Consider the following 55,571-nt stretch of genomic DNA (forward strand, 5'->3'; position numbering starts at 1 on the left):
GGCGGCGGCACCAGTTGCGCGCCGATCTGCACGGCTCGGTCCTGTTTCGGACAGAGGCGCTTGGGCGTGCCGCAGAGGTGGTTGTGGAAGATCACGCCGTCCACCGTCCTGTCGGCCGGGTCGAGGAAGCGACTGCGCATGCGCTGGATGCCCTTGGCGACGTGCTCGCCGGGCTCGGCCTTCATGCTGTCGCACAGCCACCAGAGGTACGTCTCCCGCGCCCAGTCTGGCACCGACCAGCGGATGCTGCTGTGCGTCCCGTCCGGGCAGCCCTTCTGGATGATCGCCACGTGGCCGAACCCGGGGACCGCGAGCCGGTACACGGTGTCGTCGCCGTACTGGGGCTTGGTGACGCTGTCCACCAGGCCTGCCTGCTGCAGCGCCTCTAGGATGTCGAGCAGGAACCGGCGGCGGCCGGCGTTGCTCGCGCTCATTCTGCCGCGTGCCGCTTCGATCGCCGCCGGCAGGGCATCGCGGTACTCCTCAGCGGTCAACCCGTACCGGGCCAGGACGTCGGTCTCCGTAACGAGCTTCTGGATGAGGTCGTCCACCTTGTGCACGACATCCGGCGGGGGTGCCCCCGCGTGGCGACATGGCGCAGCGTCGTCCGGCAACACTATCTCCAGCCCTCCCCTCGTGTGCGGTCCGGTCAGTCCATCAGCAGCCGCTGGGCGATCCGCATCGGATTGCGGTCCAGTTCGAATAGGTCGCCCTGCTCGATCCGGTAGCCGAGCTCATCGGTGACCCAGATTGCCACGCGCTCGTGACGCGGCGTGCGCAGCTCCGGCTCGGGACGCCACAGCGGGTGCCGCAGGATGACGGCCTTGCCGCTGCCCGAGTGGGCGAGCACCGCGATTCCTTCGACCTCGTGGTGCTTGATGCCCACGGGCGTGAAGGAGCTCATGAAGCCGGCGACCAGCGGCCCGGTGCGGCTCAGCCAGCGCTCCCAGTTGACCGGCCGACCCAGCCCCAGCTCGGCCATGTCCAGGGCCAGCCGCCAGTCGAGAGCGCCGTGGATTCGCTGGTTGTCGAAGGAGCGCAAGCAGTCCGGGCATGATGCGGTGCACTCCATAGCGTGGTGCCGGCCCTGCCACATCGCGCCCAGGTCGTCGAGGGCACCTTCCAGCACCTTGGCGAAGAATTGGGGGTCGCCGAGCAGGGTGGCGTACCCGGCACCGTTCTCGAGAGTGTCGGCCAGGAACACCCGGTGCACCTGGTCGTCGCCGATCCGGGCCGGGTGCAGGCCCGCCGACAGCTCGTTCGGGTCGATGTCCAGTTCGGCCTGCACGCCGCGGCGCAGCACCTCGGCGAACGACCACATCGCCGGCAGGCCGGCGGGCAGCACGGCAGGGTCCGTCGGTACGACGCCGCTGGGGATGTCCAGGTGGTCGGCGGTCACAACCAGCACGTCGGTCTTGCGGACCTCGCCGATCGCGGCGTCGATGCGGTGCCCCTGGCTGTTGGGCAATCTGACGTCGTTGCCGTACAGGGAGCTGTCATTGACGACGATTGACCGGCCGGCCGCCTCCTCCATCGCGAAGAGCCGGCCCAGGTTGTCGTTGACGCGCAGGATGTCGGCCAGCTCGTACACGTCGACGCGCAGACCCTCGACCGTCCCGGAACGGTGGGGGCTGGAGGCGACGCTCAGCTCCGGGAAGCCCATGACGGCCACAGTCTCGCCGTCGACGTCGTAGTCGCGGGCGTGGTAGTCGGTGCGGAATCCGAGCGGCTGGAACATTACAAACGTGTTGACGTCTCCCTGGCAGGCCGGGCACGGTCTGGTGTCCACCCCGACCGATGTACGGCCGCAGTTCTGGCACTTGGTGATGTCGATGGGCTTGCCAAGCGGGTCGATGGGCAGCACCCGCCGCCCCTTGACCTCGTACGCGGCGAAGCCCACGGCCGTGTGGATCTCGCCGTCGCGGACGACCTCCGCGCCGGGCACGAAGCTGGCCACCGCCATGTCCAGGGACCTGTCGGACACGACCAGGTCGGTGAGGTCGCGTTTGTCCTTCGGGTAGCCCTTGTAGAGGTTGCGGACGCGGGTGGGGAAGCCGAACATCGGCAGGACGCCGGCGTTAGCGAGCACCTCGCTCAGTTCGTTCTGCTGGTAGAACGGGTTTTCGAGGGCGGTGTCGATGTCGGTGACGAGGTCGTGGCGAGCCCAGCGTTCCAGCTCCGCGCGCTCCCCCACCGTCGCGCCGGTGCGCACGGTCAACGCGGCGATGACCTCCGGCACGTCGGGCGCTTGGTCGAGCCACAACTCGATCTGCGGCCGGTAGGGGTCGGCCCACTGGTCGCGGACGCCGAAGATGCCGTGGATGCTTTCGCGGGTGCGCACCGGCCTGGGCAGGCACAATGCAAAGGCCCGGCGCAGCAGCTCGGCCGCCACCACGCGGCGGGCGATGCGGGTCCGTTCCAGGTCGAGGAACGGCTGCGGCGGGATGTCGCCGGTCATCCGCTCGGTGGCGTTGAAGTAGTAGTCGTCGTGGGTGCGGGAACGGGCGACAGTGAGGGCGTACGAGTACGGCTGTCCCTGACGCCCGGCCCGGCCGACGCGCTGCTGGTAGTTGAACCGCTGCGGCGGCACGTTGGCCATGACCGTCGAGCGCAGCGAGCCAATGTCGACGCCGACCTCCATAGTGGTGGTAACGCTGAGCACGTCCAGCGGCGTCGTCAGCGGATTCTCCAGCGGCGGCTTGAGCAGCGCCTCCTTAAACCAGCGTTGGCGCTGCCGCTGTGCCGCAAGGGGCTTGGTCTGGCCGGTCAACTCGGCGACTGACATCCGGCGCGGCTCAAGCTCGGCGAGCCACGCGTAATAGTCCTCTTCCTGGTGGTCGGCTTCGCGCCGCTCAAGGTCGGGGTGGTGGCAGCCGCGGGCGGCGCATACCCCGGCCGAGGCGTGCAGGTGTCGGTAGCTGCACCGGCGACAGACCCAGACCTCCGCGCCGGCCTTGGTCAGCAGGAACGGCGCTTCCACGCTGTCGACGCGCAGTCCCCACTCCGGGGCAACCCGCCCGCCAATCTCGCGCGTCACCCAGGTCTCCAGGATGCCCGAGCCGGCTAGCCCGTGCCGTCCGGCGACCGCTTTTAGGTAGCCCTTAACCGAAGCCGGCATGTCGAACGCCGGCGAGAAATACCTGTTGCCGGCGTAGCGGCCCTGAATGCCGAGGATCCTGATCACCGACCGAAGGATCTGCAGCGCGAAGTCCTCGGCTACGCCGGCGTTGTCCAGCCGCGGGTTGCGCGGGTCGACCACCACTAGGCCGGTGGACTCCAGGTCGCGGGCGGCGCGGTCGAACACCGCCTCGGCCATCGTTGTGGCCAGCTCCCGCCGGTAGCGCTCGTACCCCTTCATCTGGATCTCGGGGTGTAGGGGCGTCCAAAGGCCCGGCTGCGGCGGGTCGTACACCCGGTACCAGGGCTCCCCCTGCCACTTTTGCATCGAAGTGCCGGGGCCGGCGGGGTGGATGCCGCGCTGCACCATGGCCTTCTCAAGCCGGGTGGCCGCGACCGACCATGGCAGCTGAGCCGTTGCCTTGCTCGCCCGGTACGCCCCAATCAGCGCCTCCGTCTCGGGCGGGGCGACGCCCAGCGCCGCCTTCTTCATCAGCGCCTGGAACAGCTCGGGATGTTCGCTCTGCATGGTGACGAACGCCGCCTGCCCCTCCGGCGTCGGCGCTCCGGTGAGCATCCCCAGCACGGCGTCGACCGTGTCGGCCTCGGGCTGTTCCAGCTCGTGCCGGATGAGCTGGCGCACGAGGTCGCGGTGGTGGTTCTTAGCGACGCCGGCCGCGGTGCGGGCGGCGTCGTCGCGGCTGTCGGTGAACAGGATGGTGCGCGACTCGGCGGCGGTCTTGCCCATGCTGCGGAACAGCTGAGCGAGGTAGAGCTGGATCGACTGCGACTGCCCGGAGCGGTGTCCCCGGATCGGCGACCGAACGATGCCGCGCCAGAACCTCTGCAAGTCGTTGTTGACGTTCTGGGCACCGCAGCGCGGACACTTCTCCGGCAGCGCGGGTGCCTTGGCCCTGGTCTCTCCCATCGGGCTGACACGCAGGACGTAACCGGTCGGTTCCTGGGCGTCCTCGACGATCAGCCCCGACGTCGGGTCCAGCCGCGCCTGGGCGAACGAAAAGCTGATCTGGCGTCCCATGGTGCCCGGACCCTCGAGCTTGTGGTTCCACGGCTTGCCCTCGGCTGGCCTCTCCGGCTCTGGCCAGTACCAGATGTACTCGCCGTGCGAGCGGCGGTTGACCGGGCGGGTCTGGTCCGAGGGGATTCTGTCGGCCAGCGAGCCGAGGGCGACCATCGGCGGGACGCTGTCGGCGACGCGGTCGATGACGTAGCCGCCGAGGCTGACCTCGCCGCAGTCAAAGCAGTAGAGCAGCTCGAGAACCCGCCCGCCGCAAGGGCATGTCGTGGCCGGCCGGCTAAACAACCGGCCAATCTTCCGATCCGCGTACGCGTACTCCGGCCGCACCTCAGTGCAGGCCCGGTTGGCGCAGGCCCACAGCCCGCTTGCCGTGCGGACAAACATGTGGGCGCGCAGCGGGATCGTGGCCGAGTCACTCCAAGCTTCCGCTCCGGCTTCCAGCACGAGGTCGAACGCCTCGCTTGTGACGCCATCGGTGGTGGCCGGCGGCTCGTCGAAGAGGCGCCGCTCAATGTCGGGCAGCCGGCTCGCGCGCATCGGCGCGCCGGCGTCGGCGCGGCACGCGGCGGCGACGGCTTCGGAGAGCCGGTGCTCGGCGGCCAGGGCGCTGAGCGCGGCCGCGCGGTGAGTCCCGTGGGCGGGCAGGGTCTTGGCGTGCGCCTCGAACGCGGCGCGTGACAGCGGCTTGCGGTCGGGGATGATACGGGGCGTGCCGGCGGTGACGAAGAAGCTGGACCGGTCGACGCCGAAAAACTCCTCCAGGTAACCGCGGCCGTTGTCGTCATCGGTGAGCGAGGCGCTGGTGGCCAGGCAGCGCAGCTGCGGGGAGTCCGCGTCCAGGCCCAGCCGCGACAGCAGGTTGCGGACCACCATCGCGACTTCGCTGCCCTGCGTGCCGCGGTACAAATGCATCTCGTCGATGACGATGGTGAATCTATTGTTCTCGTCGGCGGCGAGCCAGTCCGCGGTGGAACCGAACATCGGCTGTTCGATGTCGCGCATCAGCATCGCGTTCAGCATGGAGTAGTTGGTGACCATCAGGTCGGGCGGCGACTTAACCATGTCCCAGCGGGTCGTCATCTCCGCCTGCCGAGGATCGGCGAACTGGGCGAGCATCTGCTCCACGGCGCGGCGATCCGGGTCGTCCTCGGACGCCTTGACCAGCTGCAGGAAGTCCTCAGCGGCGCTGTTGATCTCGGCGGCGGCCTCGCGCACCTTGTCCTTGTCCTTAGGTCCGGGCAGCTCGCCGGATCCTGGGGTGGCACCGGTATAGCGGCCGAACCACAGCGGCGGCACCTCGCCGGTCTCCGCGATCCGGCGCAGCGCGCGGCGCAGCCGGGAGACCTGGTCCTCGACCAGCGCGTTGGTGGGGTAAAGCACGACGGTGCGCAGCGCCGCCGGCCGGGTCTCCGGGGCGCGCAGCGGTCGCCAGTTCAAGACGTTTCCTGCGGCTTCCCACCAGCGGTCCGGCTCCGGCTGCTTGGTCCAGGTGAGCGCCTCCTGCACCAGCCGGGCGAGCACGGGCAGCAGGAAGGACTCGGTCTTACCCGAGCCGGTGCCAGAGGTGACGACCACGTTGCGGGGCTCGCCATCAGCGGCGCTTAGCGACCGGATAAGCGCCTCGGCCTGGTGGCGGCGCAGCATCATCTGCCGTCCCGGTTCTACGAAATCGCCGAACAGCGCCTCGCCGACGATGCGAGCCACGGCCGGGTCCAGGCCGGCCTGCTGCGCCGCCTCTGCCAGCGGGTAATCGGCGTCGTAGGGGACCACCGGTTCGAGCAGCACGTCCGTGAACAGCAGCCCAGGTGCCTCCAGCAGCTGCCGACGCTCATCGCGCAGCGGCTTGTCGCGCAGCCAGTACGCTGTGTCGAAGTATCGCAGGTACGCGTCCTGCAGCTCCCGATAGACCTGCGTCGGCATCGGGAAACGCGGCCTCGGCGTGTCGGTGCCGTGTGGCGACATGACGGTCCTCATCTCGGTGCGGTTCCGTGGCTCAGCTGGTGAGGAGGGCGGTCAGCATCTCGGCGATCTCGGCGGGCACGCCGGAATAGCGCAGCACCCGCAGAGGGCCGAGTCCATAGGGCGGGCGGCCGCTACAAAGCACCGCGGCCCGGCCGTACAGCCCCGGCAGCTCGGCGCCTAGCGGCACGTCGAGGGCACGTTCCTCGGCACGGTAGGCCAACAGCGGGCGGCCGGCCTGCAGGGCGGCAAGGTGCTTGACCAGGTTCGCGGCACCGATGCGTGCGGTACCGGCGGCGACGTCCTCAGCGTCGCGGAACACGTACGTCTTGCCGAAGGACTCCAGCGCGTACGCGCCGGGCTCGTCCGGCCGGGGCTGCGTCACCCAGGCGGCTGAGCCGAGATGGAACTGCTGTAGGGTGCGTGCCCCCGGCATGTTCACCCGAGGAAGCGCGGCCAGCACCTCGCTGAGCCCGGGCGTCGCGCCGAGGATCGCCGTCGCCGGCCGGGCTGCGACCGTGACCCCGAGTTCGGCGGCCAGCTCGTGGACCCGTTCGGCGGTCAGCCCGCGCAGCACCCGCCGGCTCGGGCCCTCCGGGTCGGGTTGCACGTCGAGGCGGCCCGGCGTGCCGGCGATCGCGTCCTCGGCCTCGGCGACGTACCCGGCCGGCCAATAGCCGACCAGTAGGTACGTGCCATCGACGAGCTCGGCCAACGCGGACGGGGCGATCTCCCAGCCGTGCGGCTCAAGGGTCCTGGGGTCGCGGCGGATCTGCACGTGGCCGAGGGACTCCAGCGTACGGGCGAAGATGTGGGCGAACAGCAGCGAGCCCTCGATCTGCAGGGCGATTCGCTCGAAGGACGAGTATCCGCCGCCGCCGGCGTGCATCAGCGCATCCAAGCCGATGTCCCAGGTCAGCTTGCTCGGCTGCACGGGGGGGACCCGGTGGACATCTACGTGGTAGCAAGATTCGAGCTTGTCGCGCGCCTTCTTCTTGGCTTCGGCCGCCCACGGAGTGTTCAGGAAGCGCTTGACCAGGCCGCAGTGACGGCAAGTGCCCTCGACGGCCAGCACCTTGTCCCCGGCGTATGGCAGGTCCCAGTGGTGCGCGGGGGTGACCAGGCACGAGTTCGGGTCGGGCACGGTCAGCGTCGTCGCGGGCAGAGCCGCGCCGGCCTGCGGACGCGGCTCCGTCCACCAGACGACCTGCGGTGCCGGCCGGCGCGGAGCGGCCTCCTCGCCGAGGACGATGACGCCGTCGACCACCCCCGCCGACTCCTCGGTGTACGCGTCGGCGCTGAGCACGCCCCGCCCGTGCTGGGCCCCGGGCAGGTAGGCGAGCCGGGTCGCGCGCGCCCACAGCGCTAGGTCGACGTAGTCGCCGGAGCGCAGGAAAAAGGGCAGCCGCTGGGTGGCGTCCTTCGACCGGTTGACGAAGAGCAGGGCCTCGTAGTCGCCCTCGGGGAGGTCTGCGTCGGCGAGCGGGAACACGAGGGCAGCGTCGTCCGACTCGCGGGCGGCGACCATCTGGTCGAGCGCGATCGGCGTGGCCTCGTCGAGGGCGTCGAGCGCCCCGGTGTCCTTGCGGATGATCTCTAGCTTGATGTGCTCGGCGGCCATGGCCACGGCGCGCAGCTCCGGGGGCGCCTGGACGGCGTACTTGCGCATCCGTCCTGGCAGCTTCATCCCTTCGGCGAGGGTGAGTTGCGACGAGACCGAGGGCTGCAGCACGTTGAGGTCGTCACGCAGCTTGGCGCGGGCTTCCGGCGGAAGCAGCCCCAGCACCTGAACGTCGGCAAACAATGTCCAACTCGGAGGCACGCCTTCCTGGCCCCCCGGGACTCGTCGGTAACCGGGGCGGGCGACCTTAGCGAGCACGTCGTCAACCTCATCGGCTAGCCCGTCGAGGGCGAAGACGATGCCGTCGCCGGCGAGCTGCAGCCGTTCGGCTTCGAGAAATTGCCCGAGCGCCTCGTCCTTGCGCATCGGCAACACCTGGCGCGGACGGCGCACGACGGGCGCTCCGCCGTCGATGTCGGTCAGGCGCAGGACGCCGTCGAGGATGGAGGTCTGGGCCAGGTCCGCCGGGCGGTGCAGGCGGTGCCAGCCGTTTACGCCGGGCATGAAGTTTAGGACGGGTTGCTGGTCACCAACCGCGCTGGCGACCTGCAGGCGCCGCGGCTCGTCGTGACCGGGCAGCTTGACCACCAGGCTGAACTCGACATTGCGGCCGAGCAGGTTGGAGCGGATGAGGGCGACCAGCCGCGCTTCGCCGCCGCGTGCACCGGCGGCCTGCGATCGGGGCGCAGCGTCCCGGTCGTTGCCGTCCCAGGTCTGCAGCTCGAGCGCGACGACGCTGGCGATCCGCTCGCGGGCGGCGGGCTGCCGGGCCCAGAGGGTGGCCAGGTTCCGGCTGATCGGCGGCGGTGTGCGCTTCATCCAGTCGTCGAGGTACGGCTCGATCTCGCGCGGCGTCACCTCTCGGCCGGGGTCTAGGCCGTACGTGGCGAAGAACCGGGGCAGCTTGCTGCGGTCGTGCTCGCGGACCAGGGCCTGCGACATCGACAACCCGACGTAGCGGTGCGACAGGGCCACCGCGGAGGGCAGCCCGAGCATGCCGTCCAAGCCGGTCAGCCACAGCCCGAGCACGTTCCAGAACAGCTCGACGTGCTGCCGGTACTGGGTGGCCAGGCGCTCCTTCTGCTGGGGGTCTTCCAGCCGCAGCAGCTGAGACAGGGGGCCGAAGTAGTTGCTCGCCGCCATGGTGACGTCGCTGCCCATGCGCTCCGCGGCCATGCTGAAGACCGCCAGGAGGGTCAACACAGGCGGGGCCGGCAGGTCCATCCGCTCGCCGCGTGTGGTCTGCTGCCACTGGCGCAGCCATTCGCGGGTGCGCTGCAGGGGCAGGCCGAAGATGTCGCTGTAGCGCGTGCGCAGCGACAGCACACCGATGACCGAGCGCGCCAGGGAGTCCCACACCTTGTCAATGGGCAGTTTCAGCCGATGCCCGATGCGAGCGAGGGCGTCCTCGTCGAAATCCAGGTAGACCGGGAGTCCCGCCATGTCCTGGGTGAAGAACACGTCCGCAATGGCTTGGTTGAAGGCGCTGTAGATCTTCCATCGATCTACCGGCTGAGGTTGCATGTGCTGACCAGCTGCCGCTTCCGTGTCGGGCGAAATCAGGTCTCGAAGTGTAAGGGAAGGACCACGCTCCGAACAATGACGGTTCGCGAAGGCCCGTTTTTGTGGATGGTAGCGACATTCGGCAGGTCCCTCGTCAGGAGAATAGATCACGGGGTATTTCGCCGCGATTCGGACATCAGGGAATCGTCGGCGGCACCATGAGCTGATCATCAATACCCGATTCGAGTGGACACCTCCGCCGCCCAGACGTCTGGCTCGGTAGAACGGATGATCGAACCTCCCACCGGGGTGTCGCGCATCGTCAACCGCGCGCCCCTATAGGCTGCCCAGCGACGATCGACCGAGGAGGACGCGTGGAAGGTACCGCCATCCGGGCGGCGGAGTTCTTCGCCGGCATCGGGCTGGTGCGAACCGCCCTCGAGCCGCTGGGCGTCCAGGTCGTCTGGGCTAACGACATCAAGCAGGCCAAGTTCAACACCTACCGCGAGAACTACCCAGACGCTGACACGCACTTCAAGGTTGTTGACATCCGCAAGGTCGAAGCGACGGACCTGCCACCCGGAATAGATCTGGCAACAAGCAGCTTTCCTTGCATCGACCTGTCGCTGGCGGGCAATCGGCTTGGCCTGGCCGGTGCCCAGTCGGGGATGTTCTTCGAGTTCGCGCGGATCTTAGAAGGTATGTCACGGCGCCCGTCGGTCGTGCTTCTGGAGAACGTGCGCGGATTCGCCACCAGCCACGGTGGCAAAGATATCGAACGCGCCTTCGAGAAGCTTTCCCAGCTGGGCTATTCCCTCGACGTGCTCGCGATCGACGCCATGCATTTCGTCCCGCAGTCGCGGCCGCGCATGTTCATCGTCGGCATTTCCAAGGACAAGCTGCCGAAGAACTCCCACGTCGGCGTCCCGGCCCCTAGCGACGTGCGCCCGACCTGGGTGACCGCCCTGCACGAGCGGCATAGCAGCACCTACGACATGCACTACCTGGATCTGCCGCCGCTCCCAGAGGGCCCCAAGGACCTCAGCGGGGTGATAGACCATGACGTGCCGGCGAGCGCGTGGTGGGATGCTAAGCGGGTGGAGGCCTTTGTCGGCTCGCTCAGCCATGGACAACGCGTCCGATTCGAGGCGCTGCGCGACGGGAACACCATTTCCTACCGGTCCGCCTACCGCCGTACCCGGCAGGGCGTCTCCATGTGGGAGCTGCGTCGCGACGCCATCGCGGGATGCCTGCGTACGACCGGCGGAGGCTCCAGCAAGCAGGCGCTCGTCGAGGTCGGCATGCGTCGCGAGCCCCGGGTGCGCTGGATGACACCTAAGGAGTACGCGCGGCTCATGGGTGCCGGCAATTACAAATTGGTAGCGGGCACCCCTAATCAGCAGCTGTTCGGCTTCGGCGACGCGGTCGTGGTCGATGTTGTGCGGTGGATCGGACAGCACTACCTAATCCCCGTCCTCACCCCCGAGACGACCGACGAAGGCTAGCCTTCCGGTGCCGCTGCCGCCCACCCCACCGCCGTCGTCGGCCACCAAGACGATGAAGGCCAACCGCAGCAGCGGAACCAAGCCAGAGCTCGCGCTGCGGCGGGCGCTGTTCGCAGCCGGCCTGCGCTATCGCGTGAATCTGAAGGTGAGAGTCCCGGGCCGGACCGTCCGTCCGGACGTCGTCTTCACCCGGACACGCGTGGCCGTGTTCGTCGACGGTTGTTTCTGGCACGGATGCCCCGAGCATGGGCGCATGCCAAGCGATCCAAGCGGCTACTGGCATCAAAAAATTGCCCGGAATCAAGGGCGCGACAGCGCGGTTGACCAGGCGCTTCGCGAGTCCGGCTGGCAGGTGGTCCGGCTCTGGGAGCATACGGCCACCGAGGAGGCAGCGAAGCTGGTACGGGCCACTATCGCCGAGCGATCCGGCACGGAAGGGTGACGCAACCCGGCTGAGCGCAGGCGCAGTCGGTCTGTGAATGAGTCATTTATCGTGGGTATCGGGCGTATTCGGTGGATTGAAGGACGAGGATGGCCGGCACGATCGGGGTGGCGCGGCGGGGCAGCAGCGTAGCTTGGTCAGGATTTTCCATGACAGAGCATCGGGATCAACCCGTACCGCGCTCCGCTTGTCATGCAGGTTGCAGGCAAGCTTGCACATAAACAAACGAGCAACCGACGAGCACCCCGAGTCCACCATGGATTGCGGGTCGCGGCGTACCCGTAGCTCAAGTGTCTGGTCGTCTACCTGCGAAAGAGAAATTCTATGGATTAGAGTCCACGACTCAGGCTCTCGCCCTATGTAAGCGATCGTTGGAGTGCCGTGCCGAGAGGACTCGACCGAGTCAAAGTGTCGGATAGGCGGGATACGGCCGCCGGTTGTTGATCTCTAGTCGTCGAGCATAGCAGTTGCCTGTTGTGACCAGGATGGGAGGAGGTAGAAATAGAGAAGGTGAAGGTAGTTGGGCTGCAGATATCGACGGATCAGCGTGTTAGGAAGTTGTTTGGACGGCCGTCGCCCGGACGTCGTGTCGGTCGGCCTCCAGCGTTGCCATCATGGTTCGCGCGCTTGGGGATCATCGAGGACCGAGCGCTTCGTTGGTCCTGCTGATGACTAGGCACCAGTCCAAGTCGGGAGCCAAGTGAGTGATGGAGACGCCAGCGGCATCAAGCTGCCGCAGGCTTGCCTCATAGGCCGGATGCGCGGCGAGTTCTGCCTTGACGTTTGGAAAGGCGTAGACGGGCAAGCGGGCACCGAGTGCTTGGTTGAGAATGCCGAGAGCAAGAGTGTCGTTGATGCCGAGTGCCCATTTGTTTATGACGTTGAACGTGGCTGGCGCGACGACAGTCACGTCAGCCACGGGGTGAGGCTCGGGTTCGCCGGGTAGTCGCCACTCAACCCGAACCGGGTATCCAGTTTGTCGAACTATGGCGTCCCGATCGATCCAGGTTGCTGCGGTCGGCGTAGCGGTCACGCAGACAGTCCAGCCTTCATCCGTCAGCAGGTCGATGAGTTCACCGATCCGCAGCGCCGGCGGGGCGGCACAGACAACGAGGGCCAATACCGGATACGTGCTCATACCAGTAGCCCTGCCCGCGCAGCCAGCGGTCGGAGCCCTGGCGTAGCAGCCCGCCGCTCCTTGGACAGCAGGTCGAGCAGGAGCTCGCGGGCCTGGATGTTGGTGTGTACCACCTCTGCGGCTACCCGCTCGGCTTCGAGCAGGTGGAGCACAGCGGCGGATTTGTCCGGCGACCCCATCATCGCTGCTGCGGCCAGGTCGACATGCACCTGAGCCCGCCGGCCGACAAGCACCGTTGGTAGGTGTGAGGTGTCGAGCCGGACTCCGACTTCGACAGCATGGCCTACGTTGCCAGCACGAACCGCCGCCGAGACGGTGTGGATGGCGACGTTGGTGGGGCCGAAACCCGTCCACAAGCAGTTGCGGTCCGCCCCGAGCTTCTCGGCCAGCTCATCGGCTCCGGCGAGGTCTCGTGCCGCCTCCTTCGGCTTACCACGGCCGGCGGCAGTCAGGGCAGCCAGGAGCAGCAGTGCGCCGTGCGCGGAGAGAAGGTCAGGGGCGGCAGTCCGCGTGTCGGGAGCGAGTTGCGTGATGCTGGTCCGCACGACCTGCTCGGCTTCGTCTCTCCTCCCTGGCAGGCGCAGGAGCCCGCAAGCCGCCTGGTAAGCGGCGACTGCCGCCAAAGCGCGATCGCCAGCGAGTCCTGCGGACGTCGATGCCCGGTCGGCCGCCAACAATGCGGTGTCGCCGTCTCCCACCTTGACCGCGAGCTTCGAGGCCGCGATGTAGGCAGCAGCCAGCACCCGGAACGCGCTGGAGCGCTGGGCCCCGGACGCCTGCCCCGCCAGGTCGGTGGCCCGGCTGAGCACATCCGGCAGCAGTCGAGCCGTGGAGCTGTAGCTTGCACGCTGGTAGAGGCTGTGGACCCGACCCACGCTCCGACGCACCTCCACGGGGGACCGTAGCGGCTCAGCCGACCGGCCAGGTATGTAGCTGGCGAGGAACGCACGTAGGCCGGTGAGGAGCTCTGAACGGGCCGCTGCCGATGCGGGACTGCGGATATCCTCTCCCATCATCTTTCCTCGGCAGTTTGCCACTGACACGTCGACGAGCATCTCGTCGAGCTGTTCGAGGGTAATTCGCAGTGCCGAAGCAATCCGGCTCCGATGCCATGGCTGTGGGTCTGTCTCGGCGCTTTCCCAGCGGACGACGGTCGACCTCTCCACACCGAGCGTTTCGGCCAGTCGCTCCTGACTGAAACCGAGCGCCTTCCGTCGCTGGCACAGCCGGTGTCGCTTCAGGGCCACAACGGTTCTCCCTCCGTATGCCGCCACTGTAGTAACAGTCGGTCGATAGAGCGGGTACGCGCATGCCTCACTTATGCGTCACTTCGGCCCCCCGAACGCTGTAGTCCCTGATCAGCCGGGCAACAAAGCTGAAGCGCATGGCCCGGGGCGGGTGCTGGCTCCGGAACTGCGTCGACCCGAACGACGCAGCTCCGCTCCCGCCCGCCCCGGCGCCACTCCACCCGTTAACAGGGGGCCCTTCCTCTACCGGATCCGTTAACAAGGGCACCCTCCTTACACGTTCGGAGCCGGCATGCCCACCCTGCTCGACGACTTCCCGATCCTCACCCCCGTCACCGACGAGGACGTCGCCATCGCCGTACGGGCCGTGCGCACCCATGTGCCGGAGAGCTGGCCGGAGGGCGAGCTGTGCCGCAGCGAACGCGTCCCGTACCCCTGCCGCCTCGCCCGCTGGGGCCGGGCCACCCTGGAAGCCGCCGGCCTCACCGAAGCCCAGGCCGAGCAGGGTGGCTGGGCATGACCGTTCAGGAGGCGGTCGGCCAGTGGCTGCGGCTGGTGGTGGCGGACGCCGAGCTGTGGCCGTACCTCATCGGGGTCGACCTGGACCGGCTCGGCGCGCACCTGGCGGCGAGCCTCGCCGCAGCCCTCGAAGGCCAGCCGACCCTGGACCCGTGGCGCGGGCTCGGCCTGTCGGAGGCGCAGCACCGGCGGATCATGGACTACCTGGCCGGCGTCCTGTGGGCGCTGGACCTGCCGGACGACCAGGTCTCCCGTGCCCGGCGGGTCTTCGGTGGCGAGGTGGGCGCGTGAACCTCACCGCCGCGTGGGAGGCGGCCGTCGACAAGGGCGCCGACGACTTCTGGTGCACGCTGGAGGACGGCCGCCCCGGGCTGCTCCCCGAACGGGACGCGCCGCTGCTCTTCGCCGCGCTCGGCCGCCTGACCAGCGGCGGCGACGACCCCGCCGGACGGGCGGCGCTGCTGACGGTGCTCGGCCGCGCGTACCGCCGACACGACCTGCTGCCGCACGAGGCCGCCATCGGCGAGGCGCTGCTGGCCGCTGTCGCCCGGCAGGCTCGCCCACTGTGGACGCCGCCGCTCGCCGACGCCTGGGAGCGTGCCGGCCGCCGCGCCGCCGAGGCCGTGCGCGACGCCGCCGCCCGCGCCGGCGACGGCCCGGCGTGGTGGCCCGCCGAGGTGATCGACCACGACCGGCCGTGCGACACCGTCGCGATCCTGACCGTACGCCCCTGGCGTCGCCTGCCCCACCGGCCCGGCCAGGCGGTTCCGGTCTGCACGCCGCGCCGGCCCGGCTGCTGGCGATGGCTCTCCCCGGCCAACGCCCCGCGCCCCGACGGCACCGTCGAGCTGCACGTCCGCGCCCTCGCCGCCGGCACCGTCTCCCACAGCCTCGTCCACGACGTACGCCCCGGTGAGCCGCTCTGGCTCGGCCCACCGCGCGACGCCGGCCTGTCCCTGGACCTGCCCCTGCGGAGAGACCTGCTGCTCGTCGCCGGTGGCACCGGCCTGGCGCCGCTGCGCGCCCTGATCGAGCAGGTCGCCGCCGCGCCCGAGGGCCGGCGGGTGACCCTCGTCGTCGGCGTCCGCAGCTTCACCGACCTCTACGACGCGATCACCCTCGACCGGCTCCAGCGTGCCCACGACTGGCTGACCGTCGTGCCCGCCTTCAGCCACGACCTCTGCGCCGAGCCGGCCGAGCAGGGCGACGCCCTCACCATCGCCCTCGACCACCATCGTCCCGACCACGACGTGTACGTCTGCGGCCCGCCGCCGATGCTCGCCGGCGCACGGCTGCGGCTGCTCGCCGTCGGGGTGCCCGCCAACCGCATCCACCTGCCGTCGGAGATGGTGCCCTGATGGCCGTCTACCGCAGCCGGCATGCCCAGCCCGGCCCGCTGACGCCGGACCGGATCCTCGGCGTCGCGTTGCCGCGCACGTCGCTCTGCCGGCGCGGCTACCGGGTCGACGAGGTCGACGCCCTGCTGCACCGCCTCGCCCACGAGCTGCGCGACCGCACCCGCCAGCTAGACCTCACCCGCGCGGAGAACCACCGCATCAAGGAGGCGCTCCGCACCTGGCAGGGCCAGCACGCCGATGAGCGGTCGCGGGCCCGGCAAGCCGCTCGATGAGCGGCCGACGTTTCGGAGGACGGCGGGGCGGCACGGTGGCCGGTAGCGTCCGGGGATGGCCGACAGCCCTCCCGATGACCTGCTCGCCGGTTTCAGCCCTGCCCAGCCGTACACCAGGGAGGTGGCCGCCGAGGGACCCCGGACGCTCGGCGTGCACGTGGTCCTCGACGGCGACGAGATCGTGTATGTCGGCAACACCACGAAGCAGCCGCTGCGCGACCGGCTGCGCCAGCACCTGACCGGCAACCGGGGCTCGTCGGCGCTGCACAAGAACGTCGGCCGGTGGCTCGACGAGCAACTCGGTCGGGAGGCGGGAGTGGCAGCACGTCGAGGACCTGCCGCTGCCGGGTGACGTGTCCCAGGGCCGGCGCGGCTTCGCCGCCTGACCGCGACGCTGTCCCTGGGTCGCCTGACGGTGACACGGTGCCATGCTTGCCGCCCGGTTCGGCTCGATGAGCGCCGCGAGCAGCGCCACGCTCACCGAGCCCGAGATGGCCACGAGATGGACTGGCTCGTCCTCGCCCCGCACGCATCGAGGACCGACTCGACGGCCCGCTCCAGCGAGAACGGTCCCGCAGCGGCGCCGTGGCCCGGAAGATCGGGGCTCGGCACCCGGTGCCGCTCGCCGAGCGCACCGCGCTGCGGCTGCCAAACGCGCTGACTGGATTCGAACGCGTGGAGTAGAACTACGCCGGTCATCTCGTGGCTTTCTCAGTCTGTGCGTCCGGTCCGCACGGCTTCAGCGGCCGTAGGCGGCCGAAAGCTGTCCGACAAGCGTGGCGAAGGGCATGTCGAGGTCGCCGTAGACGTCGCCGGCCTTGGGATGCGCGTTGTCGGCCAGCACTTCCACCATGAGCGTGGCGTAGTCGCTCGGGATCACACCCGCTTGCTGCAGCCGCAGCAGGCCGGCCTCCCTCTTGGCCTGCGAGAACGTTCCGCAGGCGTCGACGGCGACATACGCGTCGTACCCTGCCGCCGTCGCGGAGATCGCGGCGAAGGCAGCGCACACCTCGAGCGAGATCCCCGCGACGATGACCTTGTTACGCCCGGTCGCCTCGACGGCCGCGCGGACACGCTCGTCCTCCCAGGCGTTCACCGAGCTGCGGTCGATCACGTCGAGCCCGGCGGGCAGCACGGCCCGCAGCTCCGGAATGAGCGGACCCCACATGCTGTCGGCCGCGGTGGTGGTGACGACGACCGGCAACTCCAGGCGCAGCGCGGCCTTGGCCAGACCGACGACGTTGTGCTTCAGCTCGTCAACGGTGATGTCGCGGACTCCGGTGAACAGCGCGATCTGGTGGTCCACCAGCAGAAGGGCGGCGTTGTCCGTGGTCAAGGGGGTGAGGAAGCGCTCCTGCATGTCCTTCTACCTCTCTGTCGAAATCGGATGAGGCGGTGCGGACAAAGAATGTCCGGCCGCAAGGACCGGACCAATGACGATCTGCGACACCGGCGGTGAGCCAGGCTCACCAATCCTGGCGGGCCGCTGGTCAGGCAGCATGTCTCTGCACCGACCACCCGACCGGCGGCCGGTGACATCGTTCGAGAATTCATACTTTTCACACACGGTGTGGCGGCGCCGCTGTTCCACCTCGGTGGAGTCTTCGCCCTGATCGCCGGCCTGACTCAGATCCTTCTCATGGGGATCACTCTGGCCTTCAGGGACCGCTGGGAGGCCCTGGGGGCGTTCACCGCGTTGTGGGCCGCCGGTGTGGCCGTGGTCAGTCTCGCCTTGTGGTGGTACTGCCGCCGCATGACGACGCGGTCCGTGCTGAGGTGACGCGAGTGCCGATCCCGGCGGCGACCTCGGCGAAGGCGCGGATCCGGGCGCTCTCCCGCGAGGACTTCCAGACCAGCGCGAACTCCGCGTCACGCGCGTCGGTGATCGGCACGTACGCGATGTCGGGCCGCGCGTAGAAGCGGGCGACCTGCGCCGTGACCGGGAGGATGCCCCGTCCGGCGGCGATGAGGGCGAGGGCCGCCTGAAACGTGGCCGCCGACGGGCCGCGGACCACCGGTTCTCCGGTGGCGGTCCGGGGCGGAAGGTGCTGGTCGATCCAGTAGTCCGGTGCGTTCTCGACCGTGAGCACCGTCTGACCGGCCAGCTCGTCGAGCGATGCCGAGGCACGTCGGGCCAGCGGATGCCGGGCGGACACCGTCAGCACCCACGGTTCACGCACGAGCACTGGGCCGACCGTGAGGTCCGGCTCGTTGACGGGCAACAGTGCGGCCAGGACGTCGACGGTGTCGTTCCGCAGGGGCGCGAGATGGTCGTCGATCTCGGTCTCGAGCAGGATCTGGGCCGCGCACTCGGGGTGGCGGACATGGAAGGCATCGATGACCCGGTTCAGCACCTCCGCGGTAGCCGGACCCATGAATCCCAGCCGCAGGGCCCCCGTCGTCCCGCGTCCCGCCGCCACGGCCTCCGCGATCTCCCGCTCGATCTGGCGCCATGCCGGCTCGATCCCGTCGCGCAACCGCCGCCCCACCGGGGTCAGGCTGACCCGTCGGCTGGTGCGCTCGAACAGCGGGGTGCCGAACCGGCGTTCGAGTTTCTTGACGATCTGGCTCGTGCGCCCTTGCGACAGGCCGAGACGCTCCGCCGCGCGGCGAAAGTGCAGCTCTTCGGCGAGGACGAGGAACGCCTCGATCTCGTGCCTCTCCATCGCGCTCCCCTTGCTTCCGGACGGATTGGTGAGCCGGGCTCACCAGTCTGCCAGGTCGTTCTCCACCGGATGCACCCGAGGGTCACCAGAAACCAGACAGTCCTGTGACGACATGTCCTTCCCCGCCCCTGACCAGGGCTATCGCGATGAAATGCTCCACTGTCAGTAGGCTGCGGTGCAGCATCGGCGACATGAACAGGAACGGTTGTGAAAGTCACCATCACCGTGTGTGACGTGTGTCAGGACAGGCAGCGTGAGGCCAAGACGTACGGGGTCGTGTCGGATGGCCGGACCGCCGAAACCGACCGCTGCGCGGAGCACGCGGCTCCGTTCGAGGCGCTGTTCGCAGTGCCCGAGGCGCGTCCGGGCCGACGCCGGTACCAGGCCACCACGATGGAAGAGATCGAGGCGCGTAAGGCGAGTCAGGCCAGCGCCCGTTCGCGCGTTTGACCGCAGCTCGGTACGCCACCCGGAGTTCATGGCCACCTGCGCCTGCCGCGCCTCTGCTCATTTTCGCCAGGCGGGGGCCATCCGTTCGGACATCTCGCGCCAGAAGCTCCGCAGGTCGTCCCGGTTGACCGCCTGCCAGTCCGCCCGCCCCGGCGAGCGGAACCAGCGCCCCACGAGGTCGATCTGGTGGGCGCAGAACGCCTCGTCCATCTGGTACGGCAGCTCGTCGCCCTTCGGCGGCAGCGGGCACAGCCGGAACGGGCAGTCGTCGATGCAGGTGGAGCCGGGTTGGACGTCGTGGGCCTGGCGGCGGCTGAGGGTGACCCGCATGGCGGTGCGGTCGATGGTGAGGCACGGGGGCAGGTCGGCGCGGCTGGCCCGGCTGAGCCGGCGCGCCCGCTCGTCGTTGTCCCGGCCCCGGTCGGCGAGGTTGAGCAGCAGCATCACGTCGGCCAGCAGCCGTTGGGCCCGCGGTTCCAGGACGGCCCAGCCGTGCGAGGGCGGCAGCCAGGAATCCTGGAGCCGGCGGATGCCCGGCTGTGGGCTGACCGCCCCCACCCGGCCGACGATCTCCCGCTCGTCCACCCAGCAGTGGCGCTCGGGGTGGCGGTCGATGAGCGCGTCGACGCACAGGTCCGCCACCTCGAGGACGAGCGGGTGGGCCGTACCGCTGCCGGGCTGCGGGGCGCGGTGCCCGCCGCCCGCGATCGAGGTCCAGAAGGCGACCAGCCCGCGCGGGTCCGAGCCGTGGCCCCGTTCGTGCAGTGTCTCGCCGGGGTCGCGGGGCAGGGCCAGCAGGGTGAGTGCCTGGATGAGCACCAGGTGGGAGTACCAGAACCGGGAGTGCCGCAGCGCCTTCTCGGCCTCCTCGACGAGCAGGCTGCGGTGCGCCGGGTACGTGCGGCAGTTGGCGGCGAGCCGGAACCCCTGGGCGAGGGTGAGCTCGTAGACGCGGGCCCCGTCGGAGGCGTCGGTGGCCAGGCGGTGCACCCAGCGGCGCAGGGTCTCCCGGGCGACGTGCTGCCAGTCTGGTTCGCCGGGGTCGTGCGCGCTGTCGGCGTAGAGGAACAGCGACGGCGCGATCCAGGTGCGCAGCTCCTCCAGGCGTTCCCGGCCTGTGGGGTCGGCCGTTTGCGGCGGCTCGTCGAGCAGGTCGCGTAGCGCGCGGACGGCCGTGTTGCCGCCGCTGGCGATCTCGCGGGCCGCGGCGAGCCGGGGGAGGTACGACGTCTCGTCGGCCATCATCTGGAACAACTGCCGGTACTGCGGCGTGGGCTGCCGCGACCGGAGGCCGGTGGGTTCGGGTGGCCGGTCCGCGAGTTGCCGGGCGGCGTCGCCGTACCGGTGCACGAGGGCGATCTTGGCGTCTTCGAGGGGGCGGTCGGTGACCGACCCGTCCCCCTGGTAGCGGGGCCAGGCGTGGCGGATGGCGTCGGCCAGTTGCCGGTGCGCGGTGTGCCCGGTGGCGGCGTCCATCTCCAGGGCGACCGCGAACATCTCCAGTGCCCGGGTGCGGTTGCGCGTCGCGGCGGCCTCGTCACTTAGCCGGTGTACGAGCGCGATCGACCGGTGCCGGGTGGCCTTTTCGTCCCGGCCGCTGGTGGGCAGGCCGACCGTCCGCCGGGCGGTGTCGGCGAGACGGGTCAGGTCGGCCCGCCGGAAGGGGTGGCTGCGCCGCCCGTCCAGTCGTTCGAACGCGCCCGCGCTGCGGGTGTGCAGGGTGAGGGCGGACAGCAGTTCCCGCCCGGGGCCGTGGTTGCGGGTGAAGGCGTGCGCGAGGAAGTCGTCGTCGCGCATGGCGGCGGTGAGAAAGCGCGAGCCGAGGTACGCCTGGATCACCCCGTGCTGGAAACGCACCCCGTCCTGCCGCTTCACCACGATGTTCAGCGCGTCCCCGGTGGTCTCGGCGAGCCCGATGTCCTGCGGGTTGTCGGCGCTGAGCTTGTGCAGCCGGGCGCGCAGCTCGGTCAGGATCCACGACTGGCCGGCGTCGGTCGCGGCGTCGCCGCCGGTGAGTTCCGTCGTACGCACCGACAGCCGGTTGTTGCGCAGCCCGATGCAGGCGAGGGCGGAGAGCACCTCGATCGCGTCGGACCGTTCGGTCTGCGGCATGCCGTAGTCCTCGTACAGGTCGCCGGCGACGGTGGCGTCACACCACTCCTCCAGCAGGCTCCAGCGCAGCGCCGACCTGCCGGGGCCTGCCGGCTCGACCCGGTCGAGGCGGTCGACCTCGTGCAGCTGGCCGATGACCCGCAGGTAGAACGGTGAGTCGGCGACGTCGGCGGCCTTGACCAGCCCGGTGATGCGGTCCCACCGGTGCCCGGTGTCCGAGCGGCGGCTGTGGGCCCGCACGTACTCGAGGGCGGCGCCCTGGGAGAGCGGTTCCAGTTGCAGCAGCAGCGCGTCCAGGCCGCGCAGCGGATCGTCGGGCCGCGACGCGACCACCAGGGGGAGGCGCTCGCGGACCGCGCCCCGGACGGCCTCCCGGAGCACGCTGTCCCGGTCGGCGGGCTGGGTGGCGTCGGCGAGGACCTCCTCCAGGCCGTCGGCGAGCACCACGATGCGGTTGTCCAGCCAGAGCCGCCGCCACATCCGGTCCGCCTCGCCGGCGGCGTGGAGCTGGGTGTCGATGGTGCGTTGGAACTGTTCGAGGGCGAGCTGGTGGAAGTTCAGCTTCTCCGGATCGGTGACCGTCCGCAGGTCGATCCCGATCGGCACGACGTCGGTGGCCATCAGCATCTCCGCGAGGCGTGCCAGGGTGGCCGTCTTTCCGGTGCCGATGCCGCCCACCAGCAGCAGTGGGCGCCGGGTCGTCTCGTCGCGGAGCCGCTGCATCATCAGTTCGCACAGCTCGTCGCGGCCGACGACGCTGCTCGGGTCGAGGTCCCGTTCGGCGGTGGGCAGCAGCATGCGGCTGTTGCGCAGGACGTTGCGCCGGTACCAGCGACGGACCGGCACGTACCGCCAGAAGAGGAAGAGCGCCAGGCCCAGCGCCGCGACCATGGGGGGCTTGACGAAGCCTTCCACCTGGCCGCAGTAGTACGACCTCGGCGGTTCGCCCGCGCACCACGCCGACACCCGGAGGAAGCCGGGCTCGGTGTCGAGGATCATCAGGACCAGGGAGAGGGCGGTCCACGCCAGGAACGCCCCGGCAATGGCGATGATCGCCCACCGCAGCCCGCGGTGATGCCGCCAGCTCATCCGGCGGTCGCCGCGCTCGTCCGTGCGCCGGCGGCGGTTCCGTTCCGCCTGGCGTTCCCGTCGGGTGCGCCACCGACGCCGCCGCTGGCGCAACCACAGCTGGGCCGCCCAGACCGGACCACGTTTCGGCCCGTGCATGGACACCCCCATGATCGACATGGTCGGCTACCGGACGGCGGTGCCTGCCCTCCACCCCACGCCAACGCTAGTGCCGTCGCCGCAGGCCAGTGCCCGGTTCCGGCATTCCCGCGCCGGCCCTTCGGCCCCGGTCCTCGCCCGCCGTCGGTCTTCTGGCGTAAGGTCCCGTAGACCTCATTGGGGGAGGTGCAGACGATGCGTGCCGGGTTGGAGATGCCGCCCGCGGTCGAGGCGGAGCGGGTCATCAGGGCCGTGCTGGCCGACCTGCGTTCGGGCGAGCACCGGGGCGTCGTGGTCGACTCCCCGCCCGGGGCCGGCAAGTCGACCCTCGTGGTGCGGGCCGCCGTCGAGCTGGCCGCCGCCGGCGAGCCGCTGATCATCGTCGCGCAGACCAACGAGCAGGTCGACGACCTCATCGACCGCCTCGCCCGCAAGGCACCCGAGCTGCGCATCGGCCGCCTCTCCGCCGCCGACTACAAACCGTCCGAGCGGGTCAGGGGCCACGAGACGGTCCGGGTCGCCGCGAAGGTCGCCGACCTCGGCGGCCCGGCCGTCATCATCGGTACGGCCGCCAAATGGGCCACGGTCGCGGAGGGCACCTGGCCGTGGGCGATCGTGGACGAGGCGTACCAGATGCGGTCGGACGCGCTGCTGCGCGTGGCCGGCAGGTTCGAGCGGGCGCTGTTCGTCGGCGACCCCGGTCAGCTCGACCCGTTCTCGACGGTGGAGACGTCGCGGTGGACGGGGCTGACCTGGGATCCGATGCAATCGGCGGTGGCGGTGCTGCTGCGGCACAACCCGGAGCTGCCGGTGCACCGGCTGCCGGTGTCGTGGCGGCTGCCCGCCTCGGCTGCCCCGGTGGTGGCGGCGGCGTTCTACCCGTTCACCGGGTTCCGCGCCGGCACGTCCGCGCCCGACCGGGCCCTGTCCTTCACAGAGTGCGGGCCGGGGGACGCGCTGGACCGGGTGGTGGACCTGGCGGCGTCGACCGGCTGGGCGCTGCACGAGCTGCCGGCCCGGCACACGCTGCGTACCGATGCGGAGGCCGCCTCGGCCTGTGCGGCGCTGGCGCTGCGCGTGTTGCGGCGGGGCGCGGTCGCCGTCTCCGAGCACGCGCCGGCGGGCGCGCCGGTCACCGCGGACCGGATCGCCGTCGGGGCCGCCCACCGCGACCAGGTCGCGGCCATCCGCGCGCACCTGGGCGAGGCGGGAGCCGGCATCACCGTCGACACCGCCAACCGCCTCCAGGGCCGGGAGTACGACGTGACGATCGTGCTGCACCCGCTGTCGGGGCGGCGGGACGCGACGGCGTTCCACCTGGAGTCGGGGCGGCTCTGCGTGCTGACGTCCCGGCACCGGCACGCGTGCATCGTGGTGGCGCGCGCCGGGATCGGCGAACTGCTGGACGCCCACCCGTCCACCGAGATCGTGCACCTCGACGTGCCGGTGAAGTTCCCGGACGGCTGGGAGGCGAACCAGACGATCCTGGCGCTCCTGGCCGGCCTCGGAAATCCGGCGGAGCTCCGTAACGGGTAACGGAGCCGCAGATCCCGCTAGGCCGTGGTGGGCAACTCGTACCGTACGCCGGTCAACTGTTCGGACAGGTGCCACAGGCGGCGAGCGGTCTCGGCGTCGGTCGCCGTGGGGGACAACCGCACCGGCGTCGGTCCGCCGCGCAGCTCGGCGAGGCCGTCCGGCCCGATGAACTGGCCGGCCCGCACGTCCGGGTCGGTAGCCGCATACAACTGCGGCAGCGCGCCGTCGGTCGGGGTCTGGGCAAGGATCGGGTTGCCGATGCGGCCGAGCACCACCCGCCACAGGCCGACCGGCGCGCTGGATTGCAGGTTGGTGGCGGTGTAGCCGGGGTGGGCGAGCACGCTGCGTACCGGGCTGGCCGCGGCGGTCAGCCTGCGGTGGAGTTCCCACCCGAAGATGGCGTTGGCCAGCTTGGACTGGTTGTAGAAGCCCATGGGGGAGTAGCGGCGTTCGCCGGTGAGGTCGTCGAACCGGAGCCGCCCCTGTCGGTGGTTGATCGAGCTAACCGTGACCACGCGGGGGTCGCGTCCGGCGGTCAGCAGGTCGAGCAGCAACCCGGTGAGTGCGAAGTGGCCGAGGTGGTTGCAGGCGAACTGCAGTTCGTGGCCCTGTGCGCTCAGCGACCGCGGCGGCGCCATCACGCCGGCGTTGTTGACGAGCACGTCCAGGCGCGGATGGTCGGCGCGCAGCCGGGCGGCGAAGGCGCGGACCGAGTCGAGGTCGGCCAGGTCGAGGCGGCGTACCTCGAGGCTCGCGTCGGGGTGCTCGGCGGTGATCTCCGCGACCGCTCGGCGGCCCTTCTTTTCGTCGCGTACCGCGAGGATCACGTGTCCGCCCCGGCGGGCTAGCGCCCGGGTGGTGGCCAGGCCAAGGCCGCTGTTGGCTCCGGTGACCACGAACACCCGGCCGGTCTGGTCCGAAATCCGTTCGGCGGTCCAGCGATTCCGCATCATGCGGCATAGCATGTCGTGTGTGGCACTTAGTGTCAATGAGGTGTCAGGGTGCCGTGCGTGGCATCGCCTAGCATGAAGCGGTGAGCATCCAGCCGGAAGTGACCATGGCGCAGCGCAAGCGCCAGCTCGTGTCGGACGAGCTGACCGAAGCGGCGCTGCAGCTGTTGGCGCTCAAGGGGTTCGACGCCGTCACCATCGACGAGATCGCGGCCACCGCCGGCGTGTCCCGGCGTACGTTCTTCCGCTACTTCGCATCCAAGGAAGACGTCGTCGTCCAGTTCCTCACCGGCATGGGCGCCGACATCCAAGCGGAACTGGCGGCACGACCTGCCCAGGAGTCGCCCTCCGGCGCGCTGCGGCACGCCGTCTGGGTGCCGATCGCCGCCTGCGCCGACCATCCGGACAGGGCGCTGCGCGTGGTCCAGTTGATCCTGCGTACCCCCGCCCTGCTCGCCCGCTTCCTGGAGCGTCAGGCGCAGTGGCGCGACAACCTGGCGGCGGTGCTGGGAAGCCGCCTGGGGCTCGACCCGGACACCGACCTGTACCCACAGTTGGCCGTCGGGATGGCGCTGAGCGCCTTCGACGCCGTGCTGCAACGCTGGAGCGACAGCGACGGCGCCGAAGACCCGGCCGACCTCACCGACCGGGCCTTCGCGGTCATCGCCCCGGCGCTGGACGCCGTCGAAGGTCGAGCCGCCGGCGCACCGCGGTAGACCGGCCGTCGAGGGGCCGGCGTCGTAGGCCCGGGTGGCAGGAGGCGGCGGCGACGCGAACGACCTCGTCAACCACCTGATCCGCTGACCGAACCAGCCGTCACCGGCCCGGGGGCTGGTATTCGACCCGCTCCCGGGCCGCCTCGTCGATCTCCTCCGGGGTCAGCACCGGGGTGACCCGGGTGTCCACCCCGCCCGCCGCCCGGATGTCGATGGCGACCGCGGCGGCGGTCTTGTGGTCGGGCAGATCGCACACCACGTAGGTGTCGTCCGCGCCGAACCCGAAGTGCATCGACTCCATCCGCCCGCCGGCGCCTTCGATCGTCTTCCGGACGACCTCGGCGCGTCTGGTGCCGCCGTCGGCGGTGAGCCCCTTGATTCCGTCGATCGTGTAGGTCGACTTCAACAGGAACTTGGCCACGCCGCCATCACCTCCCCGAAAATCGTCGCCCAGGGATCAGCTCGATCCCTGTCGTTGGACCCGCTGTGCGCCCTCGACCTTGGCCCGTCCCTGGTCGCGTTCGCTGCCGGACGATCCGCTGGCGGTGCGCAGGTGACGGGCCTTCGGCGAGTGCTCGGTGGAGGAGCCCTGGTGGCCGGGCGCGCCGCTGCCGGGATGTCGCCGGCCGCGCGCCGACTCGCCGCCGGGATCGTGCTTGTTCTCCTTGTGGCTACCCATGCGCCGCGCGTACCCGGTCCGCCGGTGGCTAGTCCTCGCCGCGCGGTCGGCCGACAGCGCGCGAGAAGCGGGCATCCGACCCCGTCCGGGCGGAAAGCCGACCGAGGGCACAAGACCCGGATCCGCGCCGCCGTCGATCACCGGAATTCATGTCGGCCTACCGATAGAACGACGATTCATCTGATCAATGCCGGTCGATAGCGTGACGGGAAAGGCCGTCCATGAAAGGCGGGCCATGACAAATCCCATCACCTCACCGTCCCGGCGGCGGATCCTGCTCGGCGCCGCCGTGGCCTCGGCGGTCACCGTCACCGGGGCGAGCGCCGCGCACGCCGCACCACCCACCGCACCACCCGCCGGGGCGGCGCCCCCGGCGCGGCCGGCCCAGCCCCTCGTGGCCCGGGACCGGATCGCCACCGCACGGCTGGCCGGCGGGCCGGCCCGCTTCCAGGCCGACTTCCACGAACGCCTCGACGCCTGGCTGGCCTTCTGGTCGGCCAACTCGCCCCGGAGCTGGAGCACGCCGGCGGAGGTCGAGGGCACGGTGAGCGCGGCCGGCGACGAGTTCACGCTGCACGCGATCCGGATCAGCCGCGACGACGAGACGCGGGACGCCTTCGCCGCCGGGCGGGTGGACGCGGCCCACCTGGCCACCCTCGCCAGCCTGCACCACCACTTCCCGTCGGTCCGCGTTCAGGCCGGCGGCGCGTTGCGGGTCACCGACGGCCCCGCCGGCTGGACCGGCTCGGCCGAGCAGGTCGCGTTCGCCGTCACCGCCTGCCGCGAGCTGTGGGGGCTGCGCGCCGCCGACGCGACCAACTGGCGGAAGCGCGTGAGTCAGGCCGGGCACGGGGCCGATCCCGCCTCCCGTTCCGGCTGGGCGGCATTCACCAGGGCGAGTCTGCGGCGCGGGCTGCGGACCGAATCGTACTGATCTGTGGAGGTAAGGACATGGCACGCAGCGAATTCCGGTTCGTCGTCGACGGCGTCGAGTTGACCACCGAACAGCAGAGCCTCATCGCCGGTGAGATCCAGAAGGCGGGCCTCAACGCGCTCTCCGTCGCCGGCAGCAAGCTGGCCAACCCGCTCGCCGTCGGGCACGCCAACATCAAGCTCCGTCCCGAGTGGTACGGGCTCTGGCTCATCGACGGCCCGTTCGCCGAGGAGCTCGGCCAGAAGATCAACGACCTCGGCTTCTGGATGCAGCGGTGACGGACCCCGTCCACCGGCCGGATCCGCCGGAGCGGATGTGCCCGAGCACCCCCGCGGCCAACGCCACGGTGTTCCTCGGCATGATCACTCCGGCGGGTCGGGTCGCATACGTCACGCCGCCGCTCCCGGCCGAGGTCGCCCTCGCCCAGGCCGGCACGGACGCGCCGGTCGAGTCCCGCTACCGGCTCGCCGGCCCGTGCGTCACCGCGAAGTGCGGCTTCTGGACCGGCGAGCACTGCGGCCTCGGCGAACGGGTCGCCGCCTCGTACCGCGACACCGCCGGCCCGGCCGAGGCCGACCTGCCGCGCTGCGCGATCCGACGGAGCTGCCGGTGGTACGCCGAGCAGGCCCGCGCGGCCTGCGCAGCCTGCTCCCATGTGGTCACCGACGCCCGCTGACCGCCGCCGTGGGCGACGTCCCCGGGGTCGTCGTCCGCCGCGTCGTGATGACGGTGTGGCCTCACATTGTGTTGACGATCAAGCCGATGTGGGTGAAGTAGTTCAACGCTCCGAAGAGAGTGAAGATGGCGCCGGCGATCGCCCACACCACGCCGATGATTCCCAGCAGCACGCGGTTCAGCTTGAGCAGGGCGAACGGGGCGAGAACGGAGCCGATCCCCACCAGGACGTACAGACCGGAGATGAAGGCCGCCTCGACCTCCGGGTACTCCGCGAACTCCCCCGAGATCGGCTCCTGCGGCGGCGCCGCGAAGAGCGTGTACGTCCAGCCGGCTGCCGCGATGCCGAAACAGGCCAGGCCGAGCGCGAACACGAAGATCGAGATCGGCCACAACAGTCGCCGCGCCTGCTCCGTCCGGAGGCCGCCGTTCTCCAGCGACGCCTCGGCGAAGATCTCACCCCGCCGCCACAGGATGATGGCCGCCCCGAGCATCAGCACCCCGAAGCCCAGGGACGGCTCGCCGAAGATGATGTTGTCGAAGGCGAAACCCCCGGGTGCCAGCGGCCAGGTCAGCGTCATGTGCAGGCCCGTGACGGTGAGGATCGTACCCAGGATCGCGAAGGCGATCGCCCACCCTTCGGTGGCGAGCGGCCTGTCCTTCATCATCTGCCAACCGAGGGCCACGACCAGCAGCAGGCCGACGCCCGCGGCGAGCGCCATGATCGTGTTGTAGGTGGGCATCTGCGCCCAGTCGATCTTCAAGTCATCCTGGGCGGATATCTCGAACATGGCGTCTCCCTCCGTTCGCCGCTCTCGGCGCAGGTCGGCACGACCGCACGACAAAGCGGGCGGCACGGCGAGTTCCCCCGATCACGCCGCAGAAACGCCACGCCAGACCAGCCGGAGCGCCTGCCGGTGGTACGCCGAGCTGCGCGCCGCCGCGGGCTGGCCGGCCGCAGCCGCCGCCTCGGCGACGAGGCCGAGCGCGTCGCAGGACGGTGACCGCCCGCATCCCGGGACGTGCTGCGCAGGCTGCAATCGGCAGGACCGGGGGAGTGGAGGGGGTCGTGCCCCGTGTCCACTCCGGACGGGGGGGGCCAACGGGATGCGCCGCGCTTTATTACTGTCGGTGCGGTGACGGGGATGATGCTGCGCCGCGCCGGTCGGCTGGGTTTCGTGCTGTTCGCCCTCGCGGCGTTCGGGCTTTTCATGCTGCCGTGGTTCAAAGGCGACAACGGGGACGTGATCATCGGCCTGGACGTGGGCTACGTCGAGTCCGAGCTGCCCGGCACCCCGAACCCGTTGACGCAGTACTTCCTGGAGATGACGCAGCTGCCGGCGTTCGTCACTCTGTTTCTCGCGTTCACCGTGGCGGTGCGGCGGAGGTGGGCGCGGATCGTCGCGGTGGTGGTCGTCGTGCTGGCCGCCGCGATGACCGTGGCGGCGGCGGCCGTGCCGCTCACCCGCGTCGAGGACTACTGGGAGCCGGCCGAGGTGCGTCGCTACCAGATGTTCGCGCTGGTGACCGTCGCGCTGGCGGTGCTGCTGCTGGCCGCCGCCGGCACCCTGGCGGCCGGGCTGCGCCAGGCGTACCACGGGTTCGTGGTGGCGCTGCTGCTCGCCTTCACCGCCTTCCACCTGGTCAACGTCGCGATTCTCGCCGGGCCGGGGGTGGGGGGGACGATGACCGCGGCGGCGTGGCTGCCGGCGCCGGCGTACCTGCTGGCGGCCGGCTGCGCGGTCCTCGCCGCGACCGGCGCCGCGGCTGCCGAGCGGTCGGAGCCGGCCGCCGCCCCCGCACCAGTCCCTCAGCCGGCGGGGCGCGCGTAACCGAGCAGCAGCCCGCCGGCGGCGGGTCGGAGGCGGCGGGATGTCCGACGGTTCCGCTACGGTCGGGGCGTCATGGAGCCGCGGTTCGGCGAGGTCGTCATCGGGCGGGAGCACCCCGCGGGCCTGCTGCGCGCCGAGGTCGACCGGGCGGCCGCCAGCCACGGCGGCCTCGTCCTGGTCGCCGGCGAGCCCGGAATCGGCAAGACCACCCTGGTCACCGCCGCCGCCAGGGAGGCCCGCCAGCACGGCGCCCTGGTGCTCGGCGCGGCCTGCTGGGATTCCGACAGCGCGCCCGGCTACTGGCCGTGGGTGCAGGTGCTGCGCGGGCTGCGCCGCTCACCCGACGACTGGTCGGTGGCGCGGGAGGCCGCCGAGCCGGGCCTGGCCGCCCTGCTCGGCGAGACGACCGGCACGGCGGCCGACCGGGCCATCCGCGAGACGATCCGCGAGGCGATCGGCGGCCCGGCCGGCGGCAGCGGGGACGACCAGGCCGACCGGGAGGAATTCGACCTCTACGACGCGGTGACCGGCGCGCTCGTCGCGGTCTCCCAGCGCCGGCCGGTCGTGGTCGTCCTCGACGACCTGCACTGGGCCGACCCGGCGTCGATGCGGCTGCTCCAGTTCGCCGCCCAGCACACCTGGTTCGAACGGCTGCTGCTGGTCGGCACCTACCGCGACGCCGAGGTGGAGGCCGCCGACCACCCGCTGCGCCCGCTGCTGATGCCGCTCGTGGCGAAGGCGACCAGCATCACCCTCACCGGCCTGTCCCGCGACGAGGTGGGCGCGCTGATGGCCCGCACCGCCGGCCGCGAGCCGGACGTCGACCTCGTCGACGAGGTGCACCGGCGCACCGGCGGCAACCCGTTCTTCGTGGAGCAGACCGCCCGGCTGTGGCGCGCCGACGGCCAGGTGAGCACGATCGCGCCCGGCGTACGGGAGGCGGTGCGGCGGCGGCTCGCCCAACTGCCCGTGCCGGTGGCCGACCTGCTCACCGTCGCCGCGGTGCTGGGCCGCGAGTTCCACCGACAGGTCCTCGCCGCCGTTGCGGGCGCCCCGGCGGCGCAGGTCGACCGGCTCCTCGACCGGGCGGTGACCGCCCGGCTCGTGCTGGCCCGCAACGGCGGTCGCTTCGCCTTCGCCCACGACCTGGTCCGGGAGACCCTCTACGACGGGCTCGCCGACGACGACCGGCGGGCCCGGCACGCCGCCGTGGTCCGGGCCGTCGACGGGGCGGCTGCGCTCGCCGAGCGGCTGATCCCGGCCGACCTGGCCCGCCACGCCCACCTGGCCGGCGACGCGCTCGACCCGTCCCGCGCGACCGACCTGCTGGTGGCCGCGGCCCGGGACGCGAGCGGCCGGCTGGCCGTGGACGAGTCGATCGTCCACTTCCGCCGGGCGCTGGAGGTCGCCGACGACCCGACCCGGCGAGTGAAGATCATGGTCGAGCTGGGCCAGTTGCTGCACCACTGCGGCGACAGCGCCGAGGCACGGCACCTCGTCGCCGAGGCCGCCACGCTGGCGCTGACGGTCGACGACCCGGTGGTGCTCGCCCGCGTCGCCCTCACCGTCCACCGTCACCGCCACCAGTCCGGCTCCGCGCGCACCACCGACGCGGACGGCCTGCTGCGGGAGGCGTACCGGCGGCTGATCGGCGAGCCGGCGGCCAACCTCGCGGCCGGCACGCTCGTCACCGACCTGATCACCGCCACCGAGTCGCTCGCCCGGCGCGGCCGGGACGACGAGGCGCTCACCTTCAGCCTGTGGGCCCGGCACGACACCACCTGGGGGCTCGGCACGGCCACCGACCGGGCCGCGATCACCGCCGAGATCCGCGAGGTGGCGCGCCGGACCGGCGACCGCGAGACCCAGCTCTGGGCGACCTCGCTGCGCTGGGTGGCACTGCTGGAACTCGGCGACCCGCGATACCACGACGAACTCACCACGTTCGTCACCGGAGCCCGCGAGGGCGACGCCCGGCACCGGATCGGCGCGACCATCGACGACGGCATCATCGCCGGGTTCCGGGGCGACTTCACCCGCGCCGGCGAGCTGCTCACCGAGCTGGACGAGCTGTCCGAGTGGGGCCACTCCGAGACCGCCTTCATGGGCCACCACCTGCGCTGGTCGTGGCTGCTGCTCCAGGGCCGGCACGACGAGGCCGACGCCCTGCTCGACGGGCTGGACCCCGGCGACCACCCCTACCTACAGGTCGTCCGGGCCATCACCGCGGCCGAGCGCGGCGACGGCGCGACAGCGCTGCGGCTGACCGCCGGAATCGAGGCCGACGGCACCACGTACAGCCGGATGGTGGCGCCGCTGTGGCTGCGGCTGCGCGCCCAGGTCGCCGCCGCCACCCGCGACCCCGGGCGCTGCGCCGAGGCCCGGGACGCGCTGCGGCCGCACCGTGGGCAGTGGATGACGGCGTTGTTCGGCTGCGACGTCAGCGGCCCGGTCGACCACTGGCTCGCCGCCGTCGACGCGGCGGAGCAGCGCTGGGACGACGCGGTGGCCGGGTTCGCCGTGGCCCGCGACACCGCCGACCGGATGGGTGCCCGCCCCTGGTCGGTGCTGGCCCGCGCCGCCCTGGCGGACGCGCTGACCGGGCGAGACCGCCCCGGCGACGCGACCGCCGCCACCGCGCTGCGCGCCGCCGCCGCCCGGGACGCCGCCGCGCTCGGCATGCGCCAGGTGGCCGGCCAGCCGACCGGGGCGCCCACGCCGCTCCCGGCGGCGCGGCAGCCCCCGACCATCGCGGATGGGCGGCAGCACGGGGTCGCCGCGCCCGTGCCGGCTGTCGCGCCCGTGCCGGCGGTCCCGGGGCCGCAGGGGCGGGCTCCGTCCGCCGGGCCCGTCGTCGGGCAGCCGTCGGTCGAGGCGTACGAGTTCCGCCGAGACGGCCCGGTCTGGCAGCTCGGCTACGCCAACATGGTCGTGCACCTGCCCGACGCGAAGGGCCTGCACGACCTGCACCTGCTGCTGGCCCGACCCGGCGTCGACGTCCCAGCGGTCGAGCTGCTCGACCCGGCGGCCGGGCCGGAACTCGTCGCCGCCCGCCGGATGGGCGGCGACCCGGTCCTCGACGACGAGGCGAAGGCCCGCTACCGCCGGCACCTGGAGCGGCTGGACGCCGAGATCGACCGGGCCGCCGGGCGCGGCGACGAGGCGAAGGTGGCCGCCCTCGACGCCGAGCGGGCGGCCCTGCTCGCCGAGCTGCGGGCCGCCGCCGGGCTGGCCGGCCGCAGCCGCCGCCTCGGCGACGAGGCCGAGCGCGCCCGCAAGACGGTGACCGCCCGCATCCGGGACGTGCTGCGCAAGCTCGACGACCGGCACCCGGCGCTCGCCGCCCACCTGCGCGACACCGTCTCCACCGGCGGCACCTGCCGCTACCTCCCGCCCGAGCCGCTGCCCTGGCGCCTCTAGATCCGGCGTCAACTGTCGACTTGGAGGGCAGGTAAACCTCGCGGCCCGCTGCGGTGTCTTGCTGACTGACGAGACCAGGAGGCCAGATGCGAGACGCGCGTGGCGCGGAGTTCGACGACTTCGTCCGTACCCGGTCGGTGGCGCTGCTGCGGGTCGCCTACCTGCTGACCGGTGACCGGCACGCGGCCGAGGACCTGCTTCAGGAGGTGCTGGAGCAGGTGTACGTGCGCTGGCGTCGGGTGCAGGCGTCGCCGGAGGCGTACGCCCGGCGGGCGTTGGTGAACCGGTCGATCAACCGGTGGCGGTGGCGCGCCCGGCGGCCGGAGCAGGCGTTGGGTGACAACGACGGGGTCGCCCGGGATCACGCCGACGACATCGCGCTCCGCCAGGCGGTCGTCGCGGCGCTGCGTACCCTGCCGCCCCGGCAGCGCGCCGCCGTCGTGCTCCGCTACCTGGAGGACCTGTCGGTCGCCGACGTCGCCGCGACGCTGCGCTGCTCGGAGGGGGCGGTGAAGAGCCACGCCTCCCGCGGGCTGGCCCGCCTCCGGGAGGCGCTGGCCGGATCGAGTCTCGTCCTGCCCCTTCCGACCGGCACCAGGAGTTCGCGATGACCATCAACGAGAGTGACGTCCGGGCCGTCCTGCACCGGGTGACCGATGACCTCACCGGCCCGCCGACGCTGCTGGACGACGTACGGCGGGGTGGGCGTCGCCGGCTGCTGCGACGTCGGGTGGTGCTGGCCGCGGCGTGCGCGGCCGTGTTGGCCGTACCCGTGGGAGGTGCGCTGCACCTCACGGACCGCGGGGCCACGGTCGAGGTCGCCTCGCCGCTGTTCGACGAGCCCACCCGCGGCGACCTGGCCGGCGACGAAAGGTACCTGCGGCAGGCGCGGGAGGCGTGGCGGCAGCGGGCGCGGGCGACCGGCACCTACCTCCGGGGCGATCCGCACGTGATCTGGGCGGGCAACACCCCGGCCGGCCCCGCGGCCTACGTCGCCCAGCGGACCCTCAGGAACCCGGTGGTGTCCGAGCCGTCCGGCGACCGCATGATCGGTCTGGGCGGGTTCGTCGAGCCCACCGTCGACGGGCCGCGGGTCATGACGGTCGAGACCCTCACCGACGCCGGAACGGAGGGCAACTCCCAGGCCGCGCTGGTCGGGCCACAGCGGGACGTGCTGGTCGTGCTCGACGCCGGAGCACAGGTGGAGTTCTCACCGACGTTCCGGTACGCCGCCGACGGCCGGATCGAGCGCACCTTCCAGCGGGTGACGTTCCGGGACGGGGCCGCTGTCCTGCCGGTGCCGTCGCAGCGCCACAAGGTGACCGTCGCCCTGTCGCGGCCGCCGGTCAGCGTGGAGAACACCGTGCACATCAGCAACGCGAGCCAGATCCTCTTCCCCGACGGGCAGGAAAGCCCTCAACCGCGCCAGCTCATCCACACGTTGCCCGGCGCGGAACGGGCCTGGGGCCCCAACCCCGCCGGGCAGGCTGACCCGGCGGCTCACTACGCGGACCCGCTCGCCGCCTACATCGACGCCGGCGGCAACCACCGAGGGGGGGATTCGCCCCTGTTCACCCTCTACGGGGCCACGCCCGACGGTCGGCGGCTGCTGCTCCAGACCATCCAGTACGACGACGACCCGGCCCGCGTGATCGCCCTGCTCGCCCGCGACGGCGCCCCCTTCCAGGCGGCGGCCAGCGGGTTCGTCGACTGGCAGGCCCCGCTGCCGGTGCGGCTGCGGCTGCCGGACGGGCAGGGTGTTCTCGTCGCCGCCGAGGGTGCGGGTTTGAGCTACCGGATCGGCTCCGGACGGTGGCAGGACGCCGGGCGGGACGCGGCGCTGCTACCCGCCGACGCCACCGAAGTGCGCGTCACCGCCGCCGGCGGCGAGGTCCTCACCGTTCCCGTCGGCCGCTAGCCGGCCATCGAATCGGCGACGGGCACCACCACACGTCCGTGCTGGTGCCCGTCGCCGGCGAGGATCAGCGGCGGTTGTAGCGGTACATCGTCAGGACGCCGAAGACCACCAGGAAGCCGGCGCTCCACACCAGCGTCCACATCGTGCTCGACGCGTCGGGCGTACCCGACATCACGCCCCGCACGGACGCCACCAGTTGGGTGATCGGGTTGACCTTCACGAACGCCTGCAACCAGCCCGGCATGGTGGCCGGCTCGACGAAGACGTTGCTCAGGAAGGTCAGCGGGAACAGCACCATCATGCTGACCCCCATCACCGACTTCTCGCTGCGCAGCACGAGGCCGAAGAACGTCCAGACCCAGGAGAACGCGAACGAGAAGACCACCAGCAGGCCGATGCCGCCCAGCACGCCGAGCAGCCCGCCGTCGGGGCGGAAGCCCAGCACCAGCCCGACGCCGAGGATGACCACGGCGGCCAGCACGTACCGCAGCACGTCGCCGAAGATCATGCCGACCAGCGCGGCGGGCCGCCAGACCGGCAGCGTCCGGAACCGGTCGAAGACGCCCTTCTCGATGTCGGTGTTGAGGCCGACGCCGGTGTACATGGTGATCATCACGACGCTGGTGACCATGATGCCGGGCAGGAAGAACTGCAGGTAGTCCCGTGGGCTGTCGGCGAGGGCACCGCCGAACAGGTACGTGAACATCAGCACCATGATGATCGGGAACGCCGTCACGTCGAACAGCTGCTCCGGCACGTGCTTGATCTTCAACATGGCCCGCCAGCCGAACGTCAGCGACGCCGACAGCGGGCTGGGTCGGGGCGGCCGGGCGCCGGGCGCGAGGACGGTCGCCAGCGCCTCCGCCGACGGTACGTAGACCGACGGGGCCGGCCCGGTCGTGGTGGTGGCGTTGCTGCTCATCGGGCTGCCTCCAGCTGCTCGTCACGCTCGTCGGCCGGCACGGCGGGATGGTCGGTCAGGGCCAGGAAGACCTCGTCCAGGCTCGGCTGGCCGAGGGAGAAGTTGTCGACGACGATGCCGGCGCGGGCCAGGTCGCCGAGCACCCGGGCGGCCTGCTCGCTGGCGTCGAGGTCGCCGCCCTCGCCGCCGACCCGGGCGGTCAGCGCCACCGGGTCGGGTTCGAGCTGCACCGGCACGTCCAGCACCGCGCGCAGCAGCCGTTCCGCCTCGGGCCGCTGGTGCGCGTCACGCAGTCGCAGGTGGACGGTGCCGGAACCGACCGAGGACTTCAGCTCGCCCGGGGTGCCCTCCGCGATCACCCGGCCGTGGTCCACCACCGCGATCCGGCCGGCCAACTGGTCGGCCTCGTCCAGGTACTGCGTGGTCAGCAGCACCGTGGTGCCGTGCGCCACCACGGCCCGGACGATCTCCCACACCTGGTTGCGGCTGCGCGGGTCCAGCCCCGTCGTCGGCTCGTCCAGGAACAGCAGGTCCGGGGTGTTGAGGATGCTCGCGGCGATGTCGATGCGTCGCCGCATGCCGCCCGAGTACTTCTTGACCTGCCGGTCGGCCGCCTCGGTCAGCCCGAACGCGGCGAGCAGCCCGTCCGCCCGCTGCCGCGCGGCCGACTTGCCGTGCCCGAGCAGCCGACCGAGCAGGATCAGGTTCTCCAACCCGGTCAGGTCCTCGTCCACCGAGGCGTACTGGCCGGTGAGGCTGACCCGGGTCCGGACGGCGTCGGCCTCGTGGACGACGTCGTGGCCGAACACCCGCGCCCGCCCGCCGTCCGGGCGCAGCAGCGTGGCCAGCACGCGCACGGCGGTGGTCTTGCCGGCGCCGTTCGGGCCGAGCACCCCGTAGACGGTGCCGGCGGGCACCGCGAGGTCCAGGCCGTCCAGCGCCCGGGTGTCCCCGAACGAGCGGGTCAGCCCCTCGGCCTCGATGGCCAGGCCGGTGCTGCGTCTATTCATGATCCCTACCTTCCTTCGCGAACTGTCAGGAGACGTACGGGCGAGCGGCGCGGCCGTCGCGCAGGGCCAGGCCCCACCAGCACAGCTGGTCGAGCAGGACGCGGGCGGCCCGGCGAAGCTGGTCGGTGGCCAGCGGTGTCGGCTCGCCGCAGAGCAGGTCCACGCCGACGATGTCACGCATCGTGACGGCGTGCAGGGCGGTGAAGACCGTCCGGAGCTGGTCGACGGCGTGCAGGCCGACCGAACCACACCCGTACGACACGAAACCGACCGGCTTCGCCTGCCACTCGTCGTACGCGTAGTCGATCGCCTGTTTCAACGACGCGGGGAAGCTGTGGTTGTACTCCGGGGTGACCACGACGAACGCCTCCGCCCGGCCCACCTGCTCGGCGAACGCGCGCATCGCCGGGGTCGGCTCCGCCGGGTAGCCGGCGGGGAAGTCGTAGTCGGCCAGGTCGACCACGGTGACCGCCAGCCCGTCGTGTGCGTCCGCCCGGTCGACGAACCAGTGGGCCACCCGGTCGCCCACCCGCCCCTCCCGGGTGCTGCCGATGATCACGGCGAGTCGCAGTGGGTCCACGGTTCCTCCTCCCGGCCGCTCCGGTCCCACCTGTCAGGCGCGAGACGGTGGCCGGCGGTCCGCCAGATCAGATCTAGCGGCCCCGCGAGACGCGGCCAGGTCCGGGCGCCCAGGTGGCCGCGGGTCTGCCGGCCGGACCCGCTCGGGGCCGGTCGGGACCGCGGCTCGTCGGTGGTGGCTGTTTGACTGCACCGGCGGAGAAGAGGGGGGCGCGATGACCGACGTGCGCATCGAGCCGTGGAGCGAGGGCGACCTGGACCTGCTGCGGCGGCTCAACGCGCCGGAGATCCGGGCGCACACCGGCGGCCCGGAGACCGACGAGCAGGTGCTCGCCCGGCACGGGCGCTACGTGCGCTTCGGCGGCACCGGTCAGGGCTGCATGTATGCCGTGGTGCTGCCCGACGGGGCCCGGGTGGGCAGCGTCGGCTACTGGGAGCGGGAGTGGCGCGACCAGCGGGTCTACGAGCTGGGCTGGGCGATCCTGTCGGGGCACCAGGGCCGGGGGCTGGCGACGGCGGCGGTGCGCGCGGCGGTGGCGGTGGCCCGCGCCCGGCGGACCTACCGCTTCGCGCACGCGTACCCGTCGGTCGCCAACGCCCCGTCCAACGCGGTCTGCCGCAAGGCGGGCTTCACGCTGCTCGGCGAGACCGAGTTCGAGTTCCCGCCCGGGCACCTGATGCGCTCGAACGACTGGCGCCTCGACCTGACCGCATAGTCCCGGGGCGGACGGACCGCACCGGATGGGGACGGATCAGTGGATCGCCGGGTCGGGGAAGCCGGCGCGGTACGCGGCCAGCCGCGCCCGGGCGGCCGCCACCAGGGCCTCCGGGTCGTCGGCGTGGAAGCGCAGCCCCGTCACCTGCTCGCCGCGTGCCTTGCGCGTCGGTACGGTGATCGGCTCGCGCAGCAGCAGATCCACGCTGGTCTGGTTGGCCATGCCGAGGCTCACCGTGACGTCGTCGCCGGCGTGCTCCACCTGGACGCTGCCCTCGGGTGGCAGCGAGCGCCGGTTGACCCGCAGCGTGTCGACGGCCGACCAGGGCACGGTGAGGTCGAGCGTGATGCCGTTGCGGATGCGGATGCCGTCCTCGCCGACCACGTGCGGGTGCACTTTCAGGCTGGCCAGCAGGCCGAACATCCAGAACAGGCCGTAGACGCCGAGGGCCAGCACGATGTCTGCCACGAGCTCCCACGGCAGGATCATCTCGAAGATCGGGATCTCCACCGCGGAGAGGATGATGAAGATCCACATCAGCGTCATCACCGCGCCGGTGTAGCCGAACGTCTCGTCGCCGGGGCGCAGCGCCTCCGGCCGGCGGAAGACCCACCGGTAGAGGCTGCGCCACAACCCGATCTCGTAGCGGACGGCCACCCGCAGCAGTCGCAGCACCGTGTTCACCGGTCCTCCTCGCGGATCTCGGGGGAGATTCCCTGCTCGCGTAGCCGGCCGAGGACGTGCTCCAGCCCGGCGACGAACTCGTCCAGCCGCTCGTCGGGCTGGTCGCCGAAGAGCAGTTCGGCGAACTGCCGCTGGCCCTGCTCCAACGCCTCGACCGTCCGCGTGCCGTGCTCGGTGAAGGTGACCAGGAACGCCCGCCGGTCGGTGGGGTGCGGCTCGCGGGTGACGAAGCCGCCGACCACCAGGCCGTCGACCAGGCCGGTGATGGTGCGGGCGCTGACGCCGAGCGCCCGGGCCAGCTCCCGCTGGGTCACCGGCCCGCTGCGGCGCAGCTCGTAGAGCAGGGTGGCCCGGGACGTGGTGAGCCCGTCCCGGGCCAGGCCCCGCGTCATGTCGTCACCGATCACCACGACCAGTTCGAGGACCCGGTCGAGCGCCGCCGTCCACCGTTCCGCACCGGCCATCGTTACCTGCCTTCATAGTGAGCCTCGCTCACTATGACGCCACCACACTGGCGAGCCGGTGCGAGCGGTCACCAGGGCAGCACGCCGTAGCCCCCGCCGGCGTCCATCTGGTGGCCCCAGAGCAGCCCCGTCGGCCCGTCCGCGGGCAGCGTCGCCAGGTGCACGCTCACCTCCGCGCCCTGCTCCGCCGTGCGGAAGCCGCCGTGCCCGTTCAGGTCGGTGGCGCAGTAGCCGGGGTTGGCCGCGTTGACCTTGATCGGGGTGTCCCGCAGCTCCTTGGCGTACATCGCGGTGGTCATGTTCAGCGCCGCCTTCGACGACGGGTACGGCACCCCGGTCAACGCGAAGAAGGACCCCTGCGGATCGGTCATCGTCGTGATGGAACCGACCTCGCTGGAGACGTTCACGATCCGCGCGGCCGTTGCCCGGCGCAGCAGCGGCAGCAGCGCGTTGGTCACCGCCACCACGCCGAACACGTTCGTCTCGAAGACCCGGCGCAGCGTGGCGACGGTGGTCTCGCTGGGCAGCCCCCGCTGGCCGTCGCCGAGCACGATGCCGGCGTTGTTGATGAGCACGTCGAGCTGGCCGTACTCATCGTCGACCAGTTTGGCGGCCCGCGCCACGGACTCGGCGTCGGTCACGTCCAGCGGCACGTGGCGGGCGTCGACCCCGCCGTCGCGCAGCTCCCGTTCGGCGGCCAGGCCCCGCTCGGCGTCCCGGGCGCCGACCAGCACGGTCATCCCGCGTGCGCCGAGCTGCCAAGCGGTGGCGAAACCGATTCCCTTGTTGGCCCCGGTGACCAGGGCGATCATGTTCGTCGTCATGCCGTCGACCCTGCTGACCGGGCCGGGCGGCGGGGAGAGACCGGCCGAGGCTGGGACCGGCGGTACCACCCTCGCCGCCCCCGCGTACGGCAGGCTGGAGACATGACGACGACCGGGCTGCGCCGCGACGAGCTCGCGGCCTTCCTGCGCACCCGCCGCGCCCGGCTGCGCCCCGCCGAGGTCGGCCTCCCCGACGGGGTACGCCGCCGCACCCCCGGCCTGCGCCGGCAGGAGGTGGCCCAGCTCGCCGGGATGTCGGTCGACTACTACATCCGCCTGGAGCAGGGCCGCGGCCCGCACCCGTCCGGGCAGGTGCTGGCCGCGCTGGCGCGGGCGCTGCTGCTCACCCGCGACGAGCGCGCGTACCTGTTCCGGATCGCCGGCCAGAGCCCGCCGCCCACGGCCGGGCCGAGCCGCGAGGTGGACCCGGGACTGCGCCACCTGATCGACGCGATGACCGAGACCCCGGCGTACGTCGTCGACGCCCGGTACGACGTGCTGGCCTGGAACCGGCTGGCCGAGTACTTCTTCGGCGGGTTGTCCACGGTGCCCGGCGCCGACCGCAACATGGTCCGCTGGATGTTCCGGCGCCCCGCCGACGACCCGCACTGGTCCGACCCGGACACCCTGTGCTTCGTCCGCAGCACGGTTGCCGACCTGCGCGCCGCCTACGGCCGCCACCCCGCCGACCGGGGCCTCGCGGAGCTGGTCACGGAGCTGCTCGGCACCGCACCCCGGTTCGCGCAGTTCTGGGCCGAGCACGACGTCGAGGAGCGCCGCCCGGTGGTCAAGCGGGTGACGCACCCGGAGACCGGGCCGCTGGAGTTCGAGTGCCGGGTGCTGCACGTGCCGGAGACCGGGCAGCGGCTGATCGTCTACGTCCCCGAGCCCGGCTCGCCCACCCAGGCGGTCTTCCGTCGGCTCGCCGAGCGCGTCGGCTCCTGACCCGGCCGGCGGCCCACCAGCTCCTCCCCGTCCGCCGAGCGCCGGTAGAGCACGCTGTGCCGGTCGCGGCTCCGGAGCACCAGACCGGACCGCAGCAGCACCCCCAGGTGGTAGGAGACGGTGGCCGGGGCCAGCTGGTGCCGTTCGCTGAGCTGCCGGGTGGAGCGGGGCACGTCCAGGTCCGCCAGGATCGCGGCCCGGCTCGCGCCGACCAGCTCACCGAGCCCGCCCCGGCGCTGGCCGGCCTGCCTGGCGCCGAGCGGGTAGACCAGCACCGCGTTGCCGGCGTCGCAGAGCTGCGTCGAGATGTGCGGCCAGGCCAGCACCGACGGCGCGAGCACCAGCTCCGCCCCGGCGAGCGCCGTGGTGATCCGGTACGAGCTGTCGATGGTCAGCGCCCGGCCGGTCCAGGCCAGCCTCGGGTGCAGGCTGTTCAGCACGCTGCCCACCCCGGTGGTCGCCATCGTGGTGGCCTGCAGGGCCAGCTCCGCCTCCAGCATGGCGCGCAGCGCCGGCCACTGGTCGGCCAGCGCGGCCCGCCAGAAGTGCCGGAGCCCGTCGGCGACCCGCCGAGCGAGGGTGCCGTCGTCGACCGCCGCGCGGACGCACACCGGCATCCGGCCGGCCGGGAAACGTTCGTGCACCTGCACGGCCACCTCGCCGGCCGACGTCGCCTCGGCCGCCGCCAACTGCTCCTCGAACACGGCGTCGGGCGGGCCCAGCGGCGGCTTCGGGGTGAGCAGGTCCGGTGTGTAGCCGCCCCGGCCGGGCGGCGTGACCAGCTGCGCGACCAGGGCCACGTCGGGGTGCCGCAGGGCGGCCCGCGCGGCCGGGCCGGGATCGCCGTGCACCGGGTGCCCGAACGGCGACAGCGCGGCCTGGAGCCAGGATGTCACCTCCGCCGCCGGCGAGGTCGCCAGGCGGAGCCGGGCGAGAGTCGGGCCGTCCAGATGCGCGACCAGCACAGGCGGATCCTACCGGCGGCGTCGTCGGTGTGGTGTCTGGCATTCGACCAGGGTCGAATCAGTGGCCGGGTGCGCCGTGAGCGGGGTTGGCTGCCACCCGACCGACCCACTCGTCGCCGAGGAGCATGCGATGCGCCCACCCGTCTCCGCCCGTACCGCCGGCCGGCTCGGCCGCACGCTCGCCCTGGTCGGGCTCGCCGCCGGCCTGCTCGCCGCAGTCCCCGCGGCCGTGTCGGCGGCCCCCGACGATGCGACGGCCGGGGACGGCGACGCCAGCGCCCACGGCTGCGAGCGCGCCTTCGACCGTGCCGTCCAGGCGTACGTGGACACCACCGCGCGGCGTGACCTGGACGGCTTCGCGGCCCTGCTGCACCCCGACGTCACCTCGGTCTTCGCCTCCGACGGGGAGGTCCTGGACGGCAAGCAGGCCACCGTGGACTGGCTGCGCGGGTTCTTCGCCGACGACTCCTGGACCCAGTCGTTCAGCGTCGCGAAGCGGACCGTGGTGGGCTGCCGCACCGGGTTCGTGCTGTTCGACTCCGTCTACGCGGTGCCCGCGACCGGCACCCGGGTGCCGCTGCTGATCGGGGTCAGCTTCACCTACGAGCACGGCCGGTGGCTGGTGTTGCAGAACCAGGACTCCGTGGGCCGGATCTGACCCGGGGGGGTCGGGGGGAGGGGCGGGCGCGGTCGCTGCCGCGCCCGCCCCGCGGCGGGTGCTCGGGTGGCCTGCCGCCGCGCGGCGGAGGCTCGGGTGGCCTGCTGCGGCGCGGCGGAGGCTCAGGCGGCCTTCTCCAGCGCGGCGGTCGCCAGCGGGGCCACCTTGGCGAGCAGCGCGGCGCCGGCGGCCAGGTCACCGTCGGCCGCCGAGACGTCCACCTGGACCACAAAGTTGCCCCGGGCCAGCAACAGCGTGCACTGGTGGCGCGTGGCTTGGCCGATCAGCTTCTCGCAGAACGTGACGACGTCCGGGCCGTTCGGCACCGGCGGGGGTGACGGCCGCACGATCATCGACGTGCGGCCGTCGTCCGGCACCTCGTACTTCTCGCACGTCTTCAGGACGGTTCGCAGTTCGTCGGCGAGCTTGCGGCCGGGCGCCTTGAGGTAGCCGACCACGTACTGCCGGATCCACACGGTCTCGCCGTCCCAGATCCGCTCCCGGTGGGCGGTGCGCCTGCGGTCCGTGGGCAGGGCGTCCCGGCACAGCGAGATCAGCTTCCACGCGTCGCTGTTCTCCTCGGTGTGCTCCGCCGTCTCCGGGTGGAACTCCGTGCCCAGCGTCAGCATCGCCGCCGTGACCCGGCTGCGTACCTCGGCGGTGGAGGTCGGGGCGGGGCGCGGCGGCGACGCGGTCGGCGAGGCCGACGACGCCGGCGCGGACCAGCGGGGGGCGTCGGCGGCCCGGCTGGGGGCGCAGGCGGCGGACCCGGCCAGGGCCAGCAACGAGAGCAGGACCAGAGGAGTGCGGCGCATCATCGCGGCGGCGCTGTCCTTTCGTACGGTGGGAGAGGGCCGTCCGGCCCCCTTCTATCTGCGCCGTCCCGCCGTGTCGCGTTACGCGGGCACGTAGTCGAAGGTGTCCGGATGCCCGCCCTGCCGGCCGGCCTCGCCCCGGTCCAGCCCGGTGATCCGCTCCATCGCCGCGTCGTCCAGCTCGAAGTCGAAGATGCGGACGTTCTCCTCGATCCGCTCCGGGGTGGTCGACTTCGGGAAGACGATGTCGCCGCGCTGCACGTGCCAGCGCAGCACCACCTGGGCCGGGGTCCGGCCGACCATGTCGGCGACGTCGACCACCGTCGGGTCGCCCAGCACCTTGCCCTGCGCGATGGGCGACCACGCCTCGGTGAGGATGTTGTGCCGGTGGCCGTACGCGCGCACCTCCTCGTTGCCGAAGTACGGGTGGACCTCGACCTGGTTGACCGCCGGCACCACGTCCGCCTCGGCGGCCAGCCGCTCCAGGTGCGGCACCTGGAAGTTCGACACCCCGATCGAGCGGGCCCGGCCGTCGCGCTGGAACTCCTCCAGCGCCTTCCACGTCGAGACGAAGTCGCCGTCGTAGCGGGTGGGCAGCGGCCAGTGGATCAGGAACAGGTCGATGTGGTCCATCTTCAGCGCGGCCAGCGTCGACTCGAACGCCTTGCGGGCGTCGTCGGGCCGGTGGAAGGCGTTGCTCAGTTTGCTGGTCACGAAGACCTCGTCGCGGTCCAGCCCCGACTCGCGGACCGCCTGGCCCACCTCCGCCTCGTTGCCGTACATCTCGGCGGTGTCGATGTGCCGGTAGCCGGCCTCCAGGGCCTTGCGGACCGCCGCGACGGTGTCCTTCGGATCGATCTGGAACACCCCGAAGCCGAACTGCGGGATGGTGTTGCCGTCGTTCAGGGAGATGATGGGGATCGCGCTCACCATCGGGGCTCCTTCGCCGGTCGTCACGAAGCCGGGTGCGCGGAAGCGCTTCCACGCCCGGCGGGCCATCCCCTGGCGTACCCCTGATCCGAGGTGTTCCAACCGGTGATCCCGGCCTCAGGCCGGCTCGTCGAAGAGCACCGGCCAGGGCCGGGGCGCCGGCACGGGCGGCGGCGCCGGGGGCGCGGACCCGTCGGCCAGCACCTCCGCCGCGAGCTGCCCGAACATCGGCGCGGCCGGGTGCGCGCCCCGGCGCGGCCAGGCCGCGGAGGTGCGCTTGACCAGCGGCGACCCGGCGATCGGCCGCCAGGCGATCCGGGGTTCCCGGCGGGCCGTCGCCGCGGGCTCGACGGCGACCCCGCCGCCGGCCAGCACCAGCCCGAAGAGGAACTCGGGGTTGCGCGCCGGGCGGACCCGCGCCGGCGCGAACCCGTGCCGGCGGCAGACGTCGAGCAGGTGGTCGTGCCAGCCGGGCGCGGTGGCCCGGGGCGCGGTGACCAGGTCCAGGCCGGCCAGCGCCGCCAGCTCCACCTCCCGGTCCCGGGCCAGCGGCGACGCCCGCGGCAGCAGCACCCCCAGCGGTACGTCGACGGCGGCGCCGAGGCGCAGCCCCTCGTCGGTGACGGGATGGTGGAGCAGGCCGACGTCCAGCCGCCCCTCGGCCAGCATCCGCTCCTGCTCGCCGCTGGTCAGCTCGTGCAGGTCCACGTCGAGCCCGGGCGCCCGGTCGGCCAGCCGGTCGAGCAGCTCGCGCAGGGTCACCGCGGGCGTCTCCGGGGGCACCCCCGCCCGGAGCACCCCGGACACCCCCTCGCGCACCTGGCGCATCAGGTTGCGCAGCCGGCCCTCCCCGGCGAGCAGGTCCTCGGCTTCGCCGAGCAGCAGCTGACCGGCGGTGGTCAGGCGCACCTGGCGGCGGGACCGGTCGAACAGCTCCACCGCCAGCTCCCGCTCCAGGCGTTGCACCGACTGGCTCAGCGGCGGCTGGGCCATGCCGAGCAGCTCGGCGGCCCGGCCGAAGTGCAGCTCGCGGGCGACCACCACGAAGTGCCGTAGGTGCCGGAGCAGGTCCACGGCCGGACCCTACGCCAGCGCCCCGACGCGGGCGGCTAGCGTGCGCAGCGTGGTGACGGAGCGGATCGCGGAGATCTTCGAACGGGTCGGGGTCACCGGCTGCCTGCACGTGGTCGACCTCGACGCGGCCGACGACGGCGCGGGGCGGCCCGGCGGCCGGCGGGAGGTGGCGGTCCGGGCCGACGAGCAGGTGGTGATCGCCTCGATCTTCAAGATCCTGCTGGTGCTGGAGTTCGCGCGGCAGGTCGTCGCCGGCCAGCTCGACCCGCAGGAGCGGGTGCTGGTCACCGCCGCCGACCGGCTCGGCGGGTGGGGGATCGCCGGCTGCGCCGACGACGCCGAGGTGTCGCTGCGGGACCTGGCCTACTTCGCCATGTCGGTCAGCGACAACACCGCCGCCGACCTGCTGCTGCGCCGGGTCGGGGCGGACGTGCTGCCGATGCTCGCCGCCGAGCTGGGGCTGCCGCGCACCCGGATCGTCGGCGGCCCCCGGCACCTGGTGGAGATGATGCTCGCCGACGTCGGCGCGCGCACCGAGGCGGACTTCGCCCGGATCTTCCCCACGCTGTCCGCCGAGCGGGTCCGCGCGATGCGGGTGTTCGACCCCGCGCACACCACGTCGAGCACCGCCCGCGAGATCACCCGGCTGCTGGGCCTGGTCTGGCGGGACGAGGCCGGCCCGCCCGAGGCGTGCGCGATGGTCCGGGGCTGGATGGCCCGGCAGCTCTTCTGGACCCGGCTGGCCGCCGGCTTCCCGCCCGGGGTGCGGGTGGCCGGCAAGACCGGCAGCCTGCCGGGGCTGCACCTGGAGGCCGGGGTGGCCGAGTACCCCGACGGCGGCCGGTACGCGATCGCCGTCTTCGCCCGCGCCGCCCACCTCGCCACCCGCCGCATCGACGTCGACCTGGCGATGGGCGAGGCGGCCCGCACCGCCGTCGAGGCGCTGCGCGCCCGCTGATTTCCGGCCGGGGCGAGCCGCGCCCGGCCCCGCTGAGCTGGTCCGATATGCCGGCGGGTATCGGCCGTTCCGGTCGTGGATCTTGGACCCGGCGGGGGGCGTGCTGGTTGGCTCGGCACCGACCGATCAGCACCACGACGGGGAGAGTTCCGCATGCCCAACCTCGACCGCCGCCGCTTCCTCCGCGACGCCGCCGCCAGCACCGCGCTGGTCTCCGCCGGCGGGCTCGCCGGCACCGCCCTGGCCGGTCCGGCGCAGGCCGCCCCGGTCGCCACCGCCCCGGTCGCCGCCGCACCGGCTTCCCGCCGCCGCGGCCCGGTCAGCTTCCGCTGGTGGGGTACGACGGCCTGGCGCATCGACATCGGCGACCGCACCGTCCTGGTCGACCCCTTCCTCAGCCGCATCGACACCGGGTTGTTCAGGGGCGCCTTCGACACGACCGCGCCGCTGGAGGTCCGCACCGACGTGGTGGACTCTCTCGTGGACCGGGCCGAGACGGTGCTCGTCACGCACACCCACTGGGACCACTACATGGACGTGCCGCACATCGCCGGCCGCACCGGCGCCCGGGTCGTCGGCACGCTGACCGCCTACCACCTCGGGCTGGCGTACGGGCTGCCGTCGGGGAAGCTCAGCCCGGTCCGGGGCGGGGAGGTGCTGGACTTCGGTGCGTACACCGTGGAGGTGGTCAGCTCGCTGCACAGCCGCAACGCGTCGTACTCGATGGCGTTCCCCGGCGTACGGGTCAGCCAGCCGGCGAAGCCGGCCACCATCGCGGACCTGCCCGAGGGGGACACGCTGGCGTACCAGGTGCGGGTGGCCGACGGACCGTCGGTGTTCTTCATGGGTGCGAGCGACTTCGTCGCGCGGAACCTGACCGGCCTCGCCCCCGACGTGGCCATGGTGGCGCTGCCGAGCAGCACCGCCACCGCCGACTACGCCGAGCGGCTGCTCGACGCGCTGGACCGGCCGAAGGTCGTGGTGCCGGTGCACTTCGACAACTTCGAGACGGAGCTGCGCAACCCGGTGCCCGTGGCGCCGAAGGACCGGGAGCGGCTCGACGGGTTCGTCGCGGCGGTGCGGCGGGTGTCCCCGCGCAGCCGGGTGGTCGTGCCCGAGTACCACACCGCGTACCACTTCTGAGGGGACGGTGCGGTCGCGGCCCCGGGCCGCGACCGCACGACCGGTCCGTCACCCGTTGACGACCGGCTCTTCCGGTCCTAGGGTTCCCGCTTAACGGTCAGGGCCGTAACTGTGAAGGCTTTGGTCGGCTCAGGACGAACCCAGCCGGAAGGGCGCACAATGTCGGGAAATCTCTCGCGGCGGGCACTACTCGCCGGGCTCGGCGCGGTAACGGCGGCAGCCGTATCTCCTCGGGCGGCCATCGCCGCCCCGGACGGCGAACTCGGCGAGACGTTCGACGTCGCCATCACCGACCTCGGCGCGGCCTCCCGGGTGCTCAACTTCGGCAACGGCGTCCGCGTCGGCGACGAGATCTGGTTCGCCACCCGGCAGATCCTGCCCACCCGGGTCGCCGCGTACGACCTGACCCAGCGGCGGATCACCAAGACCGCCCTCATCCCCGGCGTACCCGGCCTGTGGGGCATCGACGCGGTCGGCACCGACCTCTTCGTCTCCTCGTACTCCCCGGGCCTGCTGTTCAAGGTGGACACCGTCACCCTGGAGGTGACCCGGGTGCTCGACCTGAACCAGGAGGTCGGCTGGACCGTCAAGGCGTCCCCGGACGGCAGGGTCTTCGTCGGCACCTACCCCTCGGCGAAGCTCTGGGAGTACGACCCGGCGACCGACCGGGCCACCGACCACGGTCGGATGGACCCCGACGACACCTACGTCCGCGACCTGGTCGCCACCGACACCACCGTCTACTGCGGCATCGGATCCCACGCCGGACTCGTCGCCTACGACCGGGCCACCGGCACCCGCACCGACATCCTCCCCGCCGAACTGCGCGACCGCACCTTCGGCGCGGTCTGCCACCTCGCCGGCGACCACCTCGTCGTCGGCATCTCGCCCACGGCCGAGATCCTCGTCGTGGACACCCGCGACCACAGCCGCCACCAGATCCTCAAGACCCCGAACGACTCGTTCGTCGTCGGCATCACCAGCCGCGGCGACGAGATCTTCTACACCACCCGCCCGAGCGGCTCGCTCTACCGGTTCCGGCTCGGCGACACCGCGCCCACCCTGGTCGGCGTCCCGATCGCGGAGGCGTCGAACGTCCGGATCGGCTTCCTCGACGACGGCCGGCTCTGGGCCGTGCAGGGGGCCGGCGGCATCCTCTACGACCTCGACAGCCGCACCACCGAAGCGCTGGACATGAGTTCGCCGGACCTCGCCCCCACCCCCGAACGGCCGATGTCCCTCTGCCACGCGGGCGACCGGATCGTGGTCGGCGGCACCCTCGGCGTGCAGGTCGTCTCCACCGAGGCCACCGCGGCCTTCGACACCTTCCGCGTGCCGTTCGGCGGCGAGGCGAAGGACATGGAGACGTACGGGGGCGTGGTGCACATGGGCGTCTACACGCTGGCCCGCTACCTCACCCTGCCCGTCGACGGACGGGCCGCCACCGAGGTGGCCCGGGTCGACGCCGGGCAGGAACAGACCCGGCCGACGTCGCTGACCGTCGACCGGCGCCGCGGCCTGGTGCTGATGTCCACCGAGCCGGACTACGGTCGCTGGGAGGGCGCGCTCAACATCTACGACGGGCAGCGGATCCGCAGCTGGCGGGGCATCCTGCCGGACCAGACCGTGCAGTCGCTCTGCCCCGACCCGCACGGCGTCTTCCTCGGCGGCAGCATCCGCAACGGCTACGGCACCACCCCGACAACCAGCCGGGCCAGGCTCGGCTACTTCGACTACCGCACCGAGCGTCTGGCCTGGCTCGTCGAGCCGACCTCGGGCGGCGTCATCGTGGACCTGAAGCTGATCGGCCGGGTGCTGGCCGGCGTCACCAGCGAGGGCGAACTCTTCGCGCTGGATTCGCGTACCCGCGAGGTGCTCTGGCGGGTCGACGTCGGCGCGGCCGGCGGCAAGCTGGCCGTCATCGACGACCGGGTCTTCGGCGTCGACGGCACCCGCCTCTGGACGGTGCGGGTGGGCCGCCGCCGGCCGGCGCCGACCGTCCTGGCGGACGGGCTGAACCAGTCCTGGTTCGGCGCCCCCGAGGTGGTCACCGACGGCGTGCGCGCCCTCTTCACCATCCGGGGCACCAACCTGATCCGGGTCGACCTGAGCTGACCGGTCGCCCGGCACACGCTCGGGGCGCGCCGCTGACAGGGGGCGGCGCGCCCCGACCTTGCTCGGCCGGCTCAGGGCGTCGCCAGCTCGGCGAGGGCGCGCACCGACCGCCAGTTGCGGGTGGTCGCCACCACGCCGAGCTTCTTCTCCAGGTAGTTGTTCGTGAACTTCGACCGGCCGTAGCCGCCGTCGGGGTAGTGCAGGTAGACCTCGCGCCCGGTGACCGTGAACGCGACGTTCTCGCCGCCGGGCACGGTCAGGGCGTCCACGGTGGACTTCCCAGGCGCGGTCGCGAGGAAGGCGACCAGCAGCCGCGTCGGGTCGTCCTCCCCGTCGGCGTACGGGTTGCCGCCGGCCACCGCCGCCAGCTCCCGGCCGCTGCGCACCAGCACCGGCACCGTCAGCCCCAGCTCGTCGGCGATCGCCCGCTCGATGCCCCGCGCCAACGCGTCGGCGTCGCGCACGGTGCTGCCGAAGACCACGTTCCCGCTCTGGAGGTAGGTCTTCACGTCGTCGTGCCCGAGGCCGGCGACCAGCCGGCGCAGGTCGGCCATGCCGACCTTCGCGCCGCCGACGTTGACCCCGCGCAACAGCGCCACCCACCTGCCCATGCGACCTCCTCGACCCCTGGTACGGGCCAGCCTAGGGGCCGGCGGCCCGCCGGTCGGCTCGCGCGCCGGATCAGCGGCGGCGGATGGCGGTGGAGTCGAGGCGGAAGCCGATGGTGCGGTCCACGATCCGGTCGACCAGGTCCGCCTTGCGCAGCCCGGCGACGCCCCGCAGCTCCAGGCCCGCGGCCAGCGCCCGCAGGTCGCGGGCGGTCCAGCCGGAGAGGTACGCCGTACCGTCGGCGCGGCGGGACATGGCCGCCAGCGCGGCGCGGGCGCGGGCCGGGTCGGCCGCCGGCACCGCCCGCCGGGCGGGCCGCGCGGCCGGGCCCGCCGGATCCGCGGGTGGGCCGGACCGGCCCGCCTGTGGGCCGGCCGGACGCGCGGGTGCGGCGGTCCGACGGGCGGGGGGCGCCGGGCGCGCGGCGGTGGGCGGACCGGCCGGGGCCCCGTCGAGCGGCACCACCGCGAGTCGGGCGCGCCCCTCGACGAGGGCGGCGAGGTCGGCGGCCGGCAGGTCCCGCAGCAGCGCGGTCAGCAGGTCGGTGATGTCGCGGCCCGGCCCGGTCACGCCACGACCCGCTCGGGCTGGAGGTGTTCGAGGAACTCCGTGGCGAGCTGACGAAGTTCGTCGCGGACCACCGGGGTGGTGATCCGGTCGCGCAGCACCACCGGCACGCCACGCGGGGTGTTCGTGGCGAACGCCGTGACGTTCTCCCGCAGGGCGGTGGGGAAGACCGGCAGGCCGAGCGCGCGGACCTGGTCCATGTAGCCCTGGTGCGCGGCGATCGGCCGCTGCGCCATGAGCTGGATCATCGTGAACACCACCCCGGCCACGCCGGGGGCGACCTTGTGGTGCCGGCGGGTGGTGGCGAACCGGCGGGCGTCGGCGTTGTAGTGGTCGACCAGCTCCCGGACGTTGCCGTGCAGGTAGTCGATGCCCAGCGTGGAGAGGTAGTCCGCCTTCGCGGGGATGAGCAGGTGGTCGCTGGCGATGATGGCCGACTGAGTGACCACGTTGAAGTTCGGCGGGCAGTCGATGAGCACCAGGTCGTAGCCGCCCAGCGCGTCGTCGTGCAGCCCCTCGGCGAGGGAGCCGCGCACCCGGAACAGCTCGGCGTCGTACTCCTCGCCGTCGGCCACGCCCCGAGCCAGGGTCAGGTCGATGTCGACGAGTTGAAGGTGGGACGCGATCAGGTCGAGGCGGCCGGCGCCGGTGAGCCGCGCGTTGGCCGGGCCGGGGGAGACGACCAGCTCGCCCAGGGTCACCGCCGGGGTGTCCCCGCGCAGCCCGTCGTACCAGCGCTTCACCGTCCGGCCGTCGCGCAGCCGCTCCCGCCAGTCGTCGGGTTCGTAGAAGCCGAACGTCAGGCTGGCCTGCGGGTCGAGGTCGACGAGCAGCACCTTCATGCCCCGGTTGGCCAGTTCGGCCCCGAGGTTGGCGGTGACGGTGGTCTTACCGACCCCGCCCTTGTAGTTGATCACGGACACCACGTACATCGGCGGCACCTCCCCGACCGGGAACGGTAGCGGGCGGGCGATCTTCGTGCGGAGCCCGCTCCGGCCCAGGCGGGCACCGAACGGGCAGGGCAGTCGACGCGGCCGGGGACCAGAGATTCCGCGCTCGATCGGCCGCCGGGTGCTGATCTCTCCGGCTGTTAGAGTCTGCGCTGCTCAAGTGCGCGGTGTGGGGAGGGATCGACGGTGGTGCCGTTCCGGGTCGCGCTGTCGCAACTGCTGAAGGCGCGCTTCCCGATCCTCTACGTCGAGTCGTTCGAGGAACAACGGGTTGTCGCCGAGGTCTGCGCGGTCGCCCAGGACGCCATGGCGGTCCGCACGCCCCGCGCGGTGTGGACCTGGTCGCAGACGACGGGGCTCGTGCAGCCCGACGGCGTCGCCCGCAAGGGCACGACCGACCCCGAGGACGCGCTCGACGCGGCGCTGCGGGTCGACCACCCGAGCGTACTGATCTTCAAGGACCTGCACCCCGCGCACGGCGGCGGCGACCAGCGGGGCGGCCCCGGGGTGGTCCGCCGGCTGCGGGACCTGGCGGCGGCCTTCAAGGCCGGGCCGGTGCCGCGCACCCTCGTCCTCGTCTCGCCGGTGCTGCACATCCCGGTGGAGCTGGAGAAGGACGTGACCATCGTCGACTTCCCGCTGCCCACCGAGGCGGAAATCCGGCGGGTGCTGGACGGGATGATCGCCGCCAACTCGGCCAGCGGCCGGATCCGGATGGGCCTGGACGACCTCGGCCGGGAACGGTTCGCCAAGGCCGCGCTCGGGCTCACCCTGCACGAGGCGGAGAACGCGTTCGCCCGCGCCATGGTCAACGACGGGGTGCTCGACGACGGCGACCTCGCCGTGGTGCACGAGGAGAAGCGGCAGACCGTACGCAAGTCGGGGCTGCTGGAGTTCGTCGACGTCACCGTCGACCTCGCCGACGTCGGCGGGCTGGAGAACCTGAAGCGGTGGCTGGCCCGGCGGGACGGTTCCTGGCTGGCCGAGGCGGCGGCGTACGGGCTGCCCGCGCCCCGGGGTGTCCTGATCACCGGCGTGCCCGGCTGCGGCAAGTCGCTGACCGCGAAGGCGATCGCCGCGGCCTGGGGCCTGCCGCTGCTGCGGTTGGACGTCGGCCGGGTCTTCGCCGGGCTCGTCGGGTCGAGCGAACAGAACATGCGCACCGCCATCCGGACGGCCGAGGCGACCGCGCCGTGCGTGCTGTGGGTGGACGAGATCGAGAAGGGCTTCGCCGGTGGCGCCGGCGACTCCGGCACCTCCGCCCGGGTCTTCGGCTCCTTCCTGACCTGGATGCAGGAGAAGACGCGGCCCGTCTTCGTCATCGCGACCGCCAACGACTTCGAGGGGCTGCCCCCGGAGCTGCTCCGCAAGGGCCGCTTCGACGAGATCTTCTTCGTCGACCTGCCGACCCGCGCGGAGCGGGCGTCGATCTGGCGGGTCCACCTGGCCCGGCGGCTGCGCAACCCGGCCGTCGCCGGCGGCCTGGCCCTCGACGACGCCCTGCTCGGCGAGTTGGCCGGGCTCAGCGAGGGCTACTCGGGGGCCGAGATCGAGCAGGCCGTCGTCGGCGGGCTCTTCGACGCGTTCGCCGAGCGGCGTCCGCTGCGCCGCGACGACCTGGTCCGGGCGCTGGTCAGCATGGTGCCGCTCAGCGTCACCCAGGCGGAACGGATCGACTCCGTACGCTCCTGGGCCGACACCCGTGCCGTCGCCGCCACCGCGGCCGAGGACTGGGACCTCGGCGGCCGTCCCGGTGGCCCGCGCGGCTCCCGCCCCGGCCCACCCCCACAGCGGGGGCAGGGCGGACGAGCGGTCGAGTTCTAGTGTGTGCCTCGACTGGAAGGAGAGGGGCCTGATGAGCGTCTCACTGATACTCCTGCCGCTGGCCGTCGCCGCCGTCGCCGCGACCCACGGCGCCACCGCGGGCCGGGACCGGGAGGGCCGCGTCGTCTGCCAGGTGCAGACCCGGATGCGGGACGAGACGCTGCTCGCCGCGGCGCTGCGCGACACGGATGCGGTGGTCGGCACCGACGGGGACGCGATCACCGCGGAGTGGGCCGGCGTGCGGGCGAGCTTCCGGCGCGGCGAGGACGGCGTCTGGGCGGCGCACTTCACCGGCGAGGTCGACGAGCAGCGGGCCGTCGAGGCGGTCCGGGCGATCGACGCCGCCTACGGGCGGCAGGTCCAGCGGGCCGTGCTGGCCCGGCTGCGCGAGCAGGCCCCGGCCGCCGGCCTGCGCCTGGAGTCCGAGCAGGTCACCGAGGACGCGAGCGTCCGCCTGGTGTTCGCCGTGGAGGGCAGGTCCTGATGAGTGGGCAGCCGCGGATCGTGGTCACCGTCTCCAGCGAGGGCGTGGTGAGCGCCGAGACCCGGGACGTGCTCGGCGACCGCTGTCTCGACTACGTCGCCGTGCTGGAGGACCTGCTGGCGGCGCAGACGGTGAGCAGCGCGTACACCGCCGACCACGCCCGGGTCGCCGTGACGGCACGCCAGGAGCAGCGCGATGTCGAGCGCGCCTAGCCCAGGTTGGCCGCAACCGGCCGCCCCGGGCCCGGCCGGGCCGGTGGGGAGTCTGAAGTGGCGGGTGCTGCACAGTTGGTGGCTGCTGCTGCCGCTGTTCGGGTGTAGCTGCCTCGGCGGCTTCGGGTTCATCTACGTGGGGCTCCGCGCCGGGCGGCCGGCCTGGTGGATCCCCGGCATCGTCTACACGGTGGTGGGCTGGACGTCCTTCGTCGTCGTCGGCGAGACCGACAAGGAGGCCGCCGCCAGCGACTGGGCCGTCGGCGCGCTGTTGGCCGTCACGGCCGCCGGCATCCTGCACGCCGCGCTGATCAATTCGGCGTGGCTGCGTTGGCGGGCCGGCCACCGCCCCTGGTACGCCCCGCAGCCGGCGGCGCCGTGGCCCGGCGGCCCGTACCCGCCCGGCCCGCTGGCCCCGCCTCCCGGGTCGGCCCCCGCCGGTGCGTTCACGCCCGCCACCGGGCCCTACCCGCCCGGGTCGCCGGTCCACGCGCCCGCGTCGTCCGCGTACCCGCCCGCGTCGCCGGCCTTCCCGCCGGGGTCGCCCGGGTATCCGTCGGCGCCGGCGTACCCGCCTTCCGCACCGACCTACCCGCTCATGCCGACGGGGTCGCCGCCGGCCGACCCGACGATGGTGCCGCACCAGCCCGTCGACTACTACGGGACCGGGCCGGCCGCGGCTCCCGTGTCCCGGCCCGGCGAACCGGTCACGGGCCGGCCGTCCGGCGGGCCGGTGGACGTCAACGCGGCCGGCCATGACGACCTCGCCGCGCTGCCGGGCTTCGACCCGCACCGCGCCCAGCAGGTGCTGGCCGAGCGGGACCGGCGGGGCGGCTTCGGCAGCCTCGCCGAGTTCGCCGCCGCCGCCAACCTGGCCCCCCACGAGTACGCGCGCCTGCGGGACGTCCTGGTCTGCGCCCCGCTCGCCGGCCCGGCGCCGGGGCACCAACCGCCGCTCGGCCGGGTCCTCGATGTCTGAGAGTTCCCCGGCATCCGGCGTGGTACCCGAGCCGGCGCTCGGCCCGGCATCCGGCGCGGTACCCGAGCCGGTGCTCGGCCCGGCGCCCCGCGCGGCGGGCGGGGCGGAGACCGTCGCCGTGGCCCGGTTCCTCGGCGCCACCCGGGCCGAGGGGCCGGGCGAGCGCACCGCCGTCTGGGTGCAGGGCTGCGCCATCCGCTGCCCCGGCTGCTTCAACCCGCACCTGTGGAGCTTCCGGGGCGGCGAGCGGGTTGCCCCGGCCGACCTGGTGCGGCGGGTGCTCGACGCCGGCACCGAGGGGCTGACGCT

At 72.3% G+C, this 55,571-nt stretch carries 53 protein-coding genes (2 of these 53 running past the window's edge); 28 read left to right on the top strand and 25 right to left on the bottom strand.

Translation table 11 applies throughout. The features are described from left to right. The 3 genes from ACGF5C_RS06680 to ACGF5C_RS06690 all read right to left on the bottom strand — a co-directional run. Positions 1-551, bottom strand: partial view of a hypothetical protein gene (locus tag ACGF5C_RS06680; protein WP_393297372.1) — the 5' portion only. It extends 226 nt beyond the left edge of the window; 551 of the gene's 777 nt are visible here — the first part of the coding sequence; its start codon is at positions 549-551; the stop codon falls past the left edge of the window. A 98-nt stretch (positions 552-649) separates the two neighbouring features. After that, positions 650-6,076, bottom strand: coding sequence for a DEAD/DEAH box helicase (locus ACGF5C_RS06685; protein ID WP_393297375.1), 5,427 nt, complete (start codon positions 6,074-6,076; stop codon positions 650-652). Between the two features lie 73 nt (positions 6,077-6,149). Continuing rightward, complete coding sequence (locus ACGF5C_RS06690) at positions 6,150-9,470, bottom strand: hypothetical protein (protein WP_393297378.1); 3,321 nt, start codon at positions 9,468-9,470, stop codon at positions 6,150-6,152. Between the two features lie 143 nt (positions 9,471-9,613). Here ACGF5C_RS06690 and ACGF5C_RS06695 point away from each other — a divergent pair, with 143 nt between their 5' ends. Together ACGF5C_RS06695 and ACGF5C_RS06700 are read left to right on the top strand one after the other, a co-directional pair. Continuing rightward, entirely contained in the window at positions 9,614-10,744 is a 1,131-nt protein-coding gene (locus ACGF5C_RS06695; protein ID WP_393297381.1) for a DNA cytosine methyltransferase, read from the top strand. 7 nt (positions 10,745-10,751) lie between these two features. Beyond that, a complete protein-coding gene (locus tag ACGF5C_RS06700; protein WP_393297384.1) occupies positions 10,752-11,186 on the top strand; it encodes a very short patch repair endonuclease in 435 nt (144 codons plus the stop codon). A 634-nt stretch (positions 11,187-11,820) separates the two neighbouring features. Here ACGF5C_RS06700 and ACGF5C_RS06705 read toward each other — a convergent pair. Together ACGF5C_RS06705 and ACGF5C_RS06710 are read right to left on the bottom strand one after the other, a co-directional pair. Next, on the bottom strand, positions 11,821-12,324 hold the full coding sequence (locus tag ACGF5C_RS06705) for a flavoprotein (protein ID WP_393297387.1): 504 nt from the start codon (positions 12,322-12,324) through the stop codon (positions 11,821-11,823). Next, positions 12,321-13,571, bottom strand: a complete 1,251-nt coding sequence (locus ACGF5C_RS06710) for a helix-turn-helix transcriptional regulator (RefSeq protein ID WP_393297390.1) — start codon at positions 13,569-13,571, stop codon at positions 12,321-12,323. The genes ACGF5C_RS06705 and ACGF5C_RS06710 overlap by 4 nt, the downstream gene beginning before the upstream one ends. Positions 13,572-13,863: 292 nt before the next feature. Here ACGF5C_RS06710 and ACGF5C_RS06715 point away from each other — a divergent pair, with 292 nt between their 5' ends. The 5 genes from ACGF5C_RS06715 to ACGF5C_RS06735 are packed head-to-tail and all read left to right on the top strand — an operon-like array spanning position 13,864 to position 16,072. Beyond that, positions 13,864-14,091, top strand: coding sequence for a hypothetical protein (locus ACGF5C_RS06715; RefSeq protein ID WP_393297393.1), 228 nt, complete (start codon positions 13,864-13,866; stop codon positions 14,089-14,091). Continuing rightward, a complete protein-coding gene (locus tag ACGF5C_RS06720; RefSeq protein ID WP_393297396.1) occupies positions 14,088-14,381 on the top strand; it encodes a hypothetical protein in 294 nt (97 codons plus the stop codon). Before ACGF5C_RS06715 ends, ACGF5C_RS06720 begins: the two co-directional genes overlap by 4 nt. Then, on the top strand, positions 14,378-15,448 hold the full coding sequence (locus tag ACGF5C_RS06725) for an FAD-binding oxidoreductase (protein ID WP_393297399.1): 1,071 nt from the start codon (positions 14,378-14,380) through the stop codon (positions 15,446-15,448). The genes ACGF5C_RS06720 and ACGF5C_RS06725 overlap by 4 nt, the downstream gene beginning before the upstream one ends. Then, positions 15,448-15,720, top strand: a complete 273-nt coding sequence (locus ACGF5C_RS06730; RefSeq protein ID WP_393297402.1) for a DivIVA domain-containing protein — start codon at positions 15,448-15,450, stop codon at positions 15,718-15,720. Before ACGF5C_RS06725 ends, ACGF5C_RS06730 begins: the two co-directional genes overlap by 1 nt. 55 nt (positions 15,721-15,775) lie before the next feature. Beyond that, entirely contained in the window at positions 15,776-16,072 is a 297-nt protein-coding gene (locus tag ACGF5C_RS06735) for a hypothetical protein (protein ID WP_393297405.1), read from the top strand. A 387-nt stretch (positions 16,073-16,459) separates the two neighbouring features. Here the strand turns inward: ACGF5C_RS06735 and ACGF5C_RS06740 are convergent, their stop codons facing one another. Beyond that, positions 16,460-17,080 (bottom strand): isochorismatase family protein, encoded by a 621-nt coding sequence (locus ACGF5C_RS06740; protein ID WP_393297408.1) that lies wholly within the window; start codon positions 17,078-17,080, stop codon positions 16,460-16,462. Between the two features lie 361 nt (positions 17,081-17,441). After that, on the bottom strand, positions 17,442-18,386 hold the full coding sequence (locus ACGF5C_RS06745) for a LysR family transcriptional regulator (RefSeq protein ID WP_393297411.1): 945 nt from the start codon (positions 18,384-18,386) through the stop codon (positions 17,442-17,444). A 207-nt stretch (positions 18,387-18,593) separates the two neighbouring features. On the opposite strand from ACGF5C_RS06745, the gene ACGF5C_RS06750 reads away from it, so the two are divergent. Then, on the top strand, positions 18,594-18,836 hold the full coding sequence (locus ACGF5C_RS06750; RefSeq protein ID WP_393297414.1) for a hypothetical protein: 243 nt from the start codon (positions 18,594-18,596) through the stop codon (positions 18,834-18,836). A gap of 57 nt (positions 18,837-18,893) precedes the next feature. Here ACGF5C_RS06750 and ACGF5C_RS06755 read toward each other — a convergent pair whose 3' ends face one another. Continuing rightward, complete coding sequence (locus tag ACGF5C_RS06755; protein WP_393297417.1) at positions 18,894-22,187, bottom strand: NACHT domain-containing protein; 3,294 nt, start codon at positions 22,185-22,187, stop codon at positions 18,894-18,896. Between the two features lie 183 nt (positions 22,188-22,370). On the opposite strand from ACGF5C_RS06755, the gene ACGF5C_RS06760 reads away from it, so the two are divergent. Continuing rightward, on the top strand, positions 22,371-23,711 hold the full coding sequence (locus ACGF5C_RS06760; RefSeq protein ID WP_393297420.1) for an AAA domain-containing protein: 1,341 nt from the start codon (positions 22,371-22,373) through the stop codon (positions 23,709-23,711). A gap of 17 nt (positions 23,712-23,728) precedes the next feature. On the opposite strand, the gene ACGF5C_RS06765 is transcribed toward ACGF5C_RS06760, so the two are convergent. Continuing rightward, on the bottom strand, positions 23,729-24,664 hold the full coding sequence (locus ACGF5C_RS06765; protein ID WP_393297423.1) for an oxidoreductase: 936 nt from the start codon (positions 24,662-24,664) through the stop codon (positions 23,729-23,731). 80 nt (positions 24,665-24,744) lie between these two features. Between ACGF5C_RS06765 and ACGF5C_RS06770 the strand changes: the two genes are divergently transcribed. Continuing rightward, positions 24,745-25,377 (top strand): TetR family transcriptional regulator, encoded by a 633-nt coding sequence (locus ACGF5C_RS06770; RefSeq protein WP_393297426.1) that lies wholly within the window; start codon positions 24,745-24,747, stop codon positions 25,375-25,377. Positions 25,378-25,477: 100 nt separating this feature from the next. Here ACGF5C_RS06770 and ACGF5C_RS06775 read toward each other — a convergent pair whose 3' ends face one another. Both ACGF5C_RS06775 and ACGF5C_RS06780 read right to left on the bottom strand, forming a co-directional pair. Next, the gene (locus ACGF5C_RS06775) at positions 25,478-25,798 is read right to left on the bottom strand and encodes a GYD domain-containing protein (RefSeq protein WP_393297429.1); all 321 of its coding nucleotides are present in this window, start codon (positions 25,796-25,798) and stop codon (positions 25,478-25,480) included. Positions 25,799-25,834: 36 nt separating this feature from the next. Further along, positions 25,835-26,056: a hypothetical protein gene (locus ACGF5C_RS06780; protein WP_350676950.1), complete on the bottom strand. Its 222-nt coding sequence runs from the start codon at positions 26,054-26,056 to the stop codon at positions 25,835-25,837. A gap of 235 nt (positions 26,057-26,291) precedes the next feature. Between ACGF5C_RS06780 and ACGF5C_RS06785 the strand changes: the two genes are divergently transcribed. Genes ACGF5C_RS06785 through ACGF5C_RS06795 form a run of 3 tightly spaced genes read left to right on the top strand, consistent with a single transcriptional unit; the run spans position 26,292 to position 27,666 of the window. Next, a complete protein-coding gene (locus ACGF5C_RS06785) occupies positions 26,292-26,990 on the top strand; it encodes a hypothetical protein (protein WP_393297432.1) in 699 nt (232 codons plus the stop codon). A gap of 17 nt (positions 26,991-27,007) precedes the next feature. After that, a complete protein-coding gene (locus tag ACGF5C_RS06790; protein ID WP_393297435.1) occupies positions 27,008-27,268 on the top strand; it encodes a hypothetical protein in 261 nt (86 codons plus the stop codon). Next, a complete protein-coding gene (locus tag ACGF5C_RS06795; RefSeq protein WP_393297438.1) occupies positions 27,265-27,666 on the top strand; it encodes a hypothetical protein in 402 nt (133 codons plus the stop codon). The genes ACGF5C_RS06790 and ACGF5C_RS06795 overlap by 4 nt, the downstream gene beginning before the upstream one ends. 61 nt (positions 27,667-27,727) lie before the next feature. Here ACGF5C_RS06795 and ACGF5C_RS06800 read toward each other — a convergent pair whose 3' ends face one another. Continuing rightward, positions 27,728-28,456: a DUF981 domain-containing protein gene (locus ACGF5C_RS06800; RefSeq protein WP_393297441.1), complete on the bottom strand. Its 729-nt coding sequence runs from the start codon at positions 28,454-28,456 to the stop codon at positions 27,728-27,730. A 345-nt stretch (positions 28,457-28,801) separates the two neighbouring features. On the opposite strand from ACGF5C_RS06800, the gene ACGF5C_RS06805 reads away from it, so the two are divergent. The 4 genes from ACGF5C_RS06805 (at position 28,802) to ACGF5C_RS06820 (ending at position 34,835) form a co-directional block, all read left to right on the top strand. Then, positions 28,802-29,497, top strand: coding sequence for a hypothetical protein (locus ACGF5C_RS06805; RefSeq protein ID WP_393297444.1), 696 nt, complete (start codon positions 28,802-28,804; stop codon positions 29,495-29,497). A 72-nt stretch (positions 29,498-29,569) separates the two neighbouring features. Then, positions 29,570-32,917: an ATP-binding protein gene (locus ACGF5C_RS06810; RefSeq protein WP_393297447.1), complete on the top strand. Its 3,348-nt coding sequence runs from the start codon at positions 29,570-29,572 to the stop codon at positions 32,915-32,917. A gap of 86 nt (positions 32,918-33,003) precedes the next feature. Continuing rightward, positions 33,004-33,528 (top strand): SigE family RNA polymerase sigma factor, encoded by a 525-nt coding sequence (locus tag ACGF5C_RS06815; RefSeq protein WP_393297450.1) that lies wholly within the window; start codon positions 33,004-33,006, stop codon positions 33,526-33,528. Further along, positions 33,525-34,835 (top strand): hypothetical protein, encoded by a 1,311-nt coding sequence (locus ACGF5C_RS06820; protein WP_393297453.1) that lies wholly within the window; start codon positions 33,525-33,527, stop codon positions 34,833-34,835. The genes ACGF5C_RS06815 and ACGF5C_RS06820 overlap by 4 nt, the downstream gene beginning before the upstream one ends. Positions 34,836-34,899: 64 nt before the next feature. Here the strand turns inward: ACGF5C_RS06820 and ACGF5C_RS06825 are convergent, their stop codons facing one another. The 3 genes from ACGF5C_RS06825 to ACGF5C_RS06835 are packed head-to-tail and all read right to left on the bottom strand — an operon-like array spanning position 34,900 to position 37,347. Then, positions 34,900-35,757, bottom strand: a complete 858-nt coding sequence (locus ACGF5C_RS06825; protein WP_393297456.1) for an ABC transporter permease — start codon at positions 35,755-35,757, stop codon at positions 34,900-34,902. Then, positions 35,754-36,767 (bottom strand): ATP-binding cassette domain-containing protein, encoded by a 1,014-nt coding sequence (locus tag ACGF5C_RS06830; protein ID WP_393297459.1) that lies wholly within the window; start codon positions 36,765-36,767, stop codon positions 35,754-35,756. The genes ACGF5C_RS06825 and ACGF5C_RS06830 overlap by 4 nt, the downstream gene beginning before the upstream one ends. Positions 36,768-36,792: 25 nt before the next feature. Then, positions 36,793-37,347 carry an NADPH-dependent FMN reductase gene (locus tag ACGF5C_RS06835; protein WP_393297462.1) on the bottom strand — a complete coding sequence of 185 codons (555 nt, stop codon included), beginning with the start codon at positions 37,345-37,347 and terminating at the stop codon, positions 36,793-36,795. Positions 37,348-37,561: 214 nt separating this feature from the next. Here ACGF5C_RS06835 and ACGF5C_RS06840 point away from each other — a divergent pair, with 214 nt between their 5' ends. After that, the gene (locus ACGF5C_RS06840) at positions 37,562-38,062 is read left to right on the top strand and encodes a GNAT family N-acetyltransferase (protein ID WP_393297465.1); all 501 of its coding nucleotides are present in this window, start codon (positions 37,562-37,564) and stop codon (positions 38,060-38,062) included. A 36-nt stretch (positions 38,063-38,098) separates the two neighbouring features. On the opposite strand, the gene ACGF5C_RS06845 is transcribed toward ACGF5C_RS06840, so the two are convergent. The 3 genes from ACGF5C_RS06845 to ACGF5C_RS06855 all read right to left on the bottom strand — a co-directional run bounded on the left by ACGF5C_RS06845 (position 38,099) and on the right by ACGF5C_RS06855 (position 40,034). Beyond that, complete coding sequence (locus ACGF5C_RS06845; protein ID WP_393297468.1) at positions 38,099-38,746, bottom strand: hypothetical protein; 648 nt, start codon at positions 38,744-38,746, stop codon at positions 38,099-38,101. Continuing rightward, positions 38,743-39,210, bottom strand: coding sequence for a MarR family winged helix-turn-helix transcriptional regulator (locus tag ACGF5C_RS06850; protein ID WP_393297471.1), 468 nt, complete (start codon positions 39,208-39,210; stop codon positions 38,743-38,745). The genes ACGF5C_RS06845 and ACGF5C_RS06850 overlap by 4 nt, the downstream gene beginning before the upstream one ends. Before the next feature lie 68 nt (positions 39,211-39,278). Then, positions 39,279-40,034, bottom strand: a complete 756-nt coding sequence (locus tag ACGF5C_RS06855) for an SDR family oxidoreductase (RefSeq protein ID WP_393297474.1) — start codon at positions 40,032-40,034, stop codon at positions 39,279-39,281. 102 nt (positions 40,035-40,136) lie between these two features. On the opposite strand from ACGF5C_RS06855, the gene ACGF5C_RS06860 reads away from it, so the two are divergent. After that, on the top strand, positions 40,137-40,979 hold the full coding sequence (locus ACGF5C_RS06860) for a helix-turn-helix transcriptional regulator (RefSeq protein WP_393297477.1): 843 nt from the start codon (positions 40,137-40,139) through the stop codon (positions 40,977-40,979). On the opposite strand, the gene ACGF5C_RS06865 is transcribed toward ACGF5C_RS06860, so the two are convergent. Beyond that, complete coding sequence (locus tag ACGF5C_RS06865; RefSeq protein WP_393297480.1) at positions 40,910-41,944, bottom strand: DUF5937 family protein; 1,035 nt, start codon at positions 41,942-41,944, stop codon at positions 40,910-40,912. The two genes, ACGF5C_RS06860 and ACGF5C_RS06865, sit on opposite strands and share 70 nt — an antisense overlap. Positions 41,945-42,074: 130 nt before the next feature. Between ACGF5C_RS06865 and ACGF5C_RS06870 the strand changes: the two genes are divergently transcribed. Continuing rightward, positions 42,075-42,602: a nuclear transport factor 2 family protein gene (locus ACGF5C_RS06870; RefSeq protein WP_393297483.1), complete on the top strand. Its 528-nt coding sequence runs from the start codon at positions 42,075-42,077 to the stop codon at positions 42,600-42,602. 122 nt (positions 42,603-42,724) lie between these two features. Here ACGF5C_RS06870 and ACGF5C_RS06875 read toward each other — a convergent pair whose 3' ends face one another. From ACGF5C_RS06875 to ACGF5C_RS06885, 3 genes are all read right to left on the bottom strand, one after another. Further along, positions 42,725-43,417 carry a hypothetical protein gene (locus tag ACGF5C_RS06875; protein ID WP_393297486.1) on the bottom strand — a complete coding sequence of 231 codons (693 nt, stop codon included), beginning with the start codon at positions 43,415-43,417 and terminating at the stop codon, positions 42,725-42,727. Positions 43,418-43,498: 81 nt separating this feature from the next. Continuing rightward, on the bottom strand, positions 43,499-44,350 hold the full coding sequence (locus ACGF5C_RS06880; protein WP_393297489.1) for an aldo/keto reductase: 852 nt from the start codon (positions 44,348-44,350) through the stop codon (positions 43,499-43,501). A 114-nt stretch (positions 44,351-44,464) separates the two neighbouring features. Continuing rightward, positions 44,465-45,421: a LysR family transcriptional regulator gene (locus ACGF5C_RS06885; protein WP_393297492.1), complete on the bottom strand. Its 957-nt coding sequence runs from the start codon at positions 45,419-45,421 to the stop codon at positions 44,465-44,467. A 49-nt stretch (positions 45,422-45,470) separates the two neighbouring features. On the opposite strand from ACGF5C_RS06885, the gene ACGF5C_RS06890 reads away from it, so the two are divergent. The 3 genes from ACGF5C_RS06890 to ACGF5C_RS06900 all read left to right on the top strand — a co-directional run bounded on the left by ACGF5C_RS06890 (position 45,471) and on the right by ACGF5C_RS06900 (position 49,637). After that, the gene (locus ACGF5C_RS06890) at positions 45,471-46,379 is read left to right on the top strand and encodes a serine hydrolase (RefSeq protein ID WP_393297495.1); all 909 of its coding nucleotides are present in this window, start codon (positions 45,471-45,473) and stop codon (positions 46,377-46,379) included. A gap of 153 nt (positions 46,380-46,532) precedes the next feature. After that, positions 46,533-47,522, top strand: coding sequence for an MBL fold metallo-hydrolase (locus tag ACGF5C_RS06895; RefSeq protein WP_393297498.1), 990 nt, complete (start codon positions 46,533-46,535; stop codon positions 47,520-47,522). 159 nt (positions 47,523-47,681) lie between these two features. Further along, positions 47,682-49,637, top strand: a complete 1,956-nt coding sequence (locus ACGF5C_RS06900) for a hypothetical protein (protein WP_393297502.1) — start codon at positions 47,682-47,684, stop codon at positions 49,635-49,637. Between the two features lie 71 nt (positions 49,638-49,708). Here ACGF5C_RS06900 and ACGF5C_RS06905 read toward each other — a convergent pair whose 3' ends face one another. The 3 genes from ACGF5C_RS06905 to ACGF5C_RS06915 form a co-directional block, all read right to left on the bottom strand. Continuing rightward, a complete protein-coding gene (locus tag ACGF5C_RS06905; RefSeq protein WP_393297505.1) occupies positions 49,709-50,248 on the bottom strand; it encodes a DUF1697 domain-containing protein in 540 nt (179 codons plus the stop codon). A 70-nt stretch (positions 50,249-50,318) separates the two neighbouring features. Then, on the bottom strand, positions 50,319-50,816 hold the full coding sequence (locus ACGF5C_RS06910) for a hypothetical protein (protein WP_393297508.1): 498 nt from the start codon (positions 50,814-50,816) through the stop codon (positions 50,319-50,321). Further along, positions 50,813-51,745 (bottom strand): ParA family protein, encoded by a 933-nt coding sequence (locus tag ACGF5C_RS06915; protein ID WP_393297511.1) that lies wholly within the window; start codon positions 51,743-51,745, stop codon positions 50,813-50,815. The genes ACGF5C_RS06910 and ACGF5C_RS06915 overlap by 4 nt, the downstream gene beginning before the upstream one ends. Before the next feature lie 204 nt (positions 51,746-51,949). Between ACGF5C_RS06915 and ACGF5C_RS06920 the strand changes: the two genes are divergently transcribed. The 5 genes in view from ACGF5C_RS06920 to ACGF5C_RS06940 are tightly spaced (at most 43 nt apart) and all read left to right on the top strand, a layout consistent with a single transcriptional unit that may run on beyond the window. Next, positions 51,950-53,587: an AAA family ATPase gene (locus tag ACGF5C_RS06920; RefSeq protein WP_393297514.1), complete on the top strand. Its 1,638-nt coding sequence runs from the start codon at positions 51,950-51,952 to the stop codon at positions 53,585-53,587. A gap of 31 nt (positions 53,588-53,618) precedes the next feature. Continuing rightward, positions 53,619-54,071, top strand: coding sequence for a hypothetical protein (locus ACGF5C_RS06925; RefSeq protein ID WP_393297517.1), 453 nt, complete (start codon positions 53,619-53,621; stop codon positions 54,069-54,071). Beyond that, positions 54,071-54,283 carry a DUF2997 domain-containing protein gene (locus tag ACGF5C_RS06930; protein ID WP_393297520.1) on the top strand — a complete coding sequence of 71 codons (213 nt, stop codon included), beginning with the start codon at positions 54,071-54,073 and terminating at the stop codon, positions 54,281-54,283. Before ACGF5C_RS06925 ends, ACGF5C_RS06930 begins: the two co-directional genes overlap by 1 nt. A gap of 43 nt (positions 54,284-54,326) precedes the next feature. Then, complete coding sequence (locus ACGF5C_RS06935) at positions 54,327-55,262, top strand: helix-hairpin-helix domain-containing protein (RefSeq protein ID WP_393297523.1); 936 nt, start codon at positions 54,327-54,329, stop codon at positions 55,260-55,262. Continuing rightward, positions 55,255-55,571, top strand: partial view of a 4Fe-4S cluster-binding domain-containing protein gene (locus ACGF5C_RS06940; RefSeq protein ID WP_393297526.1) — the start only. 436 nt of this gene lie beyond the right edge of the window; the window shows 317 of its 753 coding nt (coding positions 1-317); its start codon is at positions 55,255-55,257; its stop codon lies off the right edge, out of view. Before ACGF5C_RS06935 ends, ACGF5C_RS06940 begins: the two co-directional genes overlap by 8 nt.

It is taken from the genome of Micromonospora sp. NPDC047620, from assembly GCF_043205005.1.
Lineage (GTDB): Bacteria > Actinomycetota > Actinomycetes > Mycobacteriales > Micromonosporaceae > Micromonospora.

Bases quoted from the DNA above. Each gene is read 5' to 3' on its own strand.
- ACGF5C_RS06925 (WP_393297517.1), top strand. From the start codon at position 53,619: ATGAGCGTCTCACTGATACTCCTGCCGCTGGCCGTCGCCGCCGTCGCC.
- ACGF5C_RS06705 (WP_393297387.1), bottom strand. From the start codon at position 12,324: ATGAGCACGTATCCGGTATTGGCCCTCGTTGTCTGTGCCGCCCCGCCG.
- ACGF5C_RS06815 (WP_393297450.1), top strand. From the start codon at position 33,004: ATGCGAGACGCGCGTGGCGCGGAGTTCGACGACTTCGTCCGTACCCGG.
- ACGF5C_RS06870 (WP_393297483.1), top strand. From the start codon at position 42,075: ATGCGCCCACCCGTCTCCGCCCGTACCGCCGGCCGGCTCGGCCGCACG.
- ACGF5C_RS06860 (WP_393297477.1), top strand. From the start codon at position 40,137: ATGACGACGACCGGGCTGCGCCGCGACGAGCTCGCGGCCTTCCTGCGC.
- ACGF5C_RS06690 (WP_393297378.1), bottom strand. From the start codon at position 9,470: ATGATCAGCTCATGGTGCCGCCGACGATTCCCTGATGTCCGAATCGCG.
- ACGF5C_RS06825 (WP_393297456.1), bottom strand. From the start codon at position 35,757: ATGAGCAGCAACGCCACCACCACGACCGGGCCGGCCCCGTCGGTCTAC.
- ACGF5C_RS06880 (WP_393297489.1), bottom strand. From the start codon at position 44,350: ATGGTGAGCGCGATCCCCATCATCTCCCTGAACGACGGCAACACCATC.
- ACGF5C_RS06765 (WP_393297423.1), bottom strand. From the start codon at position 24,664: ATGATGCGGAATCGCTGGACCGCCGAACGGATTTCGGACCAGACCGGC.
- ACGF5C_RS06740 (WP_393297408.1), bottom strand. From the start codon at position 17,080: ATGCAGGAGCGCTTCCTCACCCCCTTGACCACGGACAACGCCGCCCTT.
- ACGF5C_RS06875 (WP_393297486.1), bottom strand. From the start codon at position 43,417: ATGCGCCGCACTCCTCTGGTCCTGCTCTCGTTGCTGGCCCTGGCCGGG.
- ACGF5C_RS06760 (WP_393297420.1), top strand. From the start codon at position 22,371: ATGCGTGCCGGGTTGGAGATGCCGCCCGCGGTCGAGGCGGAGCGGGTC.
- ACGF5C_RS06905 (WP_393297505.1), bottom strand. From the start codon at position 50,248: ATGGGCAGGTGGGTGGCGCTGTTGCGCGGGGTCAACGTCGGCGGCGCG.
- ACGF5C_RS06840 (WP_393297465.1), top strand. From the start codon at position 37,562: ATGACCGACGTGCGCATCGAGCCGTGGAGCGAGGGCGACCTGGACCTG.
- ACGF5C_RS06730 (WP_393297402.1), top strand. From the start codon at position 15,448: ATGGCCGTCTACCGCAGCCGGCATGCCCAGCCCGGCCCGCTGACGCCG.
- ACGF5C_RS06780 (WP_350676950.1), bottom strand. From the start codon at position 26,056: ATGGGTAGCCACAAGGAGAACAAGCACGATCCCGGCGGCGAGTCGGCG.
- ACGF5C_RS06900 (WP_393297502.1), top strand. From the start codon at position 47,682: ATGTCGGGAAATCTCTCGCGGCGGGCACTACTCGCCGGGCTCGGCGCG.
- ACGF5C_RS06855 (WP_393297474.1), bottom strand. From the start codon at position 40,034: ATGACGACGAACATGATCGCCCTGGTCACCGGGGCCAACAAGGGAATC.
- ACGF5C_RS06850 (WP_393297471.1), bottom strand. From the start codon at position 39,210: ATGGCCGGTGCGGAACGGTGGACGGCGGCGCTCGACCGGGTCCTCGAA.
- ACGF5C_RS06735 (WP_393297405.1), top strand. From the start codon at position 15,776: ATGGCCGACAGCCCTCCCGATGACCTGCTCGCCGGTTTCAGCCCTGCC.
- ACGF5C_RS06785 (WP_393297432.1), top strand. From the start codon at position 26,292: ATGACAAATCCCATCACCTCACCGTCCCGGCGGCGGATCCTGCTCGGC.
- ACGF5C_RS06915 (WP_393297511.1), bottom strand. From the start codon at position 51,745: ATGTACGTGGTGTCCGTGATCAACTACAAGGGCGGGGTCGGTAAGACC.
- ACGF5C_RS06790 (WP_393297435.1), top strand. From the start codon at position 27,008: ATGGCACGCAGCGAATTCCGGTTCGTCGTCGACGGCGTCGAGTTGACC.
- ACGF5C_RS06745 (WP_393297411.1), bottom strand. From the start codon at position 18,386: ATGGAGAGGCACGAGATCGAGGCGTTCCTCGTCCTCGCCGAAGAGCTG.
- ACGF5C_RS06810 (WP_393297447.1), top strand. From the start codon at position 29,570: ATGGAGCCGCGGTTCGGCGAGGTCGTCATCGGGCGGGAGCACCCCGCG.
- ACGF5C_RS06820 (WP_393297453.1), top strand. From the start codon at position 33,525: ATGACCATCAACGAGAGTGACGTCCGGGCCGTCCTGCACCGGGTGACC.
- ACGF5C_RS06685 (WP_393297375.1), bottom strand. From the start codon at position 6,076: ATGCCGACGCAGGTCTATCGGGAGCTGCAGGACGCGTACCTGCGATAC.
- ACGF5C_RS06895 (WP_393297498.1), top strand. From the start codon at position 46,533: ATGCCCAACCTCGACCGCCGCCGCTTCCTCCGCGACGCCGCCGCCAGC.
- ACGF5C_RS06930 (WP_393297520.1), top strand. From the start codon at position 54,071: ATGAGTGGGCAGCCGCGGATCGTGGTCACCGTCTCCAGCGAGGGCGTG.
- ACGF5C_RS06720 (WP_393297396.1), top strand. From the start codon at position 14,088: ATGACCGTTCAGGAGGCGGTCGGCCAGTGGCTGCGGCTGGTGGTGGCG.
- ACGF5C_RS06755 (WP_393297417.1), bottom strand. From the start codon at position 22,187: ATGGGGGTGTCCATGCACGGGCCGAAACGTGGTCCGGTCTGGGCGGCC.
- ACGF5C_RS06715 (WP_393297393.1), top strand. From the start codon at position 13,864: ATGCCCACCCTGCTCGACGACTTCCCGATCCTCACCCCCGTCACCGAC.
- ACGF5C_RS06830 (WP_393297459.1), bottom strand. From the start codon at position 36,767: ATGAATAGACGCAGCACCGGCCTGGCCATCGAGGCCGAGGGGCTGACC.
- ACGF5C_RS06800 (WP_393297441.1), bottom strand. From the start codon at position 28,456: ATGTTCGAGATATCCGCCCAGGATGACTTGAAGATCGACTGGGCGCAG.